Origin of the sequence: Brevundimonas sp. TSRC1-1 (assembly GCF_049898245.1) — a bacterium.
In the GTDB taxonomy this organism is placed as follows: domain Bacteria; phylum Pseudomonadota; class Alphaproteobacteria; order Caulobacterales; family Caulobacteraceae; genus Brevundimonas; species Brevundimonas mediterranea_A.
The window spans coordinates 219,840-276,726 of sequence record NZ_JAFCXI010000004.1 but is presented as its reverse complement, the minus strand read 5'-3'; the positions used below and the strand labels follow the sequence as shown (position 1 = coordinate 276,726).

The following is a 56,887-nucleotide window of genomic DNA, read 5'->3' as shown; positions in this document are numbered from 1 at the left end:
CCTAGCAAGATCGCGTCCGGGCCGCCCTGGCCGGGAAACTGTAGCGACCGTGCGGCGTTAGGCCCAACGAAACGACGCAGGGAGACGACCATGGCCGCACGCCCCACCTGGCAGGGACATCTGAAACTGTCGCTGGTGACCTGCCCGGTCGCGCTCTACACCGCCACCTCGTCCAGCGCCCATGTCAGTTTCCACCTGATCAATCCGGACACCAACAACCGGATCCGCATGGTCGCCACCGACCCGGACACCGGCCCCATCGAACGCTCGGACCTGGTCAAGGGCTATGAGGTGTCCAAGGACGAATATGTCCTGTTCGACGACGCCGACTTCGACAAGGTCAAGCTGGAGACGACCCGGACCATCTGCATCGACAGCTTCGTGGACGAGGACGAGATCGATCGTCTGTACTGGGACGATCCCTTCTATGTTGTCCCCGAAAAGGGCGTCGGGGCCGAGGCCTTCGCCGTCATCCGCGACGCCATGAAGGCCGCGGGCAAGATCGCCATCGGAACCCTGGTTCTGCGGGGTCGTGAGCGCCAGCTGGCGCTGGAGGTGCGGGGCAAGGGGCTGGTGGCCTATTCGCTGCGGGCGCATGACGAGGTGCGTGACGCCGACGACTATTTCGACGACATCCCGGCGGTGAAGCCCGACAAGGACATGGTCGATATCGCCAGCCGGATCATCGCCCAGAAACAGACCGACTTCGATCCGACCACCTTCAAGGACCGCTATGACGACGCCCTGCGCGAGATGATCCAGGCCAAGCAGAAGGGCGGCAAGGACGTGATCGAGGCGCCCGAACCCGACGACACCAATGTGATCGACCTGATGGAGGCCCTGCGCAACAGCCTGAAGGGCGCGGCGAGCGGGACCAAGCCGGCGGCGAAGAAGACCGCCAAGGCGCCGACGAAAAAGAAGCCGGCCTCGCGCAAGAAGGCCGCCTGACGGGGCCGCCTACAGCCCCATCGCCTTCAGCACGGGGCGCAGACTGACCTCGCCGGCGCGGAAATCCTTCCACGGGTCGGGTTTCTTGAGCAGGGCCGACGCGTCGTGCAGGGTGAAAGCCTTGGGGTCCAGCCCCGCCCGGACCTGGCCCCAGGACAGGGGAAAGGCGATCCCCGCGCCGGGCCGGGCGCGCACGGACCAGGGGGCCACCGCCGTGGCCATGCGGCCGTTGCGCAGATAGTCGATGAAAATCTTCCCGCCCCGCGCCTTCTTGGCCAGGGTGGTGGTGAACCGGTCGGGCTCGGCGCGTCGCACCTCTTCCGCGATCGCCTTGGCGAAGGCCTTGCACTGGTCCCATTCGATGCGGCTGCGGCCGTCGGAACGGATCGGGACGACGACATGAAGCCCCTTGCCCCCGGTCGTCTTGACGAAGGGATGAAGGCCCCGCTGTTCCAGTTGGGCCTTGACCGTCTTGGCGGCGGCGATGACGGCCGCGAAATCCAGACCCTCGTCGGGATCGAGGTCGAAGGTGACCTGTTCCGGCGTCTCGGGATCGCCCGGTCGACAGCCCCAGGGGTGCAGTTCCAGCCCGCCCGACTGGGCCACGGCGACCAGGCCGCCGACATCGGTCACGGCCACATAGGGATGGCGCGCCTTCACATCGATCAGCTTGAGGCGCGGATTGGACCCCGCCATCGCGTGGCGCTGAAAGAAGGTCTCGCCGCCGATGCCGTCCGGAGCGCGGATGATCGAGACGGGGCGGTCGGCGATATGGGGCAATATCCGCTCGGCCGCCGCCTCGTAGTAGCGCGCCAAATCCCCCTTGGTGATGGCGGGGCGACCCTCGTGCGCCGGCCACAGGATCTTGTCGGGATGGGACAGGGTGACGCCGGCGACGACCACCTTGCCCGAGGCGCTGCCTGAGCCGGTCTTCTTGCGACCGGCCGGATTGGCGGGCGCAGGCGGTTGCGGATCGTCCGTGACGTCACGCGCCGACTTGTCCTCGCGCAGCCCCTTGAAGGCCGCGTGGCGCAACGAACCGCCCTCGGTCATCCCGCCATGTTCCAGTTCGGCGACCAGGATCGGCCGGACCCAGTGAATCTCCTTGCCGCCGCGCGGCGCCCCCTTGCCGATGAAGGGAGAGACGTCGGCCGCCGCATCCTTCAGGGCCGGCAGCAGGGTCTTCAGCAAGGGGGCGGCGTAGCCCGTGCCGACCCGGCCGAGGTAGCGCAGCCCGCCTTCGCCCGCCACGCCGACCAGCAGGGAACGGAAGCGCGTCCCGCCTTCGGACGACCAGCCGCCGATCACCACCTCGTCGCGGCCCCGGCATTTGGACTTGACCCAGGTCGAGGATCGACCCGCCCGATAGGGGGCGTCCAGCTTCTTGGAGATCACGCCTTCCAGGTCCATGCGACAGGCGCTGTCCAGAACCGCCTGCCCGGTCGAGGCGAAGTGATCGACATAGCGCAGCCGCTTTCGCGCCTTGGCCGGAACGCGGTCGATATGGGCCTGCAGCCGCGCCTTTCGGTGCGACAGCGGCAGGTCCCGCAGATCGTCCTCGCCCTCACGCAACAGATCAAAGGCGAAATAGACCAGCTCGCTCGTCTTCTGATCCGCGATGGCCGCCTGCAGGGCCGAGAAGTCCGGCGTGTGATCCTCGCTCAGGGCGCACAGTTCGCCGTCCACCACCCCGTCGGGCCAGGTCGCCGCATCCGCCGCCAGTTCCGGAAAACGGTCGGTCCAGTCATGGCCGCGACGGGTGTAGAGCCGCGCCTCCCCGCCCCCGGTCGCCACCTGGATGCGGTAGCCGTCGAACTTGATCTCATGCACCCAGCCGGTGCCGCCCGGCGGATGGTCGGCGACCTTACACAGCTGGATCGGGACGAAGGCCGGCGGTTTCGACAGCGTCGCCTCGCTCGCCCTGGCCTTGGGTTTGGCCGGTCCCTTGCGCGCGACGGGACGAGAGGCGGTCCATTCCTTCTTCCCCTCGGATATCTGCGCCAGGCTGCGGCCCGTGGCGATGGAGGCGTCGATCTCCATATTGGCGTCGCCCTCGCCCGGCACGGCCGCCTCGTCCTTCTCCTTGATCAACAGCCAGTTGTTGCGTTTGGACGGCTTGCCGCGATCCGACTTGAGCCGCACCAGGGCCCAGCCGCCGCTGAGCCGTTCGCCGTGCAGGGTCATCTTCAGCGAGCCGCGCTTCAGCGCCGCCTCGACATCCGGCTCCTGCGGCTCCCATTCGCCGCGATCCCACAGCTGGACCGTGCCCGCGCCATAGTTGCCGGACGGAATGGTCCCCTCGAAGCTTCCATAGTCGAGCGGGTGATCCTCGACCTCGACCGCCAGGCGCTTGACGGCCGGATCGCGCGACGGGGCCTTTGTCACGGCCCACGACTTCAGCACTCCGTCATGCTCGATGCGGAAGTCGTAGTGCAGCCGTGTCGCGGCGTGCCGCTGGATCAGATAGGTCAGCCGGCCCTTGCGCGCCGCCGTGGCGGCGCCCGCGGGTTCCGGCGTGCGGGTGAAGTCCCGCTTGGCCTTATAGGTCTCCAGTCCGTTCGCCATGCCGCCCTCGTTCGACACCCGATCAGCGGCGCGGCGCGATCCGCCAGACTGTGTTGGACAGGTCGTCCGCGACCAGCAGGATGCGCCGCTGGGCGTCGAAAGTCACGCCGACCGGGCGACCGCGCGCCTCGCCGTCCTTGATGAAGCCGGTGACGAAATCGACCGGCGGACCGGCGGGACGACCGCCTGAGAAGGGCACCCAGGCGACCTTGTAGCCCGACAGGTCCTGACGGTTCCAACTGCCGTGTTCGCCGATGAAGGCGCCCTGGCTGAAGCCGCCGCCGAAGCCGCCGGCCGTCGCGAAGCTGAGACCCAGGGCGGCGACGTGCGAGCCCAGCGCATAGTCCGGGGCGACGGCGCTCTGGACCAGATCCGGGTTTTGCGGACGGACGCGCGGATCGATGTTCTGGCCCCAGTAGCTGTAGGGCCATCCGTAGAAGGCCCCTTCGCGGACCGAGGTCAGATAGTCGGGCACCAGTTGCGGCCCCAGTTCGTCGCGTTCGTTGACGACGGCCCACAGGGCGCTGGTGGTCGGTTCGATGGCCAGGGCGGTCGGATTGCGAATGCCGGTGGCGAAGGTGCGGTGCGCGCCGGTCTGGCGGTCGATGGCCCAGACGACGGCGCGGTCCTGTTCCACGGCCAGGCCGCGCTCGCCGATATTGCTGTTCGAGCCGATGCCGACATACAGGGTCTGGCCGTCCGCGCTGGCGGTCAGCGACTTGGTCCAGTGGTGGTTGATCGCCGACGGCAGCTTGGTCACTTCCTGGCGCGACGCGGTGATCCGCGTCTGGCCCGGCTGATAGTCGAACCGCACCAGGGCGCCCTGTTCGGCGACATAGAGGGCGCCGTCCACGAAGGCCATGCCGTAAGGCGCGTCCAGATTGTCGATGAAGGTGGTGCGCACCTCGGGCTGTCCGTCGCCGTTGGCGTCGCGCAACAGGGTGATGCGGTTGCCGCCCTTAACGGACGTCTTGCCCTTGGCCTTGATGACGCCGGCGATGATGTCCTTGGGCCGCAGCTTGGAGGCGTGGCCGCCCGAGCCCTCGGCGATCAGGATGTCGCCGTTTGGCAGGACCAGAATCTGACGCGGGATCTGCAGATCGGTGGCCATCGGGGTGACGACGAAGCCGTCCGGCACGGTGGGCGTTTCGCCGTCCCAGCCGATCGGCGTGGCGATCTTCATCGGCGGCACCAGAGTCTGGTTCAGGCCGGGAAGGTCGGGATTGGCGCCGGTCTGGTTCAGGTTGGGGTCGCTGCGGCTGCACCCGGCCAGGGCCAGGACGACGGCGGTCGTGCAAAGGAGCTTGTTGATCATCACGCGATCTCCCGCACGGTCGAGTTGGAATAGGCCAGCCAGCCGGCGATCAGGATCAGGACGGTCGACAGGATCGACAGGGTCAAGCCGAAGGCGCCGACGGAGCTCCAGGCGTCCTGGCTGTGCTTGAAGGCGTTGATCAGGCCCAAGACCCAGGCCAGGGCCAGGGCGGCCAGATGGATCACGGCGGCCCGTCGCGCCGGGGTGCGCCAGGACAGGGCCAGGTCGATGAGAGCCCACAGCCCGGCCAGGCCGCCGAACACCAGCGCGCCGACGATCAGCCAGGCCGAGAAGTTCGACCACTGCATCTGGGCCGTCTTCAGATAGGCGATGTCGCTGATCAGGGCGGAACTGAACAGGGCGATGGGAAAGGCCATCAGAATTCCGCGGAACGGATTCAACCTCTCACGGAAGGCGGCGACAGCGGGCATGTGAGGGTTTCCTGCGGCGTCGCCACGATACGGCGACGTCGAACCCAACACGCGGCCCGGTCTTTGGTTCATCCGATCAGGTGCGACCGGGGAGCAGAAGAACAGGCCGCCGGCGAGAACGCCGGCGGCCCGTCATCTTCTTAGAAGCGCTTGGTCAGTTGAACGCCGTAGGTGCGGGGTTCGTTGACGAAGGCGGTCAGGTTGTTGAAGTCGATGGCGCCGATGACATTCTCTTCGTCGGTGATGTTGCGAACATAGGCGGCGGCTTCCAGCCCCTTGTTCAGATCACGCCAGCCGGCGCGCAGGCCGCCTTCGAAGTTGGTGTCCACCTTGAACTCGACCGATTCATACAGGAACAGGTTGAAGTCCTTCTGCATGGCCCAGTCGGTCGAGGCGAAGAACTCGGTGTCGTCGCCCAGAGGCAGGACATAGTTCAGCGTCAGGTTGGCGGTGTATTCCGGCGCCTGCGGGAAGGGGTTGCCGTCGACATTGGCGCGACGGGTCGTGCCCACGGTGACGATGGGGTCGGTGACGGTGCAGTTCGAGCCGCAGATGGCGACCAGAAGGTTGCTGTCCTTGATCTCGGTGTGGTTCCAGGCGGCGCCGGCCGACAGGCTGAAGCCCGCGCCCAGATCGATATCGCCGTCCAGCTCCAGGCCGTAGCCTTCACCCTTGTCGGCGTTGATCAGGCGGTTGGAGTTGTCCGCGCCGCCGATGGCGGTGAACTGCATGTCGCTGACTTCGTAATAGTAGGCCGTGGCGTTGAAGCGGGCGCGACCTTCCCACAGGCGGGCCTTCAGGCCCGTCTCATAGGACATGACCGTCTCGGACTCGGCCGTGGTCAGGACCGGCAGGTTGCGGCCCTGGATCGACGGGCCGCGATACCCCTTGGCCACGCGGGCGAACAGGTTGAGGCTGTCATTGACGTCGTACAGGGCGCTGACGTCCCAGCTGACCTGCTCGTCGCCGACCGAAACGGCGCCCGTGCCGCCCGCGCCCGCGCCGGTGACGATCCGGCCCTGATAATCGCGGCTGTCGTCGGTGTAGCGCAGGCCGCCCGTCACCTTCAGGGCCTCGGTCAGCTGATAGTGCGCCTGACCGAACACCGACCAGGAGTCGGACTTCTGGGTGATGTCGGTGACCTTGGTCGGTTGAAGACCGCCGACGCCGTTGAAGGTGCCCGAGACCAGGTTGATGCGCTCATCCCAGTAGAAGGCGCCGACCTGCCAGCCGAGGCGGCCGTCGCCGTTCGAGGAGAGGCGCAGTTCATAGGTGTTCTGGCGCAGGTCGCTGGACAGGGTGCCGGTCTCGGAATTGAACGGCGTCTTGTAGGAGGCCGTCGCCGCGGCGCTGGCCACGCCGCCGTCGATGTCGCCGTCGCCCTGGGACGAACCCTGATAGGCGCCGACGATGCCGGTCAGGGTGGCGGGACCGAAGTCATAGGCGACCTGCAGCGACTCGGAAGTGGTCTTCTGCTTCTGGAAGTTGTTGCGGCCGCCGTCGTAATAGACGGTGTCGCGGTCGAAGTTGCCGTTCAGTTCGTTCGAGCCCTTGGTCAGGGCGTTGGCGCGGTTCATCGTGCCCGTGCCGTCATAATCGCGGGCCTGCAGGGTCAGCAGGGTCGACAGGCGGTCGGTGGGCTGCCAGGCGACATGGACGCGGGCGGCGACGTCGTCGAATCCGCCCAGGTCGTCACCGTTCGCATCGGCGAAGGACGGGTTGTAGGCGTTGTTGACCCAGTCGTCGCGGTGGTTCCACAGGAAGGCGCCGCGCACCTGCAGGGTCTCGGAGGCCGGCAGGGTGACGGCCGCCTCGGTGCGGGTCGAACCCAGGTTGCCGTAGGTCAGCGAACCGAAGCCGGTGAACTCGTCCGACGGCTTGACGGTGTCGATCTTGATCACGCCCGCCGGGGTGTTGCGACCGAACAGGGTGCCCTGGGGGCCGCGCAGCACTTCCAGCTGCTGCACGTCGAACAGGGGGAAGCCCTTCAGATAGACGCTTTCCAGCACCACATCGTCCAGCACCACCGAGACCGGCTGCGAGGCGGTGAAGTCGAAGTCCACGTTGCCCAGGCCGCGGATATAGAAGCGCGGGGCGTAACGGCCGTTCGAGCTTTCGACCTGAAGGCTGGGCACGCGACCCGACAGCGACAGGATGTCGGCGCCGCCGGCCGAAATGTCCTGCAGGGTCTGGGGCGTCAGGGCCGTGACGGCGAAGGGCACGTCGCGGATGTTCTCGCTGCGGCGCTGGGCGGTGACGATGATGTCGTCGACGCCGGTCGCTTCAGCGGCGGCGTCAGCGGTTTGGGCGAAGGCGGCGCCTGCGGTCAGCAGGGCGAGACCGCTGACGGTGGCGGCGAGTAGGGCTTGGCGAAGCATGCGCGTGTATCCTTGGCGACATGGGGAGGAAGCTGTCGCGCGAGCCCCTAAGGCCTCCGAAGGCGCGGCGCCAGTCGAGACCGTCGCCTGAATCTTGAACCTTTGACGACGCGGACACAGGAGCGTGACAATCGTGTCCCGAACGACGCATCCGACCGAACGCGCCATTGTACAGCTTGGCTGTGGGTGCGAAAATGAAGGCGTGCGTGACTCGGTTCCGCAACCGTATCGACACCGTTAGTATCCCCCCATGTCCTTCGTCACGCCCTCCCGTCGCCGGCTGCTTCACCTCGCTGGAGCGGCGGCCCTGACGTCCAGCCTGGCGCCCAGTCTGTCGGCCGCGACACGAAGCCCCGTCGTCGGTCGGGTGCTGGCCATAGCGGACATGCACTCCGCCTATGAACGGACCGCCCGACTTCTGGCCGCGTTCGAGGCCGAGGTCCGGTCCCAGCCGGTTCCGCATGTGATCGCCATCGACGGCGACATCTTCGAACACGGCAACGTCGTGTCCGTGCGGTCGGGCGGCGCCGTCGACTGGGCCTTCCTGGCCGAGGCGGTCCGGATCGCGCCGACCGTGGTCAATCTGGGCAATCATGACAACGACCTGACGCCGGACCTGGCCGAGGTCGTCGGCCGGTTGCGCGGCCTGGGCGTGATCGTGGTCAGCAACATCGTCGATGCGCGGACCGGCGCCGGCTATGCCCCCCCGACGGCGAGGGCGCCGTTCGGGAGCCGCTCGCTGCGGATCGTCGGCCTGGCGACCAATGCGCTGAACACCTATCCCAAGGCGTCGCGCGACCAGTTGTCCATTCCAGCGCCGGCCGAATGGGCGAACGCCCATCTGGCCGATCTGACGCGCGGCGCCGATCCGGTGCTGGTGCTGAGCCACGCCGGAGTCGTCGCCGACCGCAGCATCCTGCCCCTGCTGCCGGACGGATCCCTGATGATCGGCGGGCACGACCATCTGCTGTTCCAGCATCGCCAGGGACGCAGCGCCTACGCCCACACCGGCTCCTGGACCAACGCCTATACGGCGGCGGGCTTCCATGCGGACGGATCGGTCAGCGTCGCGTCGCATCCCATCGCCGCCGACGCCCCGTCGTCGTCCCGGCTGCAGGCCCTGATCGACGCGACCCTGGCGGAGACCCTGACGGACGCGGACCGGGCCGTTCTGGGACAAGGGGTCGAGGCCCTGTCGCTGGGCGACACCGGCCGCCGCATCGCCGCCGGTTTCGCCCAGGCGGCCGACGCCGACGCCGGCTTCATCGGCCACACCACCCTGGGCACGGGCGCACCGGCGGGGCCGATCACCCGATACATGTTCGATTCCATCGTCCGGTTCGACGGCCGGCTGATGACGGCCGAGGTGTCGCGCGCCCAGTTGGCCGGCTTCATGGCCCGCGCCAACCAGGACCGCCCCATCCCGCTGGAGCAGCGCACCGGCGACTTCCTGTACGGGGCGGTCGCCGCCGGTTCACAGGGGGCCACGGCGCGTATCGTCACGACCGACTGGTGCGCGACCAATCAGGCGGAATATTTCGGGACGACGTCGCTGGCGTTCACGCAGGTGGCGGACCTGAAGGTCAAGCCGGTCGCCCTGTCCGCCCTCATCGAAACCCCGTCGACTCCAGGCTAGAGTCTGACCAGCGACAGACCAATCCTGGAGCGGCCGTTGGCGCCGGGGCTCAGGACTGCGAAAGCCGGATCAGGGCGAAGGTCGCCGCCAGGGCGACGACCGCGCTGGTGACCATGCTGACGATGACGCTGGCGGCGGCGGGATGCGCCTCGACAGTATCGACAATCTTGTCACGGCTCATTTCGGCCGCCGCTTCGGCTTCCTCGCGCAGACGGGCGGCCGCCCGGGCGACGGCGTGCGTCGATCGGGTCACGGCCTCGGTCGCGTCCGCGCCGGTCTTCAGGGCTGCGTCCTTGAGGTGATCGCTGGCTTCGTCGGCGAGGGCCTGAAGGTCCTCGCTCAGGGTCTTGAAGGCGGACTTCGGCATGGGGAGGCTCCTTGGGTGTATGCGCCATTAAAGCCTGTTCTGCAGACGACGTCGGTGATCTGGATCAAGGTGGACGGCGTCGAGCCGGCCTAGTATGCACATGCAGCCAAGAGATCGGACCCGCTGGGTCGGACCGGCGCCAGGCCCCCTTTGGAGAGGGCCTCCATGTCGACGACCCCGCTCGCCACATCTTCGGACATCGCGCTGAATTTGGCGCTTTCGCTCATCTCCGCGTCGGTCGCGCCGGTGTTGTTGCTGGACGGCGACCTGTCCATCGTGGCCGCCAGCCAGAGCTTCCTCGAAACCTTCGACATCGGAACCGACCGGGTCGCCGGCGTGAAGATGGCCGATCTGGGCGGCGGCGAGTGGAACACGCCCCCGCTCTGGGCCCTGCTCAAGGCCACAGCCTATGGGCAGGCCGCGATCCCGGCCTACGAGATGGATCTGGCGTCGCCTTCAGGGTCCCGGCGTCTGGTCCTGAACGCCCAGCGCCTGGTTTACGGAGACGCCCAGGCGGCGGACAAGGGGTTTCGGGTTGAGGCTCACGACTTTCCGGCCGAAGCCACCGGGTTCGCGGACGCGGTCAACGGCCTGCTGGCGCGGCTCGACGAGGCGGCGACGCGCCAGGAGGCCTTCGCCGCCGACGTCGCCCATGAACTGAGGACGCCGCTGGCGGTTCTGGCCCTGGAACTCGACAGACTGGATTCCCCGGACGGGCAGAGACTGAAGCGAGATGTTTCGGCCCTGTCTCGCCTGGTCGATCAGCTGCTGATCCTGGCGCAACTGGATGCCCAGGCGGCCGCGCCGGCGGCGGCGGCGGCGGTCGATCTGAGCGAGATCGCGACGGAAGTCGTCTCGCAATACGCCGCGCTCGCCATCGACGAAGACAAGGCTCTGGCCCTGAAGATCAAGGACGCCGCAGTCGTCGAGGGCCGTCGCGAGGCGGTCGCCGCCGCGCTGCGGAATCTGGTCGAGAACGGGTTGCGGGTCACCCCGCCCGGGGGCGTGGTCACGGTGACGGCGGGTCCCGGCGCACGGCTTTCGGTGATCGACGGCGGGTCCGGGCTCGCGCCGGAACGGCTCGCCGCGCTGAGCCAGAGATATCGCCGGGGCGATCATGCCAGCCCCAGCGGCGCGGGACTGGGACTGGCCATTGTCGCACGCATAATGGCGGCCCATGGTGGCCGTATCGCGACGCGGCCGAACCAGGCTGAGCTGATCCTCGCCTTTCCTTCTGCAGACAGGAACCGACCATGAGCAGACTTGAACGCCACGCCGAACGCCATCTGGTCGCGCGCATCGGCTGGCTGCGCGCCGCCGTGCTGGGCGCCAATGACGGCCTGGTCTCGACCGCCAGCCTGATCGTCGGCGTGGCCGCCGCACAGACCGGCAAGACCGGAATCCTGGTCGCCGGCGTCGCCGGCCTGGTCGCCGGCGCCATGTCCATGGCGGCCGGCGAATATGTCTCCGTCAGCTCCCAGTCCGACACCGAGAACGCCGATCTGGCGCGTGAAACAGCCGAACTGGCGGCGGACCCGGAGGCCGAAACCCGCGAACTGGCCGGCATCTATCGCAGCCGGGGCGTCGATGAGGCGGTGTCGCTGGAGGTCGCCCGGCAGCTGATGGCTCACGACGCCCTGGGCGCCCACGCCAGGGACGAGCTGGGCATTTCGGAACAAACCACCGCCCGTCCGATCCAGGCGGCCCTGACCTCGGCGGCCACCTTCTCGCTCGGCGCCATTCTGCCGCTCGCGGTCGTGCTGGTCTCGCCCCGTTCTCTGCTGGTCGCCCTGGTGTCCGGCTCCGCCCTGATCGGCCTGGCGCTGCTGGGGGGGCTCGGCGCCCAGGCCGGGGGCGCAGGCGTCAGCAAGGCGGTCATGCGCGTCACCTTCTGGGGCGCCCTGGCCATGGCGGTGACCGCAGGGATCGGCCACCTGTTCGGAACTGTGGTCTGAAACAGGAGGGCGCGGACGGGACGTCCTCAGTCCTCGTCCGCTTCCCCCGCCTCGTCGCCCTCGCCCCTTTCACGCTTCTGATCGGCCTCTCCCGTTTCACCCGCTTCAACGCGCGCGCCCGGCGTGAAGGCGCCCGGGTCCATCCGGGTGGCGGCGTAGGCGGACCCCGCGACGACCAGAACCGCCAGGAGCACAGCCACGCGGGCGGGCGGCGCGGCGTCCTGGGCGTCGGGGAAATGGACGGTCGTCTTTCGGCCGGTGACCATCGCGCGGATCAGATTATCACGCGACAGGACCGACATTACGACCACCGCCACGACGTGCAGGGCGATCATCGCCAGCAAGACGTAGCCGATGACCTCATGCGTATCCTCGCCGCCCGTCGCCCCGGTGAAGACGGTCGCGGCCGTCAGGGCCAACAACCCCAGGACCGCGATCCCGCCCAGCGGATTATGGCCCATGGCCGCATGGACCCGGCCTGCAAACAGGCCCTTGACGTGCCCCGCCATCCTGGACGGCCGGATCAGGTTCGAGAACCGCGCATGTTCGCCGCCGACAATCCCCCAGACCAGTCTGAAGGCGATCAGGACAGCAGCCGCCCATCCTGCCGGAACGTGCCAGGCGGACAGCGCGCTGTCCTCTTCCGAGGACAGGAAGGCCAAGGCGACCGAGGCGACCAGCGTCCAATGGAACAGGCGCACGCCCGGATCCCAGACTTTTACGGTTCTTATCGAAGGCGTGGGGTGGGCTGACATGGCGGATCTCCGTTCGGACGGAAATCTGCAGGTCGAAACTGACGACGCCCTGACACCCGGCCCCCGTTTTCGCCGTCGTCATTGCACGCAGTGGCGCGCCCCCACGACCGAGTCGCCACGCGAGCGCCAGCGAACAGCGGTACGGCGTAGGCGTTGCCGAAGATGTTGGGGACGGTCAGACAGTCGGTCGAGATCACCTGGGCGCCGCGACACGGCCGTGAGGCGCGCTTCATCTCACCGCGACACGCCGGCGCCGTAGAGCCTCGGCTTCCTGTGGCGACAGCGGCAGAAGATCCATGGCCGCGTTCAGATAGCCGTCCAACGGTCCCGAAAACGGCCAGTCGGAACCTGGCGCGAAACGTTCGACGCCGATGTCGCGCATGACATCGACCAGTCGGGCCCTGTTCTCTGGCGACGTATCGGCGTCGAAGACCTGAGCCAGATCGAAGAAGAGGTCGGGAGCCATGCCGGGTTGTTCCGCCAGGATCTGGCGAAACCCTTCCAGCGCATCCCAGGTGTTCGCGTCCAGACCGCCCCAGCTGCCGGAATGGGCGATGACGACGGGCGCGCCGACCGCGTGCGGCAGGACCTGTTCGACGAAGATGCGGACGTCGCGCGCGCCATAGTCTTCGGCGCGGGTGCGCATGTGGATCATGATGGTCATCCCGGCGTCCGATGCGGCGTCGAAGACCGCCGCAAGGCGGCGGACCTGATCGGGATCGCGAAGGTCGACGCCGGAGTTGGTCAGGTGCAGCTTCAATCCCTTGGCGTAGGGCTCGTCCTTCCAGGCGGCGATTTCGGCCAGGGCGTCGGGCGCAAGCGGATTGACCGAGACGAAGGCGACCAGCCGTCCGGGGTGGGCGGCGGCCGTGGCGACGGTGAAGGCGTTGGCGTCATGAACCCGCGTCGCGGCGTCAGCCAGCGGGGGAACCATCATCGGACTTTCGGCCAGATAGGCCGTGGACATCATCCAGGCCGTCTGGACGCCCGCCTCGTCCATGTCCGCAAGCAGATCGTCGGCCGTCAGGGGTTCGACGAAGGCCGGATCGCACGCGCCGATACGCCCCGGACTGCTGCAGTAGGCCGACAGGATGTCGAGGATGGCGGGCGAATGGACGTGGACGTGATGGTCGGTGTGAACCGGGGTGCGGGGCTGCGCCGTCACGGGCGTCGCAAGCAGCGCGGCCGAAACCGCGCTCGCCGCGGCGATGCGTTTGAAGATCATCGAAGAATTTCTGAGACGCTGCGATCAGGGCTCAGCGCGCGGCGTCGCCCAGCAGTGTCTGTTTCCAGAACAACAGGCTGGTCCAGAAATAATAGTCCTCGTTCTCCTTCTTGTGGAAACCATGGCCCTCGTTCTGCGCCAGCAGATGCCAGGCCGTACCGCCGTTGCCGCGGACCGCGCTGACGATCTGATCGGCTTCGGACGCCGGCACACGGGGGTCATTGCCGCCGGTCGCGACCAACAGCGGGATGGTGATCTTGTCCACGCTGGTCAGGGGCGAGATCGCCTGAAGCTGGGCGCGTTGGGCCGGATCACGCTCGTCGCCGTATTCCACGCGCCGCAGGTCGCGGCGGTAGGATTGAGTGTTTTCCAGGAAGGTGACGAAGTTGGAGATGGCGACGTAGCAGTTCGCCCCCTTCAGCCGGTCGCTGTAATGCACCGCCGTAGCGTAGCACATATAGCCGCCGTACGAGACGCCGGTGACGGCGAAACGCGAGGCGTCCAGGTCTGGATCGACCTCCAGGGCGTCGAGGAAGGCGCCGATGTCCTTGACCGAATTCTCTCGCTGGAACGGTCCATTGTCCAGATTGACGAAGCGTGTGCCATAGCCGGACGAGCCGCGCACGTTCGGGAAGAACAGCGCCACGCCCAGTTCATTCAGCAGATAGTTCTGCGCCCCCAGGAAGTCGGGACGGGTCTGGCCTTCCGGTCCGCCGTGGATATCGACGATCAGCGGACGTTTGCCCGGAAACTTGGCGGGGTCCGGCTGATAGAGGAACCCGGACACCGGCTCGCCGTCGAAGCTCTTCACCTCAACCAGCCTGGGCTCGATGTTGATGGCGGGGTCCAGGCCGCCGGTCTCGCTGTGGGTCCACTGGGTGACCGCCAGGGTCGTCGGATCGATCGAGAAGGCGTCGCCTGACACGCGGGCGGACGACAGGCTCAAGCCAATCGCGCCCCAGGGCGCAACGTCGATGGCCGGTCCGATGCTGTAGGGGATGACGCCGTCGGGCAGGCCGGTGACGACACGCACAGCGCCGGTGGCGACATCCATGACCTTGAGCCGGGACACGCCCGCCTCGTTGACAGCATAGGCGACGAAGCTGCCGTCGGGGGACAGGGCGTAGTCGCTGACGTCCCATCGCGTTTCAGGACTGACGGGAACGAAGCCGCCCCGCTCGATCCGCCCGAGGCGCAGGAAGTCGGAATCCTTGTTCGAGGTCGCCCAGACGGCGCCGTCGTCCGCATATTTGGGATCGACATAGGAGACCTGCGCCGCCGGATCGGTCAGGGGCGTCATGCGGCCGGACGCCAGGTCCAGCTCATAGACCACGGCGTTGTTGATCGACATCCGGTTCAGGACCAGGGCCTTGGCGCCGTCGCTGGAGAAGTCGGCGATGTTCCAGCCTCCGCCGGAGACCTGCGCGACCAGGCGGTCGCTAGATGGGTCGGCGGGATCGACGACATACAGGTCCATGTCGGCGCCGTTGCGGCGGGATGAGGCGTAGCCGACCCTCTTGCCGTCCCGGCTCCAGGCGCCGAACCAGTTGCGGCTCTTGCCGTCGGTGATACGGGTCAGCCGACCGCCGGACAGTGTGTAGAGCTGATAGAATTCGTCGCCGCCATTGTCCTTCTGGACCAGCAGGGTCTGACCGGACGGCGACAGGGCGCCGGCCAGGATCGGCTCCGCCTCGAAACTGATCTGGGTTCGGGCGCCGTCAGGGCCGGTGACGAGATGAAGCTGATCAGTCGCCCCGAACCGGGTCTTGATCAGCATGGACCGGTCAGCGGCGTTCCAGCCGAGGAAGGCGGCGCGGCGCGCCTGAAGATAGGGTTGGGTCGCGGCGACCAGATCGTCGGGCACCGCCGGCAGGCCGTCCGCAACGATGGCGGCGGGCTTGGGCGCCTCAGCCAGGGCCGCAGGGGCGACGCTCAGGGCGAGCAGGAGGGCCATCGGCAGACGGGTAATCATGGAACAGACCGTGCGGTGTATGGGGGAAGCAAAAGGGGGAGGTCGCCGGCTCCCTTGGAGGAGCAGAGCCGGCGACCGGGAGCGGGGACCGAACTAGAAGCGGTACCGCGCGCCAACCGTGACGTACCGACCGATGACGTCGTAGTACGGCGAGTAGAGCGACCCGACCGGCGGGTCCTTGTCGAACAGGTTGGTCGCGTTGGCGTAGAGCTCGACACCGTTCGCACCGTAGTGGGCCAGGTCAGCCGTCAGCCCCAGATCGACATAGGTGTAGGCGTCGATGTGGTTGTTCGAGATGGCCACGGTGCTGTTGTAGTCGCCCGCCGAGATGTAGCGCGCGCGCAGGTTCGCGCCGAACACCTCGCCTTTCCAGCCGAGGCTGGCGTTGAGGCGCAGCTTGGGCACGCCCAGGCCGAACGAATAGCCCTGGGATTCGACATATTCGATCTCGGTCACGCCGTCGTCGGTGGTCAGGCTGTTCACCCAGGTGCCGACCAGACGCATGGTCACCCGCCCCGTGGCGCCCGGCACCCAGAGGTCAGCGTCCGAGGCGTAGGACGCCTCGGCGTCGATCCCGTCCGTGTGATACTCGGCCAGGTTCACGTAGGTGGACAGGGTGCGGATCAGATTGCCTCCCGCATCGCGTTCGACCTTGGAGCAGAGATCAAGGTTGCCATTGTAGCAGCGGGTGACCAGGTCCTGCGCCGCAATGGTCGTGATCACGTCATCGATCTTGATGTCGTAATAGTCCAGCGACAGGTTGAGGCCGGGAATGGACGGCGGGGCATAGGTGACGCCAAGGGTCAGGGTGTCAGCCGTCTCCGGGCGAAGGTTGGGATTTCCGCCGCCGTTGTTCAGCACATAGACCAGGGCGCCTTTCTTGGCCGGGTCGTTGAGGTTGTTCCATCCGGTCGTGGTCGTCGTGAACAGTTCAGACAGGTTGGCCGAACGGATGTCGCGCGACTGGGTCACCCGGCCCCGGAAGCCCTGGAAGAACTCGTTCGTCGCCCCGACCTTCCACGACCAGATCGAACCGGTGGTGTCGTAGTCGGAGATACGCGCGGCGGCGTTGAACTGCAGGTCGTTCAGAACCGGCAGGTCGCGGACGACGGGAACCAGGATTTCGCCGAAAGCCTCCTTGACGCTGAACTCTCCGGACATGGCCGAGAAGCTGAAGGTCTTGAAGGCCTTCGCAGCATCCAGTTCGCCGACGCGCTGGTCGGTCTGCTCCTTGCGGGCCTCAAGACCGACGGCGATCGAGACGTCGCCCGCCGGCAGGCTGAAGGGCTCGCCGCGCAGGCTGATCCCGGCCACGTCCAGCTTGGTCGTTGCGCGCTGCTGCGGGGTGCCGGTGACATAGTCGATGGCTTCCTGCGACGGGGCCCCGAGGCCGAACAGATTGATCGGCACGCAGCCGGAGTTGGCGTTGGTCAGGGTCACGCGGCAGACGGCCTGGCCGGTCGATGGATTGATGACGGAATCGACGGCGTTGGCGAACTGGGTCTTCAGCAGGAAGCCAGGCGTGTCGATGTTGTTCTCGAATTCACCGTGGCTGTAATAGGCGCCCCAGCGCCAGTTCTCGCCGAACTCGCCATCCACGGCCAGGGTCGCCTGGGTGGTCACCCGCTCGAAGTCGATCGTCGAATAGGACAGATCGGAGTTGAAACGACCGAAGGTGAAGGACGTCTGGCCGGCGGCCGCCATCTGCTGCTTGATCGTGGAAGACAGGAAGGCGTTGTCGATGCCGATGGTCAGGTCGCCGCGATCATGGTCGCCGAACCAGACATAGTTGTTCCACATGCGCGAATGACGGACATCAGCCGTGACCCGCAGCCTGTCGTTGATCTCGTAGACGGCGCTGGCCAGACCCGTGTAACGCCTCTGCGGCGTGACCAGCGGGCTCAGATCGTCGTTCGACGGACCTTCGCCGCCGATCGAATTCGTGCCGCTGACCGTGCCATAGTCGAACGGACGCAAGGAGCCGTCCGGGTTGAACACCATGCCGCGGTTCACACCCGACATGATCAGACCGCCATAGGCCGCGTTGGCGAATCCGACGTCCGGCGTCTGCGCGCCGTTGACCGTAGCCCAGCGGCCGATATTTGGGCGCGAGGCCTTCGGGATGACGCCTTCGTTGTCGAGATATTCGCCGCCGACGACGAAATGGCCGCGACCGCCGGCGAAGTCCGTGCCCCAGGCGCCTTCGAACCGTTCCTGCTCGGCGTCGTCATAGGACGAGATGCCGTATTCGGCGCCCAGCTTGCCGCCGGTGAAATAGCGGTCGATGCCGATGTTGACGACGCCGGCCACGGCGCCCGATCCCCAGGCGGCGGAGGCGCCGCCGGTGACCACGTCGACGCTCTTGACCAGGACCGACGGCACCGCGTTCAGGTCGTTCTCGCTCGACACCCGGCGTCCGTCGATCAGGACCAGGGTCCGGTTGATGCCCAGCCCCCGCAGGTCCACCGGCGCATTGCCCGCGCCGGTGTTGGTGCCGGTCGTCTGGGCCGAGGTGGTGGCGCGGAACTGGGGCATGTCGTTCAGCGCGGCCGCGATATTGGGGCGCGCGCCCACCGACAGATCCTCAGCGGTCAGGTGGATGGTCGGCGTCGGCGCTTCGAAGCCGGCGCGATCAATGCGCGAGGCGGTGACGACGATATCGTCGACCGCGGCGGTTTCCGGAGAGCCCTCCGTCTCCTGGGCTTGGACCGCCGTGGCGCAGGCCAGCAGGGCGATGGCGCTGCAATAATGGGTCAAGTGACGATTAAGACGAGACAAAGCGAGATTCCTCATGGCGACGACGCCCCTCCCCAGGGATGCCCAATGCGACTGACGCTCTTCGGCGTCCGTTCGCCCCCGCTGTCATTGGGCCTGAGAGTTTCGGGTCGTCGCCGACCCTTTCTCCTTCGGCGAGACCGCATCCCCCGGATCCGGCCTTCTCTCCAGCGTTCCTTCAGCAAGACGGTCCGTTTGCCTGAGCGTTTCCGGGGCGGTTGCGCCTTCGGCGTCGGCCGGAGCCGATCTCTCCCGCCTTGCTGGGGTGAGTAAGATCAACCCAGACCGCCCTGTCAAATCGACAAATACAGCAGTTATTTTGCGCTCAAAACAAAATACATGGTTTTATCGTGCCGGCACGAACCAGACGGACCAGATCAAGACCCCATGTTGCAAGCGACGGGCGTCCGCATGACGGCGTCGTGACAGAAAGGGAGGCTTCGGACTTAATGGACTTATCCACAGGAACGGTCAGGGAGCAGCCGGATCCGCCGGCGCTCTGACGCCGTGACGCATCGCTTCCCTCCACCGGGTGAGCAGAGTCGCGCGACGCGCCTGATCCAGATTGGCCAGCAGGGCGGGTCCCACCCGAACCGGCCGAACGCCTGGCGCGGCGGGACGGACAGGCGCATCGACATCGTCGCGGACCGGTCGAACGCCCAGGGCTCCGATCACCCGCTGGCCTTCACGCGAGAGAAGGAAGTCCAGAAACAGCCGCGCCGCATTCGGGTGGGCGGCGTTGCGCGGGATGAAGGCCACGCGTGAAACGGACAGATGATAGTCCTCAGGCGTGATCAATCCGATCTCCGGCGCGCGCGCGACCCATGACGCGCCGTACGACTGGTTCATATTATAGGCGAACGCCATCCGCCCATCGGCGATTTGACTCATCATTCTCCGCCCGGAGGTGTCCAGCCGCGGACGCTGCGCGCCCAGCGCCTCCATCAACGACCAGGCTTCAGGATAGATCTGCACGTCCGCCGAAAGCTGCATCAGGGCCACGCCGCTCCGTTCGGCGTCGTAGAGGGTGACACGACCGTCAAAGACCTCGGGGCGGGTCTTGAGCAACCGAAGCAGATCCGCATGACTGCGGGGCACGACATCGGTCGTGAGCCGGCGTCGATTATAGGCGAACACGATCGGCTCGGCCGTCAGGCCATAGCCCTGGTCGCGCCATACCGAACCGTCCGGCATGGCCGCACGATGCGGCGACCGGTAGGCTTGAGCATAGCCGTCGTTGATCAGCTTGACCTGCACGTCCATCGCCGTGCTCCAGACCAGGTCCGGCCCCTCCTGGCCCGCAGCCGCGAGCCCCCGAACCTCCTCGGCGATCCGAGTGGAGTTTTTGTCGTCCAGACGTACCCTGATCTCAGGCCAGCGACGACGAAAGGCCTCCAGCACCGGCCCCATCAAACTGGTGTTGGTGAGGATGTGAAGCGCCCCCTCGCGGCGGGCCAGCCAACGCACCCGCGGCGCCGTGCCCGCGCCCTCAGGCTCCGACGAACAACCGGCGGCGCTTAACACCGCCGCCCCTCCCGCCAGCCCGCCCGCCAGGCCCCCCGCCAGGCCTACGAGCAGATCTCGCCGATCCGTCTTCACCGGCCCCGCTTTCTGGTTATTGTGTCATCCATGATCCGTCGCCCCCTCGCCTCGCCATGAGAATACTCGTTGTCGAAGATGACAAGGCGCTACGGCATTCGCTCGAAGCCACTCTGCATGAGGCAGGTTTCGAGGCGAGATGCATCGACAGCGGCGAACAGGCCTTGCGCCTCGAAAGCTCAGAGGTCTTCGACGCCGCCATCCTGGACATCGGCCTTCCCGACATCGACGGCTTCGAAGTGCTGAGAACCCTGAGGCTGCAGGGATCATCGACCCCGGTTCTCATGCTGACGGCGCGTGACGCCCTCAGCGACCGGGTCGCGGGCCTTGACCTCGGGGCCGACGACTATCTGGTCAAGCCGTTCGCCCCATCGGAGTTGGTCGCACGTCTCCGCGCCATCGTGCGTCGACGCCAGGGACAGGCCGCCGGCGCGGTCGTGGTCGGAACCCTCTTCTGCGACTGGCGCACCGGGCGCGCCCACGTCAACGACCGCGACCTCGCCCTGCGCCCCCGCGAATGGGCGGCCCTGCGCGTCCTGGCGTCCCGACCTGGACAGGTGGTGGACCGCGACCTGCTGGCCGCCGAGGTCTTTCCTCAGGACGAGGCGCCGTCGCTCAATGCGCTGGAAATTCACGTCGGCCGTTTGCGACGCAAGCTTCAGCCGGATGGACCGGCCGTGACCAATATCCGTGGCCGCGGGTATCGCCTCGATCCATGAGCCTCGCCCGGCCTGCCCGTTCCCACAGCCTGGTCACACGTCTGCTGATCGCACAGGTGGCCCCTCTGGCGCTCTTCGCGGTCGTCGTTCTGGCGGTCGGCGCCTGGACGGCCCAGCGGGTGGTGGCGAACAATGCGGACCGCCTGCTGGCCGGCGCGCTTCAGACCATCCGCGAGACGGTGTCGGTCGCGGAGGGTCGCATCACCGTGGATGTCGCGCCCTGGGCCCTGGCTCTGCTGGACGGTCCCGAACGTGACGCCGTCTTCTACAGCGTCCGCGAAGGCGATCGCCTCGTCACCGGCTATGCCGAACTGCCCAATCTCCCTGAGGCCCGGACGGAGGAGCCGGTCTTCGCGGACCTGTCCGTCCGGGGGGTTTCGGTGCGTATGGCGCAACAGACCCTGATCATCCCCGGCCGCGACGCCCCCATCCGCGTCTCGGTGGCCCAGAGCCTGGATTCCCGTCACGCCAGCCTGCGAGAGCTCTACCGCAGCATGCTGCTTCTCCCCGGCCTGCTGGTGGTGCTTGCAGCGCTTCTGATCTGGCCAGCCCTGCAATGGGGCCTGAACTCGCTGAAGCGTCTGATCGACGACCTGACGCGCCGCCCCAGCCCCTCTTCCGACTTCGCCCCGGCCAATGTCGATCTGGCGCCCCGCGAATTGTGGCCCGTTCTGAACGCCTTCAACCATCTGCTGGCGCGGCTTGAGACTTCCACTTCCGGCATTCAGCGGTTCGCGGCCGACGCCTCGCATCAACTGCGCACGCCGCTGTCGGTCCTCTCCGCCAATCTTGACCTTCTGGCCGGCTCCTCCCGCCCCTGGACGGCTCAGGAACGGCGGTTGATCGCAGACTCTCGCGACGCCGTCGGCGGCATGACGCGGCTGGTCGGTCAGCTGCTGTCGACGGCCCGGGCCGACGGGGCCCGGATAGACACCTCCGCCGACCTCGGCCGCGCGGCGCGGCGCGCCTGTCAAGCCGCTCGGGAGCGCCGCGCCTTTGCCGACGGCGCCCTGCGCCTTCGCCTTCCGGCCGAGCCGGTCATTGTCCTCGGCGCCGAAGACCTCATCACCGAACAGATCCTCAACCTGATCGACAACGCCTTCCACCACGGCGCGCCGCCGGTGGCCGTTCATGTCCGCATGACGGGCCGACAGGCCGCTGTCTGCGTCTGGGATCACGGACCGGGCGTGGATGAAGCCGTCCTTCCCCACCTCACCGACCGCTTCTTCCGCGCCGGCTCATCCCAGACGCCCGGCTCCGGCCTCGGCCTGGCGATCGTTCACACCCTCTCCGAGGCCCAAGGCGCAAAGTTCAAGCTGTGCAATCGCGGCGGGGTGCGAACCGGACTTGTTGGGGAGATCGTTTTCCAGCTTCGGGACATGGGCTGAAGCGGGTTGGAGACGGCGCGCGCCCTCTCCGAGCCAAACCACCGTTTCCAGCGCGCGGCGCCCCATCGTCCCTCGATCCTCATCTCCGCCTAGACGGTAGGGATCGTGCCCCCATCGATCACGTACTCGCCGCCGTGAATGGCTGCGGCGCGGTCGGAGGCGAGGAATGCGATCAACTCGGCGACCTCCTCCGGTTTCGCCGCCCGCCCCAGGGGGATCCCGCCTAGCGCGTTCAGGACGCTTTGCCGCGCATCTTCCAACGTCCCGCCCGAGCCTGCGGCGATCCGTTCCAGCAAGGCGTCCGAGGCTTCCGTGGATATCCAGCCGGGCGACACCACATTGACCCGCACGCCCCTGGGCCCCAGTTCCTTGGACAGGGCCTTGCTGTAGGTGGACAGGGCCGCTTTGGCGGCGGCGTAGGCGGTGGTGGATTCCGGCAAAGGCAATGTCCGCTGGATAGACGAGACATGGATGATGGCGCCGGATCCCCGCCCGATCATCTGCGGGGCCAGCAGGCGATCCAGGCGAACCGCAGGCATCAGGTTCAGATCAAGTTCGGTGCGCCAATGCGCGTCGGTCAGGGCGGCGAAGCCTCCGGCCGGCGCCGACGAGCCGCCGACGACATGCACCAGAACATCAACACCGCCAAACCGGTCCATCGCGGCCTGGGCCAAGGCCTCGCACCCTTCCAGCGTCATGAGATCGGCCTGGACGAACTCAGCGCCGGTCGAGGCCTCGGGGGCCGCCCGCGCGGCTGTGATCACCCGGGCGCCGCCGGCGAGAAAACGCTGGACGGTCGCGCGGCCGGCGCCCTTGGTGCCGGCGGTGACGAGAATCCGTCGACCTTCGAACTCTGTGGGATCGGGGCGCATCGTCACAGCGAGATCTCAAGCGCGCGGATGGCGTCGTCGCCCAGAGTGAAGCGAAGCGTGAACCGAAGGGGGCTGCCCTTGAAGTCGCCGGCCGTGGGTCCCTCCAGGACGACCTGGTCCCCCTCGTGGCGTATCGTATCCGGCGTGAAGATCGCCTTGCTCGCGATCGTGGCCTCGAGCATCCACCGTCGGAGCGCCGCATGGCCCTGATGGCGCCCGCCGTCGTCCTTCACGACAGCGTCAGGCGCAAAGGGCTGCAGCATGCCGGCAAGGTCGAGGCGCGCATTGGCCGCGACATAGTCAGCGATGGGTTTGGGAAGGTCGGCGATCATTGGGTCTCCCGTTCGGATTCTTGCGTTCGATCCAAACTGCAAGTACGCTCCCACAATGGCAAGAACCGACGAAAAAGTTAGGTACGCACCTGAAGGTAAGCCCTTCGACTACACCCCCCAAACTGCGGCCTCGAGCGCGCAGAATGTCATCCGTGTCCTCGAAGGACGCTGGAAGCTGGTGATCCTGTTCCAGCTGTTCGGGTCGAACGTGCGGCGGTTCTCCGAACTCGAAAAAGCTATTCCCGGCGTGTCGCAGAAGATGTTGATCCAGCAGCTTCGACAGCTTGAAGCCGATGGAGTCGTGGCCCGCATCGTCCACCCCCAGGTCCCGCCCAAGGTGGAATATCATCTGACCGAATGGGGACAGTCCCTCTGTCCGGTTCTCGACAAGCTCCTGAGCTGGGCCGAAGCCGCCCCCGCCGATGTGCGTGACCGGCTGATCGAAAGCGATCGACCAGCGGCGAACGCACAAGGCTGAGTTCAGGACAGGCGGCCAGTGCGTCGATGTCGGCGTCTGATCTCGCGCCTGAGAATTCAGAAAGCATTAACCAAGCCTCGACAGGAATCCGCGACGCAGCCTAGATTCCCCCTGTAGCTGATTTGGTCGGGAGAGCGCCTTGCGGGGCATGGAGCGGCGGCAAGACAAGCGAGGCCGACGCGCCACCGACAGGGCCCCCAGCGCCCCGGCCTGGATGCGCATCGGCGTGCTGGTCCTCGCCCTCGGCTCCACCGGATACGTGCTGTTGATGTCGCGAGACGCGACACGCCCTGCCCGCGAAGCCCATCGCCTCCAGAACGAGAACTTGACGTTGAGCGCCCAGCTCGCCGCCAGCCGGACCGCCGTCCTGATGCAGGCCGCCCAGACCGGGATCGACGTCGGGACAGCCGCACTGCTGGACGACGCGCTCCCGATGGCCGCCGTCGAGCGGGCGCGCGGCGTCGCGCCGAACGCGGGCTTTTCGGTGATCGGCGCCGACGGCGCGATCCTGGCCAGCCAGGGGCCGGTGCAGTCGCCCGGCGTCGTCACCCTGACGGGGCCGCAAGCCGGGGGGCGGCGGCTTGAGGCGCGCATTCTCCCGTCCCTGCCCGCCTCTGGCGCGGTCCGGATCGTGTCGAAGACGGGGATCATCCTGGCCTCGCCGAACGCCGCCGAGGTCGGCCGGTCCGCAACGCCGTTGATCGGCGTCCAGGCCGGCGACCTGGCGTCCCTGACCACGCCCGTCGCCACGCCGGGGGGCAGGGCGCCGGTCGTGGCGGCGCCGATCACGCCCGACGGTCCCTATGTGGTCGCCTTGCAGAGCGGACCGCCCGCGGGTGCGGCGGGTCTGCTGGGCGAGGCCTGGGTTCTGGCGGCCCCCGTGCTGCTGGGCCTCGGCGTCCTGGCGCTGTTCCTGTTCCAGGGCCTGCGTCGTGCGCGCGCCAGCCGGGAATGGGCCTCGTCGGAAAAACGCTTCCGCATCGCGGTGGAGGCGGCGCGCTGCGGCGTATGGGAATGGGATCTGGACGGCGCCGAAGTGACCCTGTCCGACTATATGGCGACCCTGCTGGGCTTCGAGACCGGCGGCGTCGTACCGGCCGAGACCGTGATGGCCCGCATCCATCCCCGTTACCGCGACCAGGTGCAGCACGCGTTGCGCCAGGCCTCGGCCTATGGCGCCTTCGAGGTCACCTTCCCCGTCCCGGGCGACGGCGGCCGGACCCGCTGGATCGATGCGCGCGGCCAGGCGCGAGGGGCGCGGGGCGAGGCCGGCTTCTCCGCCATCCTGGGCGTCGCCCTGGACATCACAGAGGCCCGCCGGGCCAAGGCCGCCGCCCAGTCCGCCGAAAGCCGTCTGCGCGACGGGGTGGAGAGCATCTCGGACGCCTTCGTCCTGTTTGATCGCCAAGGCCGCCTCATCCTCTGGAACCAGGCGTTCGAGGACGCTTTCGACTTCCAGTCCGGCGTCGTGCGGCGCGGCGCGGCGAAGGAGGAATTGAACCGCATCGCCGCCCTGGCCATCAAGGCCGAACATGCGCCGACGGACGGCCGGGCGGGCCTTCGCGAGGTCGAACTGCACGACGGCCGCTGGCTGCAGTTGTCCGAACGCTTCACCTCGGAGGGCGGCTCGGTGGTCACCGCCGCCGACATCACCGCCATCAAGCGCGAAGAGACCGAACGCCGCCGCGCCGTCGAGGACCTGAGCCGCACCGTGGCCCAGCTCGAAGCCAGCCAGCAGATGCTGTCGCAACTGGCCCGGAAATACGAGATCGCCATGACCCGGGCCGAGGCCGCAAATCAGGCCAAGTCCGAATTCCTGGCCAATATGAGCCACGAACTGCGCACCCCCCTGAACGCCATCAACGGCTTCTCGGAGATCATGGCCGCCGAGCTGTTCGGCCCCATAGGCGAGAAGTACAAGGGCTACGCCGGCGACATCCTGAAGTCGGGCCAGCATCTGCTCAGCCTGATCAACGACATCCTGGACATGGCCAAGATCGAGGCCGGCAAGATGACCCTGCACTACGAGCCCGTCTCGCTGCGGGACGTGTGCGAGGACGCCGCCCGACTGATGCGCGGCAAGGTTCTGGAGTCCGGCCTGACCCTGGAGATCGAAGCGGGCGACCTGCCGGACATCGAGGCGGACCACCGCGGCGTGAAACAGGTGATGCTGAACCTGATCTCCAACGCCGTTAAGTTCACGCCCGAAGGCGGGACCGTCACCCTGTCGCTGACGCCGTTCAAGGGGGCGGCCGGCGAGGATCGCGTCCGGGTCGCCTGCGCCGACACCGGCATCGGCATCGCGCCTGAACATATGGTCCGTCTGGCGCGGCCCTTCGAACAGGTCGAAGGCCAGCATTCCAAGACCACCCAGGGCACCGGCCTGGGCCTGGCCCTGACCAAGTCGCTGATCGAGATGCATGGCGGCCGGCTGAACATAGAAAGCGAGCCCGGGGTGGGCACGGTGGTCAGTTTCGACCTGCCGACGCGACGTCCCGTCCAGACCGTCCAGCCCATGAAGGCCGCCTTCGCCGCCTGAGCCGCCTGAGCCGCCGAGGCGAGCGATCAGAGTTCGAGCCGGTATCCCACGCTCGGTTCCGTGACGACCAGGGCCGGTTCGGCGGGGTCGGCCTCCAGCTTGTGGCGCAGTTGGCCGATCACGACGCGCAGATACTGGACATCGGCGGCGTGGCCCGCGCCCCAGACGGTCTTCAGCAGGTCGGCGTGGCCCAGCACCTTGCCGGCGTTGCGGGCCAGACAGGCCAGGACTTCGTATTCCTTGGGGCGCAGCTTCACCCGCTCGCCGGCGCGGGTGACGATGCGGCGGTCCAGGTCGATGACCACCTCTCCGACCGTGACCACGCCGCCCGCCACCGGCGCCAAGGCCCCCTGGCGCAGCCCGGCCCGGATGCGCGCCAGAAGTTCGCCGACCCCGAACGGCTTTTCGACATAGTCGTTGGCGCCCAGGTCCAGGGCCGCGATCTTCTCGGCCTCGCGATCGCGGGCGGACAGGACGATGATCGGCCCCTGGTAGAATTCCCGCGCCCGTTTCAGCACGTCCTTGCCGTCCATGTCGGGCAGGCCCAGGTCCAGCACCACGGCGTCGGGGCTCCACAATGCGATGGCGCGCAGGCCTTCCTGCCCACTGTCGGCGCGGCGGGGTTCGTAACCGGCGGCGTCCAGGGCGGGCGACAGGAAGCGGTGGATCTGGTGCTCGTCGTCGATGACGAGGACCTGGGGGCGGACGGCGGGCATCACAGCAGATCCGGATGGGTGGCGATGGATTTGGGCAGGCTGATCAGGATGCGGGCGCCCCGCTTGCCGCCGTCGGGTCCGTCGTGGATCGGGCTGGCGGCGGCGATGCGGCCGCGCATGGCCTCGACGAAGCCCTTGGCGATAGCCAGACCCAGGCCGGCCCCCTGGACTCTGTCGGGGGCGCGGTCGGTCGAATCCTCCATGCGGCGGAACTTGTCGAACACCCGTTCCAGCTCGGCCGTGGGTATGCCGCGCCCCTCGTCCTCGATGGAGATGACGACGGAGCCCCGGTCCTCATAGGCCGCCAGTTCGATGGTCGTCCCGTCGGGGCTATAGGCGATGGCGTTCTCAAGAATATTGACCACCGCCTGTTCCAGCAGACCGGGGTCGGCTTCCACCATGCTGAGCTGGGGCGGGAAGTCGCGGGTGATCCGACGTCGCCCCAGGCGGCGCGACACCCGGTCGGCGGCGGCGTTCAGGGCGTCGCGCACATCGGTCCAGTCGGTGCGGACGTTCAGCCCGCCGCCCTCCAGCCGGGTCATGTCCAGCAGGTCGCCGACATAGCGCGACAGGCGTTCGGCCTCTTCGCGGATGCTGAGCAGCAGGTCGTCGCGGACCTCGGGCTTCAGGGTCGCCCCATAGTCGATCAGGGTGGTGGCCGAGCCCAGCACGGTCGACAGGGGCGTGCGCAGATCGTGGCTGACCGAGTTCATCAGTGCGGCGCGGAACCGGTCGGCGCGACGCAGGGTCTCGCTCTCCAGCGCCTGTCCGGCCAGATCAGCCCGCTCCAGCGCCACGGCGCCCTGATCCAGCAGGGCCAGGGCCAGCCGCTCCTCGTCCGAGCCCGCCGCCACGGCCGAGGCGTCGATTCCCGCCACGCCGGCGCGACCGCGCACGCCTTGCAGGGGCTGAAACCGCCAGCGGGTCTGCGGCAGGGTGCCGGTGCCGTGACCCGTGACCTCGCCGTGGGTCCAGGCCCAGCGGGCCGCGGCCATGGCGTCGGCGCCCAGGACCACGCCCTCGGGGCTGGCGGCCGTCAGGACGATGTCGTCGCCGTCCGGCAGCAGGACCACCGCCCCGGCCCCGGCGGCGGCTGAGGCCTGTTCGGCCAGGCTTCGGGCGGTCGTCGCACGATCCTGGGCCGCCGACAGGGTCTGGCTGGCGGCCAGCAGGGCAGAGACGGCGGCGGCGCGACGCTGGGCCGCGCGGGCCTGTTCGCGCACCCGCCCGGCCAGGGCCCCCGTGCCCAGGGCGACGGCCCAGAACAGCAACAGCGTGAGGAAGTCCGTCGGCGAACCGATCAGGAAACTGTAGCGCGGCTGAAGGAACAGGAAGTTGTAGGTCAGGAAGGCCAGGGTCGCCGCTACGAGAGCGGGCCGCAGCCCGTTCAGCACCCCCGCCGCCACAACGGCGGCCAGATAGATGACGCCCAGATCGACCCGCTCGAACCGCGTGTCCAGCAACAGGGCGACGCCGGTCGCGGCCCCGACGAAACCCGCGCCGGCGGAATAGGGACGCCAGTCCAGACCAGGCCGGAGACCGGGCCTGATCGTCGGCTCGGGCGCCGACCCATCGCCTTCGGTCACGACATGGACGGCCACGCCCTGGGCCTTGCGCAGCAGTTCGGTGGCCAGCGCCCGGCCGGTCCATTCGGCGAGGCGGCCGCCCCGCGTCTTGCCGATGACGATCTGGGTGACGTTGTTGCGGTGGGCGTGATCCAGGACGGTGCGCACGACGTCGTCGCCGCTCAGCGTCACCGGTCGGCCGCCCAGTTGCTCGGCCAGTTTGAAGGCTTCGGACAGACGGCCGGTTGATCGCGCGTCGGAGCGCGAACCCGACGGCCGCTCGACGTGGGCCACCGACCAGGGGGCGTCCATCATCATGTCCGACATGCGCCGTCCGGTGCGCACCAGCGAGGCGGTCATGGCGTCGCCCCCGACCAGGACCAGGATCCGTTCACCCGCCGCCCACGGCCCCGACACGCCGCGCTCGCGCAGATGCGACAGCAGCTGATCGTCCACCGTCTGAGCCGCGCGGCGCAGGGCCAGTTCGCGCAGGGCCGTCAGATTTTCCAGCTTGAAGAAGTTCTCGGACGCCACCCGCGCCGTTTCGGGCACATAGACCTTGCCCTCGGCCAAGCGGGCGCGAAGGTCCTCGGGCGTGATGTCCACCACCTCGATGTCGTCGGCCTCGGTCAGGAGGCTGTCGGGCACCGTCTCGCGCTGACGCACGCCGGTGATGCGCAGGATGACGTCGGACAGGCTCTCCAGATGCTGGATGTTCAGCGTCGTCCAGACGTCGATCCCGGCGTCGCGCAGTTCCTCAACATCCTGCCAGCGTTTGGGGTGGCGTGAACCGGGGACGTTGGAATGGGCGTATTCGTCGACCAGCAGCAGGCCGGGGCGGCGCGCCAGGGCGCCGTCGAGATCGAACTCCATCAGAGATCGGCCGCGATGGTCGATCGGGGCGCGGGGCATGACGTCCAGCCCGCGCAGCAGGCTCATCGTCTCCTTTCGGCCGTGGGTCTCGACCACCCCCACCACGACATCCAGCCCCTCGGCCTTTCGACGGCGCGCGGCGCGCAACATCTCATAGGTCTTGCCCACGCCGGGCGACATGCCCAGAAACACCTTCAGCCGCCCGCGCTTGCGGCGCGGAACGGCTGAAGTCGCGGGCGTTTCGGCCTCGGTCTCGGGCAATCAGCCCTCCGCGCCGAAACGGGCGTCCAGGGCGCGGTTGGTCAGCAGGACATTGACGCGCGGCTGGCCGACGAAGCCCAGCAGAGCCCCCTTGGTCTGGCCGTCGATGATGGTCTGGACCTGCTGCACGGAAACGCCTCTGGCGCGGGCGATCCGCGCGGCCTGAAGCCGAGCGTAGGCCGGGGACACGTCCGGGTCGAGGCCCGAGGCGGAGGTCGTCACCGCATCGGCGGGGATGCCCCCCGCGCCGTCGTCGGCGCGGATGGCCTGGGCGCTTTCGGCGACCCGCGCCGCCAGAGCCGAATTCAACGGCCCCAGGTTCGACCCCGACGAGGCGGCGGCGTCATAGCCGTCGCCGGCCGCCGACGGACGGGGATGCAGATAGGTCTCGCCCGCGAAGGCTTGGCCGATCAGGGCCGAGCCGACGACCCGGCCGCCGGCGTCGCGCACCAGACTGCCGTTGGCCTGGCTGGGGAAGGCGACCTGGGCGATCCCCGTCACCGCCAGCGGATAGGCCAGCCCCAGCAGGAGGGTGAACAAGGCCATCATCGCGATGGCCGGACGCAGTTGGTTGACCATGGTCCTCGCCTCAGAAGGTCGCCTTCAGCGTCGCCACGGCGCGCGCGCCGTAGAGATCGCCGAAGTCGTGTTGATCGGTGTCGTGATAGCGCAGATCCAACGCCAGAATGTCAGTCAGCTGATAGGCCGCGCCCAGGTTCCAGGTGGTGTAGTCCAGGGCCAACGACACCCACTGCCGACCCACCGCGCCCGACACCGTCCATTTGTCGGCCGGGCTGACGGCGCCGTTGACCTCGGCGTATGTCGCCTCGTCTTCCGACGCGCCGAAGAAGTCGGGCGAATAATAGACTGCGGCCCCGAGGGTGGCCGGGCCGAAGGCGCGCGAGGCGGCCGCTTTCAGCTCGACATAGTCATAGTCCGCGCCGTCCGGCTGGCCGGCGTACAGATAGCCGATGACGCCGAAGTCCAGGGCATAGCCTGCGACCTCGGGCCGATAGCCGGCGTAGAGATCGACCTCGGCGTCCGTATCGTCGCCGAAATCGACGTTGGAGGCCCAGCCGCCGGCGTAGAAGCGGTTCTTCGTCAGATCGACCCCGGCCGAGATGGCCGGGTTTTCCTGGGTCTGGCTGACGCCGCGGAAGACATAGTCGGAGGTCAGGGCGACATTCGCCGAGACGTCCTGGGCCCCGGCTTCGCTGCACAGGCCCAGGCACGCGATGCCGATGATACAGGCGGCGGCGAACCAGGCGTCGTTGCGCCCGGACGCCTTGTTGAGACGATTACGCATGGAGATGTCCTTGGAAACGCGCATCAGGCCAGGCCCAGCGCGGAAATGACGAGGTCGATCAGCTTGATGCCGACGAACGGGGCGATCAGGCCGCCCAGGCCGTAGATCAGCAGGTTGCGACCCAGGAGGGCGCCGGCGCCGATGGCCCGGTACTTCACCCCCTTCAGCGCCAGCGGGATCAGGGCGACGATGACCAGGGCGTTGAAGATCACCGCCGACAGGATGGCGCTCTCGGGGCTGTGCAGACGCATGACGTTCAGCGCGCCCAGGGCCGGCAAGGAGACCACGAACATCGCCGGGATGATGGCGAAATACTTGGCCACGTCGTTGGCGACCGAGAAGGTGGTCAGGGCGCCGCGCGTGATCAGCAGTTGCTTGCCGACCTCGACGATCTCGATGACCTTGGTCGGATCGCTGTCCAGATCGACCATATTGCCGGCCTCGCGGGCGGCCTGGGCGCCGGTCTGCATGGCCACGCCGACGTCGGCCTGGGCCAGGGCGGGGGCGTCATTGGCGCCGTCGCCGCACATGGCGACCAGCCGGCCCTTGGCCTGTTCGGCCTTGATGAGGCGCATCTTGTCCTCGGGCGTGGCCTCGGCAAGGTAGTCGTCCACCCCCGCCTCCGAGGCGATGGCCGCCGCCGTCACCGGATTGTCGCCGGTGATCATGACGGTGCGCAGGCCCATACGGCGCAGGTCGGCGAAGCGCGCCTTCACCCCCGGCTTGACCACGTCCTTCAGGTGGATGACGCCGACCAGGACGCCGTTCTGGGTGACGGCCAGAGGCGTGCCGCCCGAGCGGGCGATCCGGTCCACGGCCTGGCGGAACTCGGCCGGGGCCGCACCGTCAGACAGGTTCAAATCCTTCAGCACGGCATCGACCGCGCCCTTGCGCCAACTGTCCTTGCCGACGTCCAGGCCTGACTGGCGGGTGACGGCGGTGAAGGGGATGGCGACGGCGCCGGCTGGCTGTTCGACCGAAATCCCGGCGTTGCGGCCCAGTTCGACGATGGAGCGGCCCTCGGGCGTCTCGTCGGCCAGGGACGCCATGACGGCGGCGGCCAGGGCGGCTTCCGGACGCACGCCCGGAACCGGGATGACCTCGGTCGCCATGCGGTTGCCGAAGGTGATGGTGCCGGTCTTGTCCAGCAACAGGGTGTCGACGTCGCCGGCCGCCTCCACCGCACGGCCCGAGGTGGCCAGCACATTGACCTTCAGCAACCGGTCCATGCCGGCGATGCCGACGGCGGACAACAACCCCCCGATCGTGGTCGGGATCAGGGTGATGAACAGGGCGCCCAACACCATCGGATTGATGTTCACGCCCGAATAGGCGCCCAGGCCGACCAGGGTCACGACCGCGATCAGGAAGATCAGGGTCAGCCCGGCCAGGAGCACGGCCAGGGCCAGCTCGTTCGGCGTCTTCCTGCGATCCGCGCCCTCGACCATGGCGATCATCCGGTCGAGGAAGGTCGAGCCCGGCTTGGCCGTGATGCGCACCTTGATCCAGTCCGACACCACAGTGGTGCCGCCGGTCACGGCCGAACGGTCGCCGCCGCTCTCGCGGATCACCGGCGCACTTTCGCCGGTGATGGCGGCCTCGTTGACCGAGGCCACGCCCTCGATGATCTCGCCGTCCGAGGCGATCACGTCGCCAGCCTCGACCAGGATGATCGAGCCGACCTCCAGATCCGACGCGCTGGTCGGAACCACTAGGCCAGTCTCGGGATCGACGATCAGCTTGGCCTTGGTCGTGACGCGGGTGGCCCGCAGGCTGTCCGCCGCCGCCTTGCCCCGCCCTTCGGCGACGCTTTCGGCGATATTGGCGAACAGGACCGTGGCCCACAGCCAGACGGCCAGTTGCACCGCAAAGCCCGCCGACTGGCCGCCCACAACCGCCGCGACCGCCGACACCGTGGCCAGCAGGGCCACGATCCAGGTGGTGAAGATGACCGGGTTCCTGACCAGCTTGGCCGGGTTCAGCTTGAGAAAGGCCTCGCCGACGGCGCGACCGATCATCGCCCCGGAGAGACCGCCCGCGATGGGGGTCGAACGACCGCCTTCGCCAGGCTGCCCCCCGCGGGGATCCAATGTGATTTGTGTCATGTCAGGATGTCCGGAGCATCAGGCGCCGGCGACCGCGGCGAGCACCTGGAAGTGCTCGACGATCGGTCCCAGGGCGAGGGCGGGCAGGAACTGCAAACCGCCGAGGATGAGGATCACGCCGATCAGCAGGCCGATGAACAGGCCGTTGTCGGTGGGCAGGGTGCCGGTGGACGCCGCCAGCTTGGGCTTGACCACCAGGCTGCCGGCGATGGCCAGGACGGCGACGGCCGGAACGAACCGTCCGAACAGCATGCCCAGGCCCAGGGTCGCGTTCCACCAGGGGGCGTTTGCGGTCAGACCCGCGAAGGCCGAGCCGTTGTTCGCCGCCGCCGAGGTGTAGGCGTACAGGATCTCCGACAGACCGTGCGGCCCGCCGTTCAGCACCCCTTCCAGCGCTGTGGGGATCACCGCCGCCACGGCCGAGAAGCCCAGGATGGCCAGCGGCAGAACCAGCACCGCGATCATGGCGAACTGAACCTCTCGCGCCTCGATCTTCTTGCCCAGATATTCCGGAGTCCGCCCGACCATCAGGCCGGCGACGAAGACCGACAGCAGGGCCATCACCACCATGATGGCGATGCCCGACCCGATGCCGCCCGGCAGGATCTCGCCCAGCTGCATCAGGAACATCTGCAAGGCCCCGCCCAGCGGCATATAGCTGGCGTGCATCGAGTTGACCGAACCGTTCGACGCCCCCGTCGTCACGACGGACCAAACGGTGGAGGCCGGGGCGCCGAAGCGAACCTCCTTGCCCTCCATGTTCGCCGCAGCATCGACGTGGGCGGCCACCAGGGCCGGGGCCGGCTGGGTCTCAATCACATACATGGCCGCGCTGGAGACGCTCAGGATGATCAATGCCGACGTGACCAGGGCGCGAATGTCGCGCCCCGCCATGGCCGAACGGCCGAAGGCGAAGAAGGCCGCCCAGCCCATGAGGTTGATCGCCACGGCGGTGATCAGATTGGTCAGGGGCGAAGGGTTTTCGAACGGATGGGCGCCGTTGACGTTGAAGACGCCGCCGCCGTTGATGCCCAACTGTTTGATCGCCACCTGGCTGGCGGCCGGGAACAGCGGCAGGGTCTGGGAGCCGCCCTCGACCGTCGTCGCATGGACGCTGGCGGCCAGGCTCTGGACGACGCCCAGGCCGGACAGCACCACGGCCAACACGAAGGCGACCGGCAGCAGCACATAGAGGGTGGTGCGGGTCAGGTCGGCCCAGAAATTGCCGACCCCCTCGCCGCGATTGGCGATGAAGGCGCGCGCCAGGGCGGCGGCGAGGGTTGCGCCGGTCGCGGCCGAGACGAAGTTCTGCACCGTCAGACCGACCATCTGGGTGAAGGTCGACAAGGTCGTCTCGCCGCCATAGCTCTGCCAGTTGGTGTTGGTGACGAAGCTGACGGCGGTGTTGAAGGCCAGGTGCGGCGACACGCCGGCAAAGCCCTGCGGGTTCATCGGCAGCACGCCTTGCAGACGCAGGATGGCGTACAGCAGGACGAAGCCCGCCGCGTTGAACGCCAGCAGCGCGCCGGCATAGCCCAGCCAGCCCTGGCTGCGCTTTGGATCGACCCCGGCCGCCCGATAGAAGACGGCCTCGACCGGCTTCAGCGCCGGGTCCAGCCAGGTCCGCTCGCCGTTCCAGACGCGTGACATGTAAACGCCAATGGGCCAGCCGAGCAGAACGGCCAGCCCAAGGGTCAGGGCGATCTCGCCCCATCCTTGAATGTTCATGATTTCAGTCCCGGTTCTTCAGAACCGCTCGGGCCGCAGCAGAGCCGCGACCATGTAGACGGCGACGACGACCGCCCCCGCGCCCCAGAGCATGGCGATCATCGTCACACCCGTCTCAACGCTGCGGCCAGCGCGGCGAAGGCGATGAACGCCCCGGCCCCGACCGCCAGAAAAACAACATCGGCCATGCCGGCCTCCTCAGCTCAAATCAGAGCCGGAAGGGACCATGGAGGGGCGTAAAGGCGCGATGTGAATCCCGGCGTTCGGCGTAATGAAATCATAATGCGAGAGGAGGGACGGCCGGCTTTGAGCGCGTGTCAGACGCCAAGCCACTGCAGTCCGCCGGGAAGATCACCGACGGCATAGTCCACCTGTAGAACTCGGCGATGCGTCGCCGCGGACGCCCTATCGGACGCGTGAAGGATCGGCGTGGCGTAGGTCCAGACGTCGCCCGCTTCAGCCAGACACATAGCGACGCCGCACCTGCTCACCGCCTCTGGAACATCAGCCTCAGGAATCCTTCCAAGGCGATGAGAGCCCGGCGCAATGAGCAATGGGGCGTTTGTCTGAGGTACGGGGTCGAGATGGACGCGCAGTGTGAGCATTCTGGCGAGAAGATCGAATGGCGGCGCGACGTGCAGTGCGCCATGTTTGCGTGTCCAAGGCCCGAAACCTTCGACTTCCTTTCGCTCCCGCACCGCAACCACGCGATCTTGATGCCAAGCCAGCGACCAGTTCGCGGACGCCGTCTTGTCGAAGAGAATCGCCCGCACCGGCCGCGCCATCACTCCCAGACTTCGTGCGGCGACGGAGCCGATCGGACCGTTGATCGCGAGGAAACCAGGCAGTCCTTCAACGCCGAATAGCCTGACGCCGGCGACGTCTCGCGACTGGCTGGCGAGTACCTGCTCCAAAGCAGCGAGCGTGGAGCTGTCGAGCGCCTTTGGCGCTAGTTCGGCACCGTCTCGACCGAGTTCAAGTTGGGCAATCGGAGCAGGCATGCCGCTGCTTACCGCCAAGCGCCCCCACGCTCAACGAAGGTCGGCTTTCAGGCGTGATAACGATGTCTGAAACTGGCGCATTTCCGACGCCAAATGCGTGCGAGCCATTCCCATGTTGCGTCATTCTTAGCTGGTTTTGAGCCAGTTCTAAGTGGTCTCGACAAAACTGTCGGGCCAACCTTAGCCGGTCGCGGAGAAAGTCCGCCATGCTTGAACGACGGCGGATCGCCAAGAACCTGTCCCAAGCTAAGGCCGCCATTGCACGCACGCTGAGCGCCTCGCGTTCGTCCCCTGGCCAAGATCAATCGTGATGGCCCTCGCCCCACATCAAAGTCAGCGGCGCTGATCATGCGGGGGCACGCTGGCTCGGCTAACTGACGTCTGGTCCGCCTTCGGTCGAAGCGTCGGCTCCGTCCACGCCGCCAAAGCCGAGGATGGACCACAGCTGAGGCCTTGGTCAGAGGTGCGACACGCCTCCGATTCACGCGAGCCGTACCGCGTTGACTAAACACGCGGCCCCGGATTAGTTTACCGCTAAATTATAGCGATAAACCATGCTGCCCTCGGGAGGGAAACTTGAAGAACACCGCAATGCGCCGCGCGCCGCGCCGGCTTAGCCCTGCGTCGCGTATGGGCGGCCTCGCCTCCGCCGTCTGTCTTTCGGCCATCGGCTTTGACCAGGCCGAGGCGCAGGCGGTGGCCGACGCGTCCTCGGCGACCACCCCTTCCGCATCGGCGGGCGCCGCCCCTGGAACCCAGACGGCTTCAGCCCCCGCAGCACCGGCCCGGGCCCTGCCCCCGTCGCTGCACCAGGGCCAAAAGGCGGGCGGCTTCCAGACTCTTCGGGCCAACGACAGTTTTCCGAAACCGGCCGCCGCGAACGCGCCCTGGGACGAGCGCCTGAAACATGTGCCCTTGTCGGCCGACGGACAGATCTGGGTCACCTTCAGCGGCGAAGAACGCATGTTGATGCAGAACTTCAACCGTCCGTCGATCGGAACCGCATCGCCTGCCCTGGCCAGTCTTTCCTTCCAGTTTCGTCACCAGTACGGCGCCGACCTGCACCTGGGTGAACGCCTGCGTGTCTTCGGACAGATCGTCAGCGGCCAGGTGACCGGCGACAACTATGTATCCCCCGTCTTTGGACGGCAGCAGAACGCCCTGGAGCTTGGTCAGGCGTTCGTCGAGTACAGCCGGCCGCTTTACAATGGGCGCGCCGGGGTCAGGGTCGGCCGACAGCAGACGCATCTGGGATCGGGCCAGTTGATCTCGGCCCAGCCGATCCACAACATCGAGCGCAATTTCGACGGCGTGCGGGCCTACTACGCCGCCAAGGCTTTCCGGTTCGACGCCTTCGCCTATCGACCTCTGGTGCATGAACGCGGCGCTTTCGACGACACGGTCGACGACACCACCGCGATCTGGGGCGCCTATGGCGCCTTCGCCCTGCCGCGCCGTCAGCATGTCTCGCTGAATTTCGACGCCTATTACGTCGGCTATCGCGACGAAGAGAGCGCGTTGCTGAAAGCCACAAGCGTCCAGGACATCAGCTCCTTCGGGGTTCGACTGTATGGGAGCATCCATGGCGCGCAGATTGACGCCAATCTGATCCAGCAGACCGGGGATGTGGGCCCCAAGACGATCGACGCCTGGGCCATGGTGAACAGCATCCGCTATCCGGTGCCCGGCGCACCGCGCAATCTGACGCTCCAACTGGTCTCGAATGTCGCGTCGGGCGGATCGCGCGAGGGCGATGTCATCCGCACCTTCGATCCGCTGTACAGCGTTCAACGTCACGCCAACTTCGCCAGCTCCATCGGCTTCACGAACTTTGTGGACGTGGGCGGAGGCTTCACCTTCGATGCGACCGACAAGCTCGAGTTGGGCGCATCCCTTCGCGCCTTCTGGCGCTACTCCATCGAGGACGGCTATTCGCTGGGCTACCAGACCGCCGTGAACAATCGCAAGACCGATGCGCGCTTCATCGGCCTGCTGCCCGGCGTCGCCGCCAACTATAATTTGAACAAACATGTCTCGGTGAAGGGCTCGATCAGCCCGCTTCTGGCCTCCGACGGATACAAGGCCATCGGCGAGGACGGCATGAAGTCCTACCAGCTTGAGTTGCTCTATATCTGGTGACGTCGGGCGCGCGACGTCCGTCCGCACATAATGAGGCCCGCCGCGCTGAACGCACGGCGGGCCTTCAAGACTGAAGCAAAGACCCGGCCTGCGCTGCAGGCCGGGTCTTTCTGTCTTATTTCTTCTCGGGTTCCGCCGCCGGTCGGGCGGGGAAATAGGCCCGGCCGGCCGCATCGGCTTCGGCCTTGGCCGGCGTGTCGGGGAACAGTCCGTTCATCCGCCCGGGCCGGTTGGGCGCGACATACCATTCGGCGGGGAAGTCGGCGGCGCGAGCGCCATTGACGTCACGGTCGACCAGGCCTGCGCTGGTCCGTTCCGTATAGGGGATGACATGGTCGCCGCCGCGGGTCGCCAGCGAGGCGTGCAGGGCGTGGCGCAGTTCGCGTTTTCGCTCGGCGTAGGCCGGGTCGTTGACGAGGTTGTTCATCTCGTCCGGGTCAGTGGACAGATCATACACCTCCTCGATGTCCCAGACGCCGTGATACTGGATGTACTTCACCCCGTTCCGCGTGATGGAGAAGGTGGTCGGCGTCTGCGGGAAGGTCCACTCCCAGTAGTATTCGTAGACGAAGTCATTGGTGTCCCAGGCCTTGGGCGTCACCTCGCCCTCGGCCAGCGGCAGGAAGCTCTTGCCCTCCATCTGCGCCGGCTCGGCGACCCCGGCTGCGTCAAGGAAGGTCGGGGCCAGATCCAGATTGCGCACCACGGCGGGATTGACCACGCCAGCCTGAACATGACCGGGCGCATAGACGACCATCGGCACCCGGACCGAAGGCTGGTAGGCGTTGCGCTTGTCGATCAGGCCGTGTTCGCCGAACATGAAGCCGTTGTCGCTGTAGAAGACGACCATGGTGTTCTGTTCCAGGCCGTTGTCTCGCAGATACTGGAGAAGGCGCCCCAGGCTGTCGTCCACCGGGGTCAGGGTGCGGTAGATGTCGCGCACCTGCTCACGAAGATCCCGGTTCGTATGATAGGGGAAGTCCGCCCCGTGCCAGCTGTTGCGCTGGTTCTGCACCCAAACGGGTTTGCCGCGATTGTTCTCCGGCGTGTTCGCCATCGACGCCGGCAGGGTGATTTCCAGATCGCTGTACTGGTCAGCATAGCGCGCCGGAGGCATGGCGTCGGAATGGACGGCCTTGTGCGACAGATACAGGAAGAAGGGCTTGGCCGGATCACGCCCATGCTCCAGCCAGTCCATCGCATAGTCCGTCAGATCGTCGGTGATATAGGTGCGCTGCTTGGTCGGCACGCCATCCACATTCAGCATCTGCCGCTGACCCGCAGCCAGTTGGGCGGGGCTCATCCGGTCTTCGGGGAAGTAGAAGCCCTGCCCCTTGAAACTGACCCAACGGTCAAAGCCCGGACGCGGCGCGTCGGTGTCGCTGCCCATATGCCATTTGCCGAAGAAGCCCGTCTGATAGCCGGCCTGTTGCAGATAGCTCGGGAAGAAGACCAGCCCCTCCTCCGACGAGTTGTTGTTGTCGATCACGCGGTGATTGCGAGGCGACTGGCCGGTCAGAATGGTCGCCCGGCTGGGCGAGCATAGCGAGGACGTCACCACGGCGTTCGGGAAATAGGTCCCGTTCTTGGCCATGAAGTCGATGTTGGGCGTGTTCAGCCCCGGCGTCAGGAAGCCCATGGCGTCGAAGCGCAGGTCGTCCACCAGCACGAAGATCATGTTCATCGGCTGGGCCTGGCGCGCCGGGGCGGCGGCGGAAGCCGAGGCCGCAGTCGTCTGGGCCGCAGTCGTCTGGGCAAGCGCCGGCTGGGCCACGAAACAGGATGCGGCGAGCAGGATCGCGCGGAAGCTTTTCAGGGTCGGTCTCATGCGCAAGCGCTCCAGGTTGGGATCAGGGTGTCAGACTGCGCGGATGACGCAGCGAAAGCCGATATGTGTGGTGGCGGAATCTATGGGCTGCGGATGGCGTGCGCCGGGCCGATAGCGTCGGCAGTAGCTGTCGGCGCAGAGGTGCGATCCGCCCTTCAGCACCTTGCGCCCGATTGGACGCCCCGGCGCGTCCGGGTCATAGCTGAACTCCTGGCGCGGCCCGCGGGGATTGAGGGGGGCGCAGCACGGAGACTTGGCGGCCGAGGCTGCGGCGCTGGCGGAATACCAGTCGGCCGTCCACTCCCAGACATTGCCGATCATGTCGTAGAGACCGTAGCCGTTGGCCGGATAGCTGCGGACGGGCGCCGTCGTCTTCAGCCCCTCGGGGGCGTGGTTGGCGTGCGGGAATTCGCCGTCCCAGTATTTCGCCAGGCGAACGCCCTGCGGCGCCAGTTCGTCGCCCCAGGCGTAGTCGGCGCCGTCCAGCCCGCCGCGCGCCGCATATTCCCATTCCGCTTCACTGGGCAGGCTCTTGCCGGCCCAGACCGCATAGGCCTTGGCGTCGGGAAAGGCGACGTGGACCACAGGATGATCCTCGCGACCCTCGATCGAACTTTCCGGCCCGGCGGGATGGCGCCAGTCCGCGCCCAGCTTGAAGGCCCACCACTGCATGGGGTCGTCCAGTCGAACAGGCCCGGGCGGCGGCGTGAACACCAGGGATCCCGGCTGGGCCAGGGCCGGATCCATGCCCGGATAGTCGCGCGGATCAGGCGCGATCTCGGCCAGGGTGACGTAGCCCGTGTCCGCGACAAAGGCGGCGAAGTCGCGATTGCACACCGGCGTCTCGTCGATCCAGAACCCATCGACCTTTACCGGGCGAACGGGGGTCTCATCCGCATAGAAGCTGTCGCAGCCCATGCTGAACCGGCCGCCCTCGATCCGGCGCATGCCGGCGAAACGGTCTGCCGCCGAACGCCTTGATTTCTGTCTGGACGTCATGCGGACCTACTGGGCAGACGCCGGGGCCTGAAACAGCAGAGCCCAAGGCAGCAGGGGGCGAAGCGACGAGCCGTCCAGCGCGGCCGAAACGGCGACGGAGCCGTCGCGCATAGAGCCGGAACGATGCGTTTGAATCACGGAAACCTCCAAGCCGATCTGATGTCGGTTTATCGCTAAAATGCATGAGCGGAGAAGGTTGTCAAACGCACTCGGGGTCTGCGCCATTGACGGTTGCGCCGCCAGGCCTCACGTCAGACCGGCAATCACAAGAGGCGAGTCTTGGCGCGAGCGCAGAGGAAATCGACCCGCGCGGTCACCATGCAGGAGGTCGCCGCCCAGGCCGGCGTCTCGGTCATGACGGTGTCCAATGTCCTGACCGGCAAGAAGTTGGTGACCGACGCCACCCGCGCTGCGGTCATGCAGGCGGTCGAAGCCCTCCACTATGTCCCGAATATCGCCGCGCGCAGCCTGGCCAGCGCGGCGCCCGAGCGGGTCGGCGTGCATTTCCGCAATACCGAGAACGACTATCTCAGCGCCATGGTGATCGGCGCCGTGGACACCACCTCGCGAATGGGCGCGCAGATGCTGGTCGGCCGGTGGGATTTCGAAGGCGACCAGTCGCCGATGAACGTCCTGCGCCAACTGGTCCGGAGCGGCGCCCAGGGCGTTCTCGTCGCCCCGCCCTTCTGCGAGACCCTGACCGCCGACGATCTGGCGGAATTCGAAGGCATCGCCCTGATGGGCGTGTCCACAGGCGACAATCTGCCGCGACTGTCCAGCGTGCGCATCGACGACCGGGGCGCCGCCCGGGCGATGACCAGACGCCTCATCGCCCTGGGCCACCGACGGATCGGCTTCATCAAGGGCGCGCCGAATCACCTCAGCACCACCACGCGGTTCGCGGGCTATCGAGAGGCGTTGCAGGACGCCGCCCTGGTTTTCGATCCTGAACTCGTCGTAGACGGCGATCTGACCTTCGATTCAGGACTGGTCGCCATGAACCGCCTGATGCGCCTCACGCCACGCCCCACCGCCGTCCTCTCGTGCAACGACGACATGGCGGCGGCGGCGATCGCGGTCGCTCAGAAGCTGGGCCTGGTCGTGCCCGACGACGTCTCCATCGCCGGGTTTGACGACAGCCCCTTGGCCATTCGGGTCGAGCCCAAGCTGACCACGGTGCGCCAGCCCGTGGCGGAAATCGCCGGCCAGGCCGTCAGGCTCCTGATCGAGGCGATCCGAAATCCCGACGCGCCCCGCCCTGTCGTCACCCATATGGTCGAGCATCAGCTGATCGAGCGCGGCTCGACCGGCATCGCCCCAGTGGCCTAGTTCCGGGGGGCGCCCCGTCCGTATCCGCGCGGATACAGGGGCGCGGCGCTGTCGTCCGGCCGGGCCGGATCCTGGGCCTCGACCGCCGCCATGCTGGAGGGCAGTTCGAACGGGAGACGGCCCTCGCCCCTGGCCTGGCCCGTCGCCACATCGAGGACCGCCGCATCGCTGGCGCCGAAGGTGGCGATCAGCACGTCGGTCTTGTCACGGATGTTGGTCAGGATGGCGGGACGATCCAGATTGACGGCGACCACGCTGCGCCGCGCGGCCCGTGCCTGTTTGACGGCCTCATAGTCCGCATCCCCGTCACGGAAATCGAGACGGCCCTCGTTCTGGCGCGCGCCGAAGAAATGATGGGGATGAAGCCGTTCGAAGGGGGCGTTCACCCGCACCAGGGCCAGATCGGCTTGCGCCGGGTCGGACGCCACGGCCCAGCCGCGGCGACGGGCTTCTTCCGGATCGACATTATAGAGCCACACCGTCTTGACGCCCTCGGCCGTCAGCGGCCGGCCGCCGTCTTCCAGGACGACCTGCGCCCGGCGCTGGGCCAGGTCGGCCTGGGCCCGAGACTGGGGATCGCCGACGACCCGTTCCGCGACATCCGGATCGACATAGGGATTGTCGAACAGACCGAGCTGGAACTTCAGCGTCATGATGCGCCGCACCGCCTCGTCGAGGCGCGCCGCCGGAACCTGGCCGTCGCGAACGGCCTGCAACAGCATCGCGCCGTCATTGACCCCGCCGAACTGATCGATCCCTGCGGTCACGCCCTTGGCGAACCGCTCCGGCTGGGTCAGCCCCTCGACGCCCCAGGGCATGCCGATGTCCTTGGCAGTCTGCGGATGATCGGCGGTCGGCGCACGGCAGGCCGCGTCGCAGTTGTTGGTGATCGCCCAGTCCGACAGGACCAGCCCCTTGAATCCCTTCTTGTCCCGCAAAAGGTCGGTCAGAAGTTGCCTGTTGAATCCGGCCGCGACCGGCTCAAGCGGGGCGCCGTCCAGGCTGACGCCTTCAAGGATCGGATAGGTCGGCATGACGCCGGCCACACCCGCCGCAAAGGCTCCGTCGAAGGCGGCGACATGTTCGGCGAAGCTGGCGTTGTCCAGCCGCGCCACCCGCCCATAGATATTATGCCCATCAAACCCCTCGGGCTCGGCCCCGTATCCGACCCAGTGTTTGACGACAGTCGCGACGCCGTCCGGCCGCACGCCGTCCGTCCCGCCCTGGAAACCTTCCACATAGGCCTGGACCATCCGCGACACATCGGCGGGGTCTGATCCAAAGGTCGCCGTCACGCGCGGCCAGCGCGGCTCGCTGGCCAGGTCGGCCTGGGGCGACAGCGCCATCTGGATGCCCACGGCCCGGTATTCACGGCGCGCCACCTCCCCGAAGCGGCGAACCAGGTCGGCGTCGCCCGTGGCGGCCAGGCCCAGGGTTTCAGGCCACAGCGAAAATCCACCGCCGGCGGTGCTGGCGCCCAGCACCGCCTGGAAGTGATTGCGGGGGTCCGTGCTGATCGTGACCGGGATTCCCAGGCGGGTCTGTTCGGCCAGCCTCTGGACTTCATTGTTCTGCTCGGCCAACCGACGCGGCGTCACGACCAGACGGGTGATGAAGCTGTTCAGATGGCGTTCGCCGATCATGACCCCGACCTGGTCCAGGTCATAGATCGCGCCGCCGTGCCCCAGTTCGTCGCCTGCCGGCAGGCTGCCATGCATCATGGCGCCCACCTTTTCTTCCAGCGTCATCTGGCGCACCAGATCATCGACGCGCGCGTCGATCGACTGACCTGCATCCTCGTACACGTCGCGACGGCCGTTGTGGTTCAGATCGCGATAGGCGTCAGGCGTGGCCGCCTGGACGCCTTGGCCCGAGGCCATCACCGCCAACAGAGCGGATAGACAGACGTGCAGCTTCATGTGGTTCTCCCGACGCTTGCGGCTCTTCGCCGCCTGTTGGTTTAGCGCTATATCCGGGAGATGCGCTTTCTCCAATGACGGGTGACGCGCTTAAATGTCGCTCATCGACCCGAAACGATCGCTGCGGCTGGTTACGCTCTCCAGCTTGGGAATGGGCAACTTCGGGAAATGGCGCCCGGGCGACCCGCAAAGCTTTGCGATCCAATCGCAAGTTTAGGCGGCCTCGGTGTGTTTTGAGCGAGTTCTAAGTGGTCTCGACAAAAACATGGCGACCCCGGGAGGACTCCAACCTCCGACCTCGGCTTTAGGAAAGCCTTGCTCTATGCGGCTGAGCTACGGGGCCACGCGGGATGACCTAGCGGTTCGTCGGGCGGGGGGAAAGATGGGGCGGGGGTCGATGTGCGATTTCGGTCCTGGACCGGGACCTTGCCGCAACGATCTGGTTGTGGTTAATAGATCTTAAGATACAATATCTTGCGGTGAACAAATCGCGAATCGAGGCCTGTGTCCGATTCGGTCCTGATTCGTTTCGCCCCTGTTCCGGATTCGGGAAGGGCGGCGTTAACCGGGGTGCACGGCCTGTTCGGCCACGGCGCGCAGACCCGCCAGCATCTGATCGACGGCCTCGCCGCCCTGGCAGTCGTTCGCCAGGATCAGGCTCAGGGCGCGGGCGTGGACCTGAACCTCGGGCCAGGACCAGGCGTCGGCGGCGGCCATCCGGTGGGCGGCGTCGCACAGGCTGTAGGCCGCCGCATAGAAGGGCGGGATCTCCATGAAACCTGACATGTCGACCAGGGCTGACGCCAGGGCGTAGACCTCGCCGTCGGCGCCGGCCGGGCGGTCGGCGCACAGGCGGTTCAGGGCGTCGACCTTGTCCTGAAGCACAAGCAGGGTCCGGCCGCGCTGTTCCCCCAGCCCCTCTTCGGCGCGCGCGACGGCGTCCGCGATGGGCACGCCGCCTGGGCGCGCCATCTGGCGCTGAAGCGACGTCTGGACGTTTCGGAGACGGGGCGGGGTCGCATCTGCGGTCACAGGGCCACCTTCATCGGCTTCAACAGCATGTCGATATCGTCCTGATCCATATTGGCCTCGACGGCCTCGCCCAGTTCACCCGACAGGTCGGTCTGGCGGCGACCTTCCTCTCCGGGCGGGGGACCATAGTTGCGCACGCGGCGATCGGGTCCAACGTAGTTTTCGACTTCGACGAACTGGCGCGTTTCGCCGCCCAGCCAGATGATCCGCTTCAGCAGGACCGCCGGAGTCAGGGGTTTGGCGACGATGAAGCTGGCGCCGCAGTCGCGCCCCTTGGCGACCAGGGCGCGGGCGGCGTGGCCCAGGATCATGATGACGGGCGTGAAACGGATCGGCTCGGACGCCTCTCGCCTGAGCCAGCGGACGAAATCATAGCCGTCCATCTCGGGCATGGCGCAGTCGATCAGGATCAGGTCGACGGACCGGCGCTGGACCAGTTCGACCGCATCCTTGGCCGAGGGACACTTCAACTGTTCGCGAACTCCGAACCCCTGAACGATCGAACTCAGAAGATCGAGCGATGTCGGCTGATCATCGACGAGCAGAACCGTCGAATGCGCCAGATTGATCTTGTCCGGCGTCTTGGGCACGGCGTCAGAACAGCATGAGGTCGCCCGAATCGGCAGCCTCGGTCGTCTTGACGCCGGCGGCGGGGCGCAGGCGCACCGCCATGTCGGCCAGGGAGATCCGGCTCACGGATTCCGCCGGTGTCGCGCCGTCGCCCAGCATTCTCAGCACGCCGGACAGGGCTTCCAGCCTTTGGGTCAGGGCGTCCAGGGCCTGGGCCTCGGTCAGGGCCTCCGCCCGATCCTCCGCCGGCGCGCGCCGCACCAGACGGCTGACCAGGGCCTCGACGTGATCGATCCCCTCGCGCACACGCATCAGCTCGTCGGCGACGGCGACCAGGAGGTGGGCGTGTTCGGGAGGGGCGTGCATCAGAAGAGCTCCAGGGCGCCCGTATCGACGGGGGGCCGAACGACGGGGACGGGCTTGGGCGCGACGGTGTCGGTCACGGCGCGCTGCATGGCCTTGCCGGTCACCGGCCAGTAGTGCAGGCGGCGTCCGCCGTCCCCGCGCAGGCTGCCGCCCACCACGGGAATGCCTTCGTCACGCAGGAATTTCTCGGCGAAGTCGGCGTTCGAGCGGCCGACGTCGCGCAGACTGTCGAACATGCGGCCGCCGCCGAACAGCTTGGCCTCCAGCCGCTCGCGGCGTCCGCCGGCCTTCAGCAAGTCGTTGATCAGAAGCTCCATCGCATAGGCGCCGTAGCGACGCCCCGCGTCGGTTCCCGCGCCGGATCCCTCGGGCAGCAGGAAGTGGTTCATCCCGCCGATCCCGGCGACCGGATCGCGCAGGCACATGGCCACGCAGGAGCCCAGAATGGTGCTGAGGACCACGTCCGGGTCGGACGTGATATGATGCTCGCCCTGGCCGACGTGCAGTCGTTTTTCCTTGTTGTCCTTGAGGGCCGAGAAACTCATGTCAGCGGACCGAAGACGGCTTCCAGCTTGCCCTTCAGTTGGGCCACCGTGAAGGGTTTGACCAGATAGTTGTTGACGCCGAACTGCACCGCCCGCTGCACCAGTTCGCGGTCGGCGCGGCCGGTCAGCATGATGAAGGCGGTCTTGGACGTCGGCGGGTGGGCGCGCACGGCGCGCAGCAGGCCCAGTCCGTCCAGGTTCGGCATGTTGTAGTCGGAGATGATCAGGTGCGCAGGCTTGGAAATGATGTCGCGCAGGGCGATTTCACCGTCGGCGGCTTCGCGGATCTCGCGCACGCCCAGTTGTTGCAGGCTGGTGCGAACCAGCGAGCGCATCGTCATCTGATCATCGACGACCAGGCAGTGGAGAGAGGCGGCGGCGGGCATGATGGCGCTCCCGGGGGTCAGGCGATCGACCGTGCGCCCGAGTCGGCGCACAGTTCTAGAATAGCGGGGGACAGGCGGTGGAGCGGCAGCTGCCGTTCCACGGCGCCCAGTTCGAAGGCGGCTTTCGGCATGCCGTAGACGACCGAGGTCGATTCGTCCTGGCCCAGGGTGCGGCCGCCGGCGTCGCGAATGGCCTTCAGGCCCTTGGCGCCGTCCTTGCCCATGCCGGTCAGGATCACGCCGGTCATCGGCCGCTTCAACCGGACGAGGGACTCGAACATGACGTCGACCGACGGACGGTGGCCGTTGACCGGGTCGCTCTGCACCAGATGGCAGCGGGGGGTCATGCCGGGCGTCAGCTCCAGATGAGCCGCGCCGCCCGGCGCCAGATAGATGTGGCCGGCCTTAAGTTGCGCGCCTTCATAGGCTTCGGTCACGGTCGGGGCGCAGACGCGGTCCAGACGGGCGGCGAAGCTGGCGGTGAAGGTCGCCGGCATGTGCTGGGTGATGATGGTCGCCGGGCAGTTGGCCGGGAAGCCGCTCAGAACGGTCAGAAGGGCTTCGACCCCGCCGGTCGACGAGCCGATGGCCAGGATATGGCTGGCGGCCGGGCGATAGGCGCTGGGCGCCGCCGCCGAGGCCGGCATGTCGGCGCGGGCGCGGACGCGCGAACGCGCCGCCGTCTTCACCTTCTCGATCAGGTCGTGGAAGGCGTCGACGCTGGCCACGGCCGGTTTGGCCACCGCGTCCACCGCGCCGATTTCCAGCGCCGCCAGGGTCACGTCCGTGCCCGCCGCCGTCAGGGTCGAGACCATGACCACCGGCATGGGCCGCAGCCGCATGATCTTCTCGAGGAACTCCAGCCCGTTCATGTTGGGCATCTCGACATCCAGGGTCAGGACGTCGGGATTGAGCTCCTTGATGGCGGCGCGGGCCTCGATCGGATCGGCGGCCGTGCCGACGACCTCGATTTCGGGATCCGACTTCAGGGCGGCCGAGATCAGGCCGCGCATCGTCAGGCTGTCGTCCACCACGAGGACTTTGATCTTGGCGCTCATCATGCGGCTCCCAGGCGGTAGGTGGTCAGGCCCGCGGTCTGCAGCAGGCTGGCGGCCGGCCCAGCCACGCGTTCGGAATGGCCGATATAGAGGGTGGCGCCGGGGTTCATCAGGGGGACGAAGCGGCTCCACACCCGCTCCTGGGTGGGATCATCGAAATAGATCACCACGTTGCGACAGAAGATGACGTCGAACTTGCCCTTCATCGGCCAGTCGCCGATCAGGTTCAGTTCCTTGAACGACACCAGGCGTTTCAGCTGCGGCCCGGCGGTCCAGGCGCCACGATCGGCGCGGTTGAAATACTTGCGCCACAGGGTGACCGGCGCCGGTTCCAGCGCCTCTTCGGAATAGGTCCCGTCGTGGCCCTGAGCGACCATGTTGGGGTCGATGTCGGTGGCCAGGATGCGCACGTCCAGGTCCGCCGCCTCGGGCAGGACCGACAGCACCGTCAGGGCCATCGAATAGGGCTCCTGCCCGTTCGAACAGGCCGCCGACCACAGCCGCACCCGGCCGCCGGCGCGGGCGCGCTCGACCAGTTTCGGCAGGACCCGGTCGCGCAGGTCGTCGAAATGGTGGGGCTCGCGATAGAAGCGGGTGACATTGGTCGTCAGGGCGGCCGTCATCTTCTGCCGCTCGTCGACCCCGTCCACGCCCTCGACCAGGGCGCAGTAGTCGCGGAAACTCGACAAACCCAGGGTCCGCAGCCGTTTGGCCAGGCGCGAATAGACCAGAGCCGCCTTGCCCTCGTTCAGGGCGATGCCCGCGTGGGCATGAAGCATTTCGGCGATCTGACGGAAATCCTCGGCGGTGAAGACGAATTCGCCCTCGACGATGGATCCCCGTCCTGGGGCGGGATTCATGCGGCTTCAGCCTCGATATGGGGCAGGATGTGGTCCAGTTCGATCAGGCTGATCATGCGCCCGTCGATCGAGAATATCCCCTTGACGAAGGTCTTGACCTGGTCGCTGGCGACGTCGGGCGTCGGCTGGACCGAGGCCTCGTTCATCTCCAGGATGTCCGACACGGCGTCCACCAGCAGCCCCACCATCCGGCCGCCGATATGGGCGACCATGATGACGTGACGGGCCGTCGGCTCGGACGTCTCCAGACCGAAGCGCGCGCCCAGGTCGATGATCGGCAGGACGGTGCCGCGCAGGTTGATGACGCCCTTCATATAGCCGGGCGAGCGCGGCAGCGGCGTCGCCGGGGTCCAGCCGCGAATTTCACGCACCGACATGATGTCGACGCAGAATTCCTGGCGGCCGATGCGGAAGGCGATGAGTTCGCGTTGGGAGTCGTTGGCTTCGGTCATGGCTCAGCTCGCAAGCTTGAAATCGGGGCGGGAAGATCGGCGGCGCATGTCTGTGACCAGGACGTCCACGTCGAGGATCAGGGCCACGCGACCGTCGCCCAGGATGGTGGCGGCGGCGATGCCCTCCACCTGCTGGTAGTTGGTCTCGAGGCTCTTGATCACGACCTGGCGCTGGCCCTGGATGGCGTCGAACAGCAGGGCCGCCTGTTGGCCGCCCTCGGTCTCGACGACCACGGCGACGCCTTCGGACGGAACCACCGGGGTGTCGCGGAAGCCCATGGTCATCGCCACATCGATCAGGGGCAGGAAGCGGTCGCGGAAGCGGATCACCGGATCGACCCCGCCGACATAATGCAGGTCGCCTTCTTGCGGCGTCAGGCTTTCGACGATGGCGGGCAGCGGGGCGATCAGGATCTGGTCGGCGGCGGACACCACCATGCCGTCCAGCACCGCCAGGGTCAGCGGCAGGCTGAGGGTGAAGGTCGATCCCTTGCCCGGAACCGAACTGATCGAGATACGGCCGCCCAGGGCCTGGATCGAGCGCTTGACCACGTCCATGCCCACCCCGCGGCCCGAGATGTCGGACACCACGGCGGCGGTCGAGAAACCGGGCAGGAAGATCAGATTGTCGATCTGCTCGTCGGTCAGGGCGGCGTCCGGCGCGACCAGCCCCTTGTCGATGGCGATCTTCTTGACCCGCTCGCGATTGATCCCGCGCCCGTCGTCGGAGATTTCGATGACGATGCGGCCGGACCGGTGCAGGGCGGCCAGGCGAACCGTGCCCTCGGCCGTCTTGCCGGCGGCGATCCGCTCGTCGGGCGTCTCCAGGCCGTGGTCGATGGCGTTGCGCAGCATGTGGGTGATGGGCTCGGCCAGGCGTTCGACCACGGTCTTGTCGACCTCGGTGTCCTCGCCGGCGGTGACCAGACGAACCTGTTTGGAGACCATGTCGGCGACTTCGCGGACCAGGCGCGGCATGCGCTGGAACACCGACTTCACCGGCTGGGCGCGAATGGCCATGACGCTGTCCTGGATCTCGCGCGTCAGAAGCTCGAGGTCTTCCAAGCCCAGGGCGATGCCGGACGAGCGGGCCAGGCCGCTTTCCAGCACGCGTTGCGACAGCATGGCCTGCTGGATGACCAGTTCGCCGACCACATTGATCAGGCGATCGACCCGGTCCAGATCGACGCGGATGGTGACAGGGGCCGGCGCGACGGGCGCCGCGACCTGGGCGGGCGGAATCGGCGCGGCCGGCGCCGGGGCGGCGGCGACCGGAGCGGGAGCGGGAGCCGGAGCGGCCGGAGCGGGAGCCGGGGCGACGGCTTCGGGGGCTGGGGCGGGGGCGGGGGCGACAGCCTTGGGGATCGGCTGTTCGGCGGCGGGCGCGTCGCCTGCGGCCTTGGCCAGCAGGGCCGCGATATCCAGTTCGTCGCTGGCGGGCAGCACCGCCGGCGGCTCTTCCTCGAAGACGAGGACCGGTTCCGATCCGCCGCCCAAGGGCGAGATCGTCAGGTCGCAGTCGGCCTCGACGAAGTCGAACACCTCGCGCACGACCTTCTCTTCGATCGCTGCGGTCAGATCGATGGTCCAGGTCAGATAGCCGTCCTCGGCGACCAGCACGTCCAGCGTCGGCAGCGCGCTGTCGTCCACCGACACCGTGATCGGTCCCAGGCGGCCCAGTTCGCGCAGCAACAGGCCGGCTTCGTTGGCGCTGCCGTACATGCGGCCATGGGGCTTGAACAGGATGCGCCAGCCCGTCTGGGCCTCGGCTGCGACGGCTTCAGGCTCGCCGAGGGACGGCAGGGGTTCGTCCAGCGGGACGTCGAAGGCCATCGGCACGAAGCCGAAGTCGTCTTCGTCCTCCTCGACCACCGGCGGCGCCTCGCCGCCGTGGGTCAGCAGTTCCAGTTCGTGAACCAGACCGGCCGAACGCTCCTCGTCGACCGGCGGGGCCAAGCCTTGCGCGGCCTGGATGTGATCGGCCAGCACGTCGGAGGCGCGCAGCAGGGTCTTGATCGTCACCGTGTCGCACGGCTTGCGACCGGCGCGCAGCTCGTCCATCAGCGTTTCGAAGACGTGGGCGAAACGGACCAGAGCCTCCAGACCAAACGCCCCCGCCCCACCCTTCACCGAGTGAACGGCGCGGAAGACGGCGTTGATGGTTTCAAGGTCGGTCTGACCCTGTTCCAGCAGCATCAGCTTCGATTCCAGTTCCGCGAGCAGTTCGTCGCATTCCTGGAAGAAGGTGGCTTTGATGGCTTCGAAGGCGTCCATGGCTTGCGGCCGATCGATCTGTGAGGGTTAGGCCGCGACGCGGCGGACGGCGTCGACCAGCTTGACGGGATCGAACGGCTTGACGATCCAGCCGGTGGCGCCGGCGGCGCGGGCGCGGGCCTTCTTCTCGGCGTCGCTCTCGGTCGTCAGCACCAGGCACGGGGTGGTCCGGTGGTTCGGATCGGCGCGCATGCCTTCGATGAAGCCGAAGCCGTCCATGCGGGGCATGTTGATGTCGGTGATGACCACGTCCGCGCCTTGCGCGGCCAGGGTCTCCAGACCATCAATGCCGTCGACGGCCTGGATCACGGTGTAACCCGCGTCCTCCAGGGCCATCAGCAGCATGTCGCGCATGGTGCGGGAATCATCGACGGTCAGGACTGTCTTTTTCACGCGAGAGCTCCTTCAAGGGGATCTTGGGCAAGGGGGTCGGGGACATTGGTTTCGGACGCGCCGAAGGCGGTCCACTGTTCGGAAAAACCTTGGGATTGAGGCGTGATCGTCAGATCGACGCCGTCGGCGGCCCAGGTCTTGCGGGCCGACAACAACACCTGCAGGCAGAGACCGCCCAGACGCTCGACGTTCGAGGCGTCCAGCGTGACCGGCTGACCCCGTCGCGCCAGCAGCTCCGCCTTCAAAGGCTCGGCCGCATTCATATCCAGCACCGTCGCCAGCACGATGGCGTCCGTCATGAGAAGTTCCCTTCGTCTGCCCCGAGACCATGCATGGCACAGCTTTGGTAAATAGCCTTTGAAGACGGAATCATCAGAACTCCTCCCAACCTTCCGGATCGGCCTCGACCTTGGGCGCGGCGCCGCCGCGGCCGACGGTCTTCAGGGCCTGGATCATGCGATTGACGGGCTTGGGCGCGGCCTGTGGCGCAGGGGCGGGGCGAGCGGGCGCCGGGCTGCGACGGGCAGCGGCGGCATGACCCTCTGAACCCTGGCCGACCTTGAACTGGGCCACGGACGTCTGCAGGGCTTCCGCCTCCTGGGCCAGCGAATGGCTGGCGGCGGTCGACTGCTCGACCATGGCGGCGTTCTGCTGGGTGACCTGGTCCATCTGGTTCACGGCGGTATTGACCTGGGCCAGGCCGACGGCCTGTTCCTGGGCCGAGGCGGCGATCTCCGACACCAGGCCGTCGATCTCGGCGACCCGGTCCACGATCCGCTGCAGGGCCTCGCCGGTCTGACCGACCAGTTTCACGCCCGAGCCCACTTGGGTGGTCGAGGCGGAAATCAGGGTCTTGATCTCCTTGGCCGCCTCGGCCGAACGCTGGGCCAGGGCCCGCACTTCGGAGGCCACCACCGCAAAGCCGCGACCGGCCTCGCCAGCCCGCGCCGCTTCCACGCCGGCGTTCAGGGCCAGAAGATTGGTCTGGAAGGCGATCTCGTCGATCACGCCGATGATCTGGTTGATCTGGGAGGACGAACCCTCGATCGCCTGCATGGCCGAGACGGCGTCGCGGACGATGACGCCAGAGGTCTCGGCGTCGCCCTTGGCGGCCTGGACCACGTCCGAGGCCTGGCGGGCGCCGGAGGCGGTCTTGTTCACCGTGGCTGTGATCTCGTCCAGGGCGGCGGCGGTTTCCTCCAGAGAGGCCGCCTGCTGTTCGGTGCGGCGCGACAGGTCGTCGGCGGCCTGCGAAATCTCGCCGGCGCCCGAGCGGATGCCCGCCACATTGCTGAGCACCACGCTCATGGCCTGCTGCAACTGGGCGATGGCGGTGTTGAAGTCGGACTTCAGCTTCTCGGCGCGCGGGGCGACCTCGGCGGTGAACCGGTGGGTCAGATCGCCGTTCGACATGGCGGCCAGACCGTCGGCCAGGGCCGTCAGGGCGACATGATCCTCTTCGGCGATGCGCGCCTTCTCGGCTTCATTGGCCAGACGCTCGGTTTCGCTCATCGAGCGGGTCGAGGCGGCCTCGGCCTCGATGCGGGTCTTTTCGACGGCGGCGTCGCGGAAGGCGACGATCGCCTGGCCCATCTTGCCGAACTCGTCCTTGCGGTCGGCGCCGACGATCTGGATCGAGGTGTCGCCCGCCATCAACTTCTGCATATAGCCGATCATGCTCATCGTCGGCCGCACGATGGCGCGGGTCACGCCGAAACCGACCGCCAGGGACAGCAGCAGAACGGAGACCAGACCGATCATCACCGCCAGCATGGCGTTCTTGGTCGCCGTCGCCTGCGCGTCGCGCGTAACCACCAGCGCCGCTTCGTTGGCGGCCTTCAGCTCATCGACCGCCTCTTCCGCCGGCGCGATATAGGTGTCCGCGACGCCTTCGCGCCCGACCATGTTCTCGGCTTCCTCCACGCGGCCTTCGCGCACCAGGACCTGTCCGACCTGGACGACGTTCTTGTACCATTCGGCGTTCGCCTTGATCGCCCGGTCTATCGGCGCCGTGCGATCCGCAGGCAGGCCGGCGCGCTCTTCTTCCAGGGCGGCGATGAATTTGGCGCGGTGGGCGTCAAGTCGCTCGGTGTAGTAGGGGTCGCCCGAGAGCAGGTAGCCTCGATAGGCGTTCTCCTGCCTGGCCAGATAGAATTCCGCCCGGGCCGTGGCGCGGGTCATGGCGTTCTCAATGCTGCGGTCCTCGCCCGCGCTCTGGAGGGCCAAAAGATTCGCCACGACGACGGCGCCCATGACGGCGATGGCGACCAGCACCAGCGCAAACGCGCTGAACAGCTTGCGCCCAACCGGCATGTTTTCAGTAAACTTCACGCGTACTCTCCTCGGTATCGCAAAAAATCAGATCGAATCCGCAGAGACGGCGAACCCGTCCGAGTGGAGTCTCCCAAGGTCGCATCCCGATCCGCCTGCAGCCGCTGCGACCGCCGGACATCCGCCGACCTGCGCTTGGCGCGGATCGGTCGAACGCCTGGACGTCGACGGGCTTTGGAGAAGGATTTCGGGGAACATCAACGACCTCGGAGCATCTGCATTCTGCCCGGGAACCATGAGATGATGATTAATATGATTTCTGAACCGCACCCTAGGTAGGAATGCGTAAGCGTGACGGCCCACTCCGCGCCGACGGGAATTTTCGCTCATCAGGCGAACCTGATCGCAAAAATTAATTATGCGTGCTTTTCCCTAACTTCAGGAATGATATAGAGATTGGGTCAAAAAAGCGGCAGGGACGTGACGACAATGGTTTCGCAGATGCGAAATATCGCATGATGCAAGCACGACCGGCGGCTTCTACTAGACCTGCTCTGCCCCGGCTTATGGTTCGATTTGCCCGGACGTATTGGGGCGGCTTTTTGCTTGCCGCCGGGTGCGTATTGGTTGGATCGGCTTTCCGCCTGACTATCCAGACTGTCGGCCACGTCCACTATCTGCCCATGCTGGCGGCGGTGATGGCGACCGCCCTGGTGGCCCAGCGCCCGGCGACCTTCACGGCGATCGTCCTGTCCGTCATCGCCGACATGCTGATCCTGCCTCGACAGGGGATTGCGAACGCCGTCGTCCACGCCGCCCTGTTCGTCGCCGTGGCCCTTGTGATGGCGGAGGTCTGTCACCGTCTGGCCAGCCGCAGCGCCCTGTTGGACAGCATACTGGCCTCCGTTCCGGTCGTGACCTTGAACGGCGAGGGCCGCATTCTGCGAATCACCCCGGCCGCCGCCGATCTGCTCGGCGTCACGCCTGAAGAGGCCCTCTCCCGCCCCTTCAGCACCTTCGCCACCGATTTTGACACGACCGCGCTCGCCGCCGTGATCGAGGGCGCCCCGCTGTCCCTTCCGGCGACCGGATCCTGGTTGGCGCGGCGTCCGGACGGAGAGATCGTCCCCATGACGATCCACGCCAGCCTTCTTTCCTCGAGCGTGGATCCCGAGCGGATGGTGCTGTCCCTCGGCGACCAGCGGCAAACCACGGCCGCCAATGAGCGCATGCGCGACCTGATGAACCAACTCAGCAAGAGCTGGCGGCTGAACTCCATGGGCGAAATGGCGGCGACCCTGGCGCACGAACTGAACCAGCCCCTGACGGCCGCCACGGTCTATCTGCATGCAGGCCAGACCGACATCGCCCGGGCGGGGCCGCTGGGCGACAGCGCCGGCCGCGCCCTGGATCTGGCCAAAACCCAGCTCATTCGGGCCGGCGACATCATTCGCCGCATGCGCGAATTCGTCTCGACCGGCGCCCGCGAACTGACGGACCAGCGCGTCTCCTCGATGATCGAAGACCTGCGCCCCCTCTTCGACCTGATCCGCATGGACACAGGGGTGGTGATCCGCGTCGATGTGCGCGACGTCGGCGATCATGTGCTGGCGGATCGCATCCAGTTCCAGCAAGCGATCAACAATCTGGTCCGCAACGCCGTCGACGCCGTCGCCGGGCGCGAACTCGGCCTGGTGCGCATCACCGGCCGCAGTCTTGGAAACCAAGGTTACGAGATCGTCGTAGAAGATGACGGTCCTGGAATTCCGGAGGACCAGATGGACCGGATCTTCCAGCCGATGACCACGACCAAGGCGAGCGGAATGGGCCTGGGCCTGTCCGTCACCCGCTCGATCATCGAGAGCCATGACTCCGTCCTGACCGTCGGCCGCAGTCCGCTGGGCGGCGCGGCCTTCTCCTTCTGTCTTTCTCCCGTCTTGGAGCTCGAAGCCGCATGACTCAACACTCCGTCTTCGTGATCGACGACGATCAGGCCTTGCGGGATTCGCTGTTGATGCTCCTGCGGGGCGAGGGCATTCGCGCCCGCGGCTTCCCCAGCGCCACCGCCTTCCTGGACGCCCTGCCCGAAGAAAGGACGGCCTGCGTCATCACCGATCTGCGCATGCCGCAGATGGAAGGCGCCGAGTTGATCCGTCATCTGTCTCGATTGCGCGGCGAGACCTGGCCCGTGATCGTCATCACCGGTCACGCCGAGGTGCCTCTGGCGGTTCAGCTGATGAAGGCGGGCGTCGTCGACTTCATCGAAAAACCCTTCGACCCGAACCGTATTCTCGAGGCCGTGCGCGGCTGTCTGTCCGCCTTGGAGCGCCAGGAGGTCGAGAGCGAGGCGCGCGAGGAGGCGACGTCCCGCCTGGCCAGTCTGACGCCGCGCGAACGTCAGGTGTTCGAGGCCCTGATCGACGGCAAGTCGAACAAGGAAATCGCCATCAGCCTCAGCATCAGCCCCCGAACGGTCGAGATCTTCCGCGCCAAGGTGATGCAGAAGATGCAGGCCACCAGCCTGTCCATGCTGGTGCGGATGGGGCTGCGCTGCGCCGAAGTCTGAAAAGGCCCTTGAGCCGCACGGCGATCATCGCCACCTTGCAGGGGTCATGAGCGACCGGTCCGCAGGCCTCGCCCCTTCCCGCGTCACGGCGGTGCT

At 67.2% G+C, this 56,887-nt stretch carries 49 protein-coding genes, 1 tRNA gene and 1 riboswitch (2 of these 51 only partly in view); of the genes, 14 read left to right on the top strand and 36 right to left on the bottom strand.

All coding sequences use genetic code 11. The annotated features are described in order from the left end of the window. Together ACP7CK_RS14900 and ACP7CK_RS14895 are read left to right on the top strand one after the other, a co-directional pair. Positions 1 to 5, top strand: partial view of a hypothetical protein gene (locus tag ACP7CK_RS14900; RefSeq protein WP_154725736.1) — the final stretch only. 367 nt of this gene lie to the left of the window's left edge; 5 of the gene's 372 nt are visible here — the last part of the coding sequence; the start codon falls outside the window, past its left edge; it ends in the stop codon at positions 3 to 5. Between the two features lie 85 nt (positions 6 to 90). Beyond that, on the top strand, positions 91 to 948 hold the full coding sequence (locus ACP7CK_RS14895; protein ID WP_426026523.1) for a Ku protein: 858 nt from the start codon (positions 91 to 93) through the stop codon (positions 946 to 948). A gap of 9 nt (positions 949 to 957) precedes the next feature. Here ACP7CK_RS14895 and ligD read toward each other — a convergent pair whose 3' ends face one another. The 4 genes from ligD to ACP7CK_RS14875 form a co-directional block, all read right to left on the bottom strand. After that, on the bottom strand, positions 958 to 3,513 hold the full coding sequence (ligD, locus tag ACP7CK_RS14890; protein ID WP_426026522.1) for a DNA ligase D: 2,556 nt from the start codon (positions 3,511 to 3,513) through the stop codon (positions 958 to 960). Between the two features lie 22 nt (positions 3,514 to 3,535). Beyond that, positions 3,536 to 4,828, bottom strand: a complete 1,293-nt coding sequence (locus ACP7CK_RS14885) for a PQQ-dependent sugar dehydrogenase (protein ID WP_426026521.1) — start codon at positions 4,826 to 4,828, stop codon at positions 3,536 to 3,538. After that, positions 4,828 to 5,259 (bottom strand): DUF2231 domain-containing protein, encoded by a 432-nt coding sequence (locus tag ACP7CK_RS14880; RefSeq protein WP_008262701.1) that lies wholly within the window; start codon positions 5,257 to 5,259, stop codon positions 4,828 to 4,830. Before ACP7CK_RS14880 ends, ACP7CK_RS14885 begins: the two co-directional genes overlap by 1 nt. A gap of 140 nt (positions 5,260 to 5,399) precedes the next feature. Beyond that, positions 5,400 to 7,637 carry a TonB-dependent receptor gene (locus ACP7CK_RS14875; protein ID WP_035306368.1) on the bottom strand — a complete coding sequence of 746 codons (2,238 nt, stop codon included), beginning with the start codon at positions 7,635 to 7,637 and terminating at the stop codon, positions 5,400 to 5,402. 250 nt (positions 7,638 to 7,887) lie between these two features. Between ACP7CK_RS14875 and ACP7CK_RS14870 the strand changes: the two genes are divergently transcribed. Continuing rightward, complete coding sequence (locus ACP7CK_RS14870) at positions 7,888 to 9,273, top strand: metallophosphoesterase (RefSeq protein ID WP_426026520.1); 1,386 nt, start codon at positions 7,888 to 7,890, stop codon at positions 9,271 to 9,273. 49 nt (positions 9,274 to 9,322) lie between these two features. On the opposite strand, the gene ACP7CK_RS14865 is transcribed toward ACP7CK_RS14870, so the two are convergent. After that, positions 9,323 to 9,640, bottom strand: a complete 318-nt coding sequence (locus ACP7CK_RS14865; protein ID WP_008261187.1) for a hypothetical protein — start codon at positions 9,638 to 9,640, stop codon at positions 9,323 to 9,325. Between the two features lie 165 nt (positions 9,641 to 9,805). Between ACP7CK_RS14865 and ACP7CK_RS14860 the strand changes: the two genes are divergently transcribed. Next, entirely contained in the window at positions 9,806 to 10,897 is a 1,092-nt protein-coding gene (locus ACP7CK_RS14860; protein ID WP_426026519.1) for a sensor histidine kinase, read from the top strand. Further along, complete coding sequence (locus tag ACP7CK_RS14855; RefSeq protein WP_426026518.1) at positions 10,894 to 11,595, top strand: VIT1/CCC1 transporter family protein; 702 nt, start codon at positions 10,894 to 10,896, stop codon at positions 11,593 to 11,595. The genes ACP7CK_RS14860 and ACP7CK_RS14855 overlap by 4 nt, the downstream gene beginning before the upstream one ends. 26 nt (positions 11,596 to 11,621) lie before the next feature. Here the strand turns inward: ACP7CK_RS14855 and ACP7CK_RS14850 are convergent, their stop codons facing one another. The 5 genes from ACP7CK_RS14850 to ACP7CK_RS14830 form a co-directional block, all read right to left on the bottom strand. Then, positions 11,622 to 12,350, bottom strand: a complete 729-nt coding sequence (locus tag ACP7CK_RS14850) for a cytochrome b/b6 domain-containing protein (protein ID WP_426026517.1) — start codon at positions 12,348 to 12,350, stop codon at positions 11,622 to 11,624. 229 nt (positions 12,351 to 12,579) lie between these two features. Beyond that, positions 12,580 to 13,575 carry an amidohydrolase family protein gene (locus ACP7CK_RS14845; protein WP_426026516.1) on the bottom strand — a complete coding sequence of 332 codons (996 nt, stop codon included), beginning with the start codon at positions 13,573 to 13,575 and terminating at the stop codon, positions 12,580 to 12,582. A 31-nt stretch (positions 13,576 to 13,606) separates the two neighbouring features. Beyond that, the gene (locus ACP7CK_RS14840) at positions 13,607 to 15,547 is read right to left on the bottom strand and encodes a prolyl oligopeptidase family serine peptidase (RefSeq protein WP_426026515.1); all 1,941 of its coding nucleotides are present in this window, start codon (positions 15,545 to 15,547) and stop codon (positions 13,607 to 13,609) included. Between the two features lie 93 nt (positions 15,548 to 15,640). After that, positions 15,641 to 18,304: a TonB-dependent receptor domain-containing protein gene (locus tag ACP7CK_RS14835; protein WP_426026514.1), complete on the bottom strand. Its 2,664-nt coding sequence runs from the start codon at positions 18,302 to 18,304 to the stop codon at positions 15,641 to 15,643. 195 nt (positions 18,305 to 18,499) lie between these two features. Then, positions 18,500 to 18,587, bottom strand: a riboswitch (glycine riboswitch). Positions 18,588 to 18,793: 206 nt separating this feature from the next. After that, a complete protein-coding gene (locus tag ACP7CK_RS14830) occupies positions 18,794 to 19,921 on the bottom strand; it encodes an ABC transporter substrate-binding protein (protein WP_426026513.1) in 1,128 nt (375 codons plus the stop codon). A gap of 56 nt (positions 19,922 to 19,977) precedes the next feature. Between ACP7CK_RS14830 and ACP7CK_RS14825 the strand changes: the two genes are divergently transcribed. Together ACP7CK_RS14825 and ACP7CK_RS14820 are read left to right on the top strand one after the other, a co-directional pair. Then, positions 19,978 to 20,640 carry a response regulator transcription factor gene (locus ACP7CK_RS14825; protein WP_183196251.1) on the top strand — a complete coding sequence of 221 codons (663 nt, stop codon included), beginning with the start codon at positions 19,978 to 19,980 and terminating at the stop codon, positions 20,638 to 20,640. After that, positions 20,637 to 22,028: a sensor histidine kinase N-terminal domain-containing protein gene (locus ACP7CK_RS14820; protein WP_426026512.1), complete on the top strand. Its 1,392-nt coding sequence runs from the start codon at positions 20,637 to 20,639 to the stop codon at positions 22,026 to 22,028. Before ACP7CK_RS14825 ends, ACP7CK_RS14820 begins: the two co-directional genes overlap by 4 nt. 89 nt (positions 22,029 to 22,117) lie before the next feature. Here the strand turns inward: ACP7CK_RS14820 and ACP7CK_RS14815 are convergent, their stop codons facing one another. Both ACP7CK_RS14815 and ACP7CK_RS14810 read right to left on the bottom strand, forming a co-directional pair. Then, entirely contained in the window at positions 22,118 to 22,900 is a 783-nt protein-coding gene (locus tag ACP7CK_RS14815) for an SDR family oxidoreductase (protein ID WP_426026671.1), read from the bottom strand. A 2-nt stretch (positions 22,901 to 22,902) separates the two neighbouring features. Continuing rightward, positions 22,903 to 23,232, bottom strand: coding sequence for a nuclear transport factor 2 family protein (locus tag ACP7CK_RS14810; protein WP_426026511.1), 330 nt, complete (start codon positions 23,230 to 23,232; stop codon positions 22,903 to 22,905). Between the two features lie 55 nt (positions 23,233 to 23,287). On the opposite strand from ACP7CK_RS14810, the gene ACP7CK_RS14805 reads away from it, so the two are divergent. Together ACP7CK_RS14805 and ACP7CK_RS14800 are read left to right on the top strand one after the other, a co-directional pair. Next, on the top strand, positions 23,288 to 23,710 hold the full coding sequence (locus ACP7CK_RS14805; protein WP_426026510.1) for a winged helix-turn-helix transcriptional regulator: 423 nt from the start codon (positions 23,288 to 23,290) through the stop codon (positions 23,708 to 23,710). 331 nt (positions 23,711 to 24,041) lie between these two features. Next, positions 24,042 to 26,249, top strand: a complete 2,208-nt coding sequence (locus tag ACP7CK_RS14800) for a PAS domain-containing sensor histidine kinase (protein ID WP_426026509.1) — start codon at positions 24,042 to 24,044, stop codon at positions 26,247 to 26,249. A gap of 26 nt (positions 26,250 to 26,275) precedes the next feature. Here ACP7CK_RS14800 and ACP7CK_RS14795 read toward each other — a convergent pair whose 3' ends face one another. From ACP7CK_RS14795 to ACP7CK_RS14760, 8 genes are all read right to left on the bottom strand, one after another. Continuing rightward, a complete protein-coding gene (locus ACP7CK_RS14795) occupies positions 26,276 to 26,965 on the bottom strand; it encodes a response regulator (protein ID WP_426026508.1) in 690 nt (229 codons plus the stop codon). Continuing rightward, positions 26,965 to 29,664: a DUF4118 domain-containing protein gene (locus tag ACP7CK_RS14790; RefSeq protein ID WP_426026507.1), complete on the bottom strand. Its 2,700-nt coding sequence runs from the start codon at positions 29,662 to 29,664 to the stop codon at positions 26,965 to 26,967. The genes ACP7CK_RS14795 and ACP7CK_RS14790 overlap by 1 nt, the downstream gene beginning before the upstream one ends. Next, a complete protein-coding gene (kdpC, locus tag ACP7CK_RS14785) occupies positions 29,665 to 30,243 on the bottom strand; it encodes a potassium-transporting ATPase subunit KdpC (RefSeq protein ID WP_426026506.1) in 579 nt (192 codons plus the stop codon). It abuts the gene before it with no gap. 10 nt (positions 30,244 to 30,253) lie between these two features. After that, positions 30,254 to 30,970 carry a TorF family putative porin gene (locus ACP7CK_RS14780; RefSeq protein WP_426026505.1) on the bottom strand — a complete coding sequence of 239 codons (717 nt, stop codon included), beginning with the start codon at positions 30,968 to 30,970 and terminating at the stop codon, positions 30,254 to 30,256. Between the two features lie 23 nt (positions 30,971 to 30,993). Further along, positions 30,994 to 32,988 carry a potassium-transporting ATPase subunit KdpB gene (gene kdpB, locus ACP7CK_RS14775; protein WP_426026670.1) on the bottom strand — a complete coding sequence of 665 codons (1,995 nt, stop codon included), beginning with the start codon at positions 32,986 to 32,988 and terminating at the stop codon, positions 30,994 to 30,996. Positions 32,989 to 33,093: 105 nt separating this feature from the next. Further along, a complete protein-coding gene (kdpA, locus tag ACP7CK_RS14770; protein WP_426026504.1) occupies positions 33,094 to 34,803 on the bottom strand; it encodes a potassium-transporting ATPase subunit KdpA in 1,710 nt (569 codons plus the stop codon). A gap of 18 nt (positions 34,804 to 34,821) precedes the next feature. Further along, positions 34,822 to 34,905: a potassium-transporting ATPase subunit F gene (locus ACP7CK_RS14765; protein WP_081836166.1), complete on the bottom strand. Its 84-nt coding sequence runs from the start codon at positions 34,903 to 34,905 to the stop codon at positions 34,822 to 34,824. Positions 34,906 to 35,120: 215 nt separating this feature from the next. Next, positions 35,121 to 35,804 (bottom strand): phytanoyl-CoA dioxygenase family protein, encoded by a 684-nt coding sequence (locus ACP7CK_RS14760; RefSeq protein WP_426026503.1) that lies wholly within the window; start codon positions 35,802 to 35,804, stop codon positions 35,121 to 35,123. A 576-nt stretch (positions 35,805 to 36,380) separates the two neighbouring features. Here ACP7CK_RS14760 and ACP7CK_RS14755 point away from each other — a divergent pair. After that, positions 36,381 to 37,943, top strand: a complete 1,563-nt coding sequence (locus ACP7CK_RS14755; RefSeq protein ID WP_426026502.1) for an alginate export family protein — start codon at positions 36,381 to 36,383, stop codon at positions 37,941 to 37,943. Between the two features lie 115 nt (positions 37,944 to 38,058). On the opposite strand, the gene ACP7CK_RS14750 is transcribed toward ACP7CK_RS14755, so the two are convergent. Next, positions 38,059 to 39,771, bottom strand: a complete 1,713-nt coding sequence (locus ACP7CK_RS14750) for a sulfatase family protein (protein WP_426026501.1) — start codon at positions 39,769 to 39,771, stop codon at positions 38,059 to 38,061. 30 nt (positions 39,772 to 39,801) lie between these two features. Continuing rightward, entirely contained in the window at positions 39,802 to 40,770 is a 969-nt protein-coding gene (locus ACP7CK_RS14745; protein ID WP_372705182.1) for a formylglycine-generating enzyme family protein, read from the bottom strand. 279 nt (positions 40,771 to 41,049) lie between these two features. Here ACP7CK_RS14745 and ACP7CK_RS14740 point away from each other — a divergent pair, with 279 nt between their 5' ends. Then, on the top strand, positions 41,050 to 42,099 hold the full coding sequence (locus ACP7CK_RS14740; protein WP_426026500.1) for a LacI family DNA-binding transcriptional regulator: 1,050 nt from the start codon (positions 41,050 to 41,052) through the stop codon (positions 42,097 to 42,099). Here the strand turns inward: ACP7CK_RS14740 and ACP7CK_RS14735 are convergent. The 14 genes from ACP7CK_RS14735 to ACP7CK_RS14670 all read right to left on the bottom strand — a co-directional run bounded on the left by ACP7CK_RS14735 (position 42,096) and on the right by ACP7CK_RS14670 (position 54,267). Further along, positions 42,096 to 44,018, bottom strand: a complete 1,923-nt coding sequence (locus ACP7CK_RS14735) for a glycoside hydrolase family 3 protein (protein ID WP_426026499.1) — start codon at positions 44,016 to 44,018, stop codon at positions 42,096 to 42,098. The two genes, ACP7CK_RS14740 and ACP7CK_RS14735, sit on opposite strands and share 4 nt — an antisense overlap. Positions 44,019 to 44,284: 266 nt before the next feature. Beyond that, positions 44,285 to 44,361 (bottom strand) — tRNA-Arg (locus ACP7CK_RS14730). 218 nt (positions 44,362 to 44,579) lie between these two features. After that, on the bottom strand, positions 44,580 to 45,050 hold the full coding sequence (locus ACP7CK_RS14725) for a hypothetical protein (protein WP_008262327.1): 471 nt from the start codon (positions 45,048 to 45,050) through the stop codon (positions 44,580 to 44,582). Beyond that, entirely contained in the window at positions 45,047 to 45,640 is a 594-nt protein-coding gene (locus ACP7CK_RS14720) for a response regulator (protein ID WP_292150761.1), read from the bottom strand. Before ACP7CK_RS14720 ends, ACP7CK_RS14725 begins: the two co-directional genes overlap by 4 nt. A gap of 4 nt (positions 45,641 to 45,644) precedes the next feature. Continuing rightward, entirely contained in the window at positions 45,645 to 45,986 is a 342-nt protein-coding gene (locus ACP7CK_RS14715; RefSeq protein ID WP_008258631.1) for a hypothetical protein, read from the bottom strand. Then, positions 45,986 to 46,531, bottom strand: a complete 546-nt coding sequence (locus ACP7CK_RS14710; RefSeq protein WP_008263088.1) for a chemotaxis protein CheD — start codon at positions 46,529 to 46,531, stop codon at positions 45,986 to 45,988. The genes ACP7CK_RS14715 and ACP7CK_RS14710 overlap by 1 nt, the downstream gene beginning before the upstream one ends. Beyond that, entirely contained in the window at positions 46,528 to 46,917 is a 390-nt protein-coding gene (locus ACP7CK_RS14705; RefSeq protein WP_008262387.1) for a response regulator, read from the bottom strand. Before ACP7CK_RS14705 ends, ACP7CK_RS14710 begins: the two co-directional genes overlap by 4 nt. Before the next feature lie 17 nt (positions 46,918 to 46,934). Then, positions 46,935 to 47,975, bottom strand: coding sequence for a protein-glutamate methylesterase/protein-glutamine glutaminase (locus ACP7CK_RS14700; protein ID WP_035310620.1), 1,041 nt, complete (start codon positions 47,973 to 47,975; stop codon positions 46,935 to 46,937). Next, on the bottom strand, positions 47,975 to 48,835 hold the full coding sequence (locus ACP7CK_RS14695; RefSeq protein ID WP_008261553.1) for a CheR family methyltransferase: 861 nt from the start codon (positions 48,833 to 48,835) through the stop codon (positions 47,975 to 47,977). The genes ACP7CK_RS14700 and ACP7CK_RS14695 overlap by 1 nt, the downstream gene beginning before the upstream one ends. Beyond that, on the bottom strand, positions 48,832 to 49,287 hold the full coding sequence (locus tag ACP7CK_RS14690) for a chemotaxis protein CheW (RefSeq protein WP_008262141.1): 456 nt from the start codon (positions 49,285 to 49,287) through the stop codon (positions 48,832 to 48,834). Before ACP7CK_RS14690 ends, ACP7CK_RS14695 begins: the two co-directional genes overlap by 4 nt. Positions 49,288 to 49,290: 3 nt before the next feature. Next, the gene (locus ACP7CK_RS14685; RefSeq protein WP_426026498.1) at positions 49,291 to 51,561 is read right to left on the bottom strand and encodes a chemotaxis protein CheA; all 2,271 of its coding nucleotides are present in this window, start codon (positions 51,559 to 51,561) and stop codon (positions 49,291 to 49,293) included. Positions 51,562 to 51,588: 27 nt separating this feature from the next. Continuing rightward, positions 51,589 to 51,954 carry a response regulator gene (locus ACP7CK_RS14680; protein WP_008263015.1) on the bottom strand — a complete coding sequence of 122 codons (366 nt, stop codon included), beginning with the start codon at positions 51,952 to 51,954 and terminating at the stop codon, positions 51,589 to 51,591. After that, positions 51,951 to 52,253 carry an STAS domain-containing protein gene (locus ACP7CK_RS14675; RefSeq protein ID WP_008261250.1) on the bottom strand — a complete coding sequence of 101 codons (303 nt, stop codon included), beginning with the start codon at positions 52,251 to 52,253 and terminating at the stop codon, positions 51,951 to 51,953. The genes ACP7CK_RS14680 and ACP7CK_RS14675 overlap by 4 nt, the downstream gene beginning before the upstream one ends. A 73-nt stretch (positions 52,254 to 52,326) precedes the next feature. Beyond that, positions 52,327 to 54,267, bottom strand: coding sequence for a methyl-accepting chemotaxis protein (locus tag ACP7CK_RS14670; protein ID WP_426026669.1), 1,941 nt, complete (start codon positions 54,265 to 54,267; stop codon positions 52,327 to 52,329). Between the two features lie 581 nt (positions 54,268 to 54,848). Between ACP7CK_RS14670 and ACP7CK_RS14665 the strand changes: the two genes are divergently transcribed. The 3 genes in view from ACP7CK_RS14665 to ACP7CK_RS14655 are tightly spaced (at most 46 nt apart) and all read left to right on the top strand, a layout consistent with a single transcriptional unit that may run on beyond the window. Beyond that, positions 54,849 to 56,183 carry a two-component system sensor histidine kinase NtrB gene (locus ACP7CK_RS14665; RefSeq protein WP_426026497.1) on the top strand — a complete coding sequence of 445 codons (1,335 nt, stop codon included), beginning with the start codon at positions 54,849 to 54,851 and terminating at the stop codon, positions 56,181 to 56,183. Continuing rightward, positions 56,180 to 56,791, top strand: coding sequence for a response regulator FixJ (fixJ, locus tag ACP7CK_RS14660; RefSeq protein WP_426026496.1), 612 nt, complete (start codon positions 56,180 to 56,182; stop codon positions 56,789 to 56,791). Before ACP7CK_RS14665 ends, fixJ begins: the two co-directional genes overlap by 4 nt. Before the next feature lie 46 nt (positions 56,792 to 56,837). Then, a protein-coding gene (locus ACP7CK_RS14655) for a helicase-related protein (RefSeq protein ID WP_426026495.1) crosses the window boundary here: on the top strand, positions 56,838 to 56,887 show its beginning. Its footprint extends 2,455 nt past the window's final position; the window shows 50 of its 2,505 coding nt (coding positions 1-50); the start codon lies at positions 56,838 to 56,840; its stop codon lies beyond the right edge, outside the window.

Coding starts and splice junctions, on each gene's coding strand:
- ACP7CK_RS14895 (WP_426026523.1), top strand. CDS start 91: ATGGCCGCACGCCCCACCTGGCAGGGACATCTGAAACTGTCGCTGGTG.
- ligD (WP_426026522.1), bottom strand. CDS start 3,513: ATGGCGAACGGACTGGAGACCTATAAGGCCAAGCGGGACTTCACCCGC.
- ACP7CK_RS14885 (WP_426026521.1), bottom strand. CDS start 4,828: ATGATCAACAAGCTCCTTTGCACGACCGCCGTCGTCCTGGCCCTGGCC.
- ACP7CK_RS14880 (WP_008262701.1), bottom strand. CDS start 5,259: ATGCCCGCTGTCGCCGCCTTCCGTGAGAGGTTGAATCCGTTCCGCGGA.
- ACP7CK_RS14875 (WP_035306368.1), bottom strand. CDS start 7,637: ATGCTTCGCCAAGCCCTACTCGCCGCCACCGTCAGCGGTCTCGCCCTG.
- ACP7CK_RS14870 (WP_426026520.1), top strand. CDS start 7,888: ATGTCCTTCGTCACGCCCTCCCGTCGCCGGCTGCTTCACCTCGCTGGA.
- ACP7CK_RS14865 (WP_008261187.1), bottom strand. CDS start 9,640: ATGCCGAAGTCCGCCTTCAAGACCCTGAGCGAGGACCTTCAGGCCCTC.
- ACP7CK_RS14860 (WP_426026519.1), top strand. CDS start 9,806: ATGTCGACGACCCCGCTCGCCACATCTTCGGACATCGCGCTGAATTTG.
- ACP7CK_RS14855 (WP_426026518.1), top strand. CDS start 10,894: ATGAGCAGACTTGAACGCCACGCCGAACGCCATCTGGTCGCGCGCATC.
- ACP7CK_RS14850 (WP_426026517.1), bottom strand. CDS start 12,350: ATGTCAGCCCACCCCACGCCTTCGATAAGAACCGTAAAAGTCTGGGAT.
- ACP7CK_RS14845 (WP_426026516.1), bottom strand. CDS start 13,575: ATGATCTTCAAACGCATCGCCGCGGCGAGCGCGGTTTCGGCCGCGCTG.
- ACP7CK_RS14840 (WP_426026515.1), bottom strand. CDS start 15,547: ATGATTACCCGTCTGCCGATGGCCCTCCTGCTCGCCCTGAGCGTCGCC.
- ACP7CK_RS14825 (WP_183196251.1), top strand. CDS start 19,978: ATGAGAATACTCGTTGTCGAAGATGACAAGGCGCTACGGCATTCGCTC.
- ACP7CK_RS14820 (WP_426026512.1), top strand. CDS start 20,637: ATGAGCCTCGCCCGGCCTGCCCGTTCCCACAGCCTGGTCACACGTCTG.
- ACP7CK_RS14815 (WP_426026671.1), bottom strand. CDS start 22,900: ATGCGCCCCGATCCCACAGAGTTCGAAGGTCGACGGATTCTCGTCACC.
- ACP7CK_RS14810 (WP_426026511.1), bottom strand. CDS start 23,232: ATGATCGCCGACCTTCCCAAACCCATCGCTGACTATGTCGCGGCCAAT.
- ACP7CK_RS14805 (WP_426026510.1), top strand. CDS start 23,288: ATGGCAAGAACCGACGAAAAAGTTAGGTACGCACCTGAAGGTAAGCCC.
- ACP7CK_RS14795 (WP_426026508.1), bottom strand. CDS start 26,965: ATGCCCGCCGTCCGCCCCCAGGTCCTCGTCATCGACGACGAGCACCAG.
- kdpC (WP_426026506.1), bottom strand. CDS start 30,243: ATGGTCAACCAACTGCGTCCGGCCATCGCGATGATGGCCTTGTTCACC.
- ACP7CK_RS14780 (WP_426026505.1), bottom strand. CDS start 30,970: ATGCGTAATCGTCTCAACAAGGCGTCCGGGCGCAACGACGCCTGGTTC.
- kdpB (WP_426026670.1), bottom strand. CDS start 32,988: ATGATCGGTCGCGCCGTCGGCGAGGCCTTTCTCAAGCTGAACCCGGCC.
- kdpA (WP_426026504.1), bottom strand. CDS start 34,803: ATGAACATTCAAGGATGGGGCGAGATCGCCCTGACCCTTGGGCTGGCC.
- ACP7CK_RS14765 (WP_081836166.1), bottom strand. CDS start 34,905: ATGATCGCCATGCTCTGGGGCGCGGGGGCGGTCGTCGTCGCCGTCTAC.
- ACP7CK_RS14760 (WP_426026503.1), bottom strand. CDS start 35,804: ATGCCTGCTCCGATTGCCCAACTTGAACTCGGTCGAGACGGTGCCGAA.
- ACP7CK_RS14750 (WP_426026501.1), bottom strand. CDS start 39,771: ATGAGACCGACCCTGAAAAGCTTCCGCGCGATCCTGCTCGCCGCATCC.
- ACP7CK_RS14745 (WP_372705182.1), bottom strand. CDS start 40,770: ATGACGTCCAGACAGAAATCAAGGCGTTCGGCGGCAGACCGTTTCGCC.
- ACP7CK_RS14735 (WP_426026499.1), bottom strand. CDS start 44,018: ATGAAGCTGCACGTCTGTCTATCCGCTCTGTTGGCGGTGATGGCCTCG.
- ACP7CK_RS14715 (WP_008258631.1), bottom strand. CDS start 45,986: ATGCACGCCCCTCCCGAACACGCCCACCTCCTGGTCGCCGTCGCCGAC.
- ACP7CK_RS14710 (WP_008263088.1), bottom strand. CDS start 46,531: ATGAGTTTCTCGGCCCTCAAGGACAACAAGGAAAAACGACTGCACGTC.
- ACP7CK_RS14705 (WP_008262387.1), bottom strand. CDS start 46,917: ATGCCCGCCGCCGCCTCTCTCCACTGCCTGGTCGTCGATGATCAGATG.
- ACP7CK_RS14700 (WP_035310620.1), bottom strand. CDS start 47,975: ATGAGCGCCAAGATCAAAGTCCTCGTGGTGGACGACAGCCTGACGATG.
- ACP7CK_RS14695 (WP_008261553.1), bottom strand. CDS start 48,835: ATGAATCCCGCCCCAGGACGGGGATCCATCGTCGAGGGCGAATTCGTC.
- ACP7CK_RS14690 (WP_008262141.1), bottom strand. CDS start 49,287: ATGACCGAAGCCAACGACTCCCAACGCGAACTCATCGCCTTCCGCATC.
- ACP7CK_RS14685 (WP_426026498.1), bottom strand. CDS start 51,561: ATGGACGCCTTCGAAGCCATCAAAGCCACCTTCTTCCAGGAATGCGAC.
- ACP7CK_RS14675 (WP_008261250.1), bottom strand. CDS start 52,253: ATGACGGACGCCATCGTGCTGGCGACGGTGCTGGATATGAATGCGGCC.
- ACP7CK_RS14670 (WP_426026669.1), bottom strand. CDS start 54,267: ATGCCGGTTGGGCGCAAGCTGTTCAGCGCGTTTGCGCTGGTGCTGGTC.
- fixJ (WP_426026496.1), top strand. CDS start 56,180: ATGACTCAACACTCCGTCTTCGTGATCGACGACGATCAGGCCTTGCGG.